The organism is Streptomyces sp. NPDC024632 (assembly GCF_055559175.1).
The window spans coordinates 154,838-195,318 of sequence record NZ_JBVHLD010000017.1 but is presented as its reverse complement, the minus strand read 5'-3'; the positions used below and the strand labels follow the sequence as shown (position 1 = coordinate 195,318).

34 protein-coding genes are annotated in these 40,481 nt (G+C 70.0%); 13 read left to right on the top strand and 21 right to left on the bottom strand.

Annotation, left to right across the window (positions count from 1 at the left end; all coding sequences use genetic code 11):
• Positions 1 to 175: 175 nt before the first annotated feature.
• On the bottom strand, positions 176 to 1,321 hold the full coding sequence (gene dapC, locus ACZ37P_RS30115; RefSeq protein WP_391049303.1) for a succinyldiaminopimelate transaminase: 1,146 nt from the start codon (positions 1,319 to 1,321) through the stop codon (positions 176 to 178).
• Positions 1,322 to 1,405: 84 nt separating this feature from the next.
• Positions 1,406 to 1,732 carry a ferredoxin gene (gene fdxA / locus ACZ37P_RS30110; protein ID WP_355348214.1) on the bottom strand — a complete coding sequence of 109 codons (327 nt, stop codon included), beginning with the start codon at positions 1,730 to 1,732 and terminating at the stop codon, positions 1,406 to 1,408.
• Between the two features lie 108 nt (positions 1,733 to 1,840).
• Here fdxA and ACZ37P_RS30105 point away from each other — a divergent pair, with 108 nt between their 5' ends.
• Both ACZ37P_RS30105 and ACZ37P_RS30100 read left to right on the top strand, forming a co-directional pair.
• Positions 1,841 to 2,866 (top strand): GNAT family N-acetyltransferase, encoded by a 1,026-nt coding sequence (locus ACZ37P_RS30105; protein ID WP_467349490.1) that lies wholly within the window; start codon positions 1,841 to 1,843, stop codon positions 2,864 to 2,866.
• On the top strand, positions 2,863 to 3,687 hold the full coding sequence (locus tag ACZ37P_RS30100; RefSeq protein ID WP_467349489.1) for a transglutaminase family protein: 825 nt from the start codon (positions 2,863 to 2,865) through the stop codon (positions 3,685 to 3,687). Before ACZ37P_RS30105 ends, ACZ37P_RS30100 begins: the two co-directional genes overlap by 4 nt.
• A 10-nt stretch (positions 3,688 to 3,697) precedes the next feature.
• Here ACZ37P_RS30100 and ACZ37P_RS30095 read toward each other — a convergent pair whose 3' ends face one another.
• A complete protein-coding gene (locus ACZ37P_RS30095) occupies positions 3,698 to 4,312 on the bottom strand; it encodes a response regulator transcription factor (protein ID WP_355348223.1) in 615 nt (204 codons plus the stop codon).
• A gap of 589 nt (positions 4,313 to 4,901) precedes the next feature.
• Entirely contained in the window at positions 4,902 to 5,336 is a 435-nt protein-coding gene (locus ACZ37P_RS30090) for a hypothetical protein (protein ID WP_467349488.1), read from the bottom strand.
• Positions 5,337 to 5,587: 251 nt separating this feature from the next.
• Here ACZ37P_RS30090 and ACZ37P_RS30085 point away from each other — a divergent pair, with 251 nt between their 5' ends.
• The 3 genes from ACZ37P_RS30085 (at position 5,588) to ACZ37P_RS30075 (ending at position 8,564) form a co-directional block, all read left to right on the top strand.
• On the top strand, positions 5,588 to 6,541 hold the full coding sequence (locus ACZ37P_RS30085) for an ABC transporter ATP-binding protein (RefSeq protein ID WP_355348350.1): 954 nt from the start codon (positions 5,588 to 5,590) through the stop codon (positions 6,539 to 6,541).
• Complete coding sequence (locus tag ACZ37P_RS30080) at positions 6,538 to 7,278, top strand: ABC transporter permease (protein WP_467349487.1); 741 nt, start codon at positions 6,538 to 6,540, stop codon at positions 7,276 to 7,278. Before ACZ37P_RS30085 ends, ACZ37P_RS30080 begins: the two co-directional genes overlap by 4 nt.
• Before the next feature lie 134 nt (positions 7,279 to 7,412).
• Complete coding sequence (locus ACZ37P_RS30075; RefSeq protein ID WP_391161742.1) at positions 7,413 to 8,564, top strand: sensor histidine kinase; 1,152 nt, start codon at positions 7,413 to 7,415, stop codon at positions 8,562 to 8,564.
• Between the two features lie 17 nt (positions 8,565 to 8,581).
• On the opposite strand, the gene ACZ37P_RS30070 is transcribed toward ACZ37P_RS30075, so the two are convergent.
• The 4 genes from ACZ37P_RS30070 to ACZ37P_RS30055 all read right to left on the bottom strand — a co-directional run bounded on the left by ACZ37P_RS30070 (position 8,582) and on the right by ACZ37P_RS30055 (position 12,574).
• Positions 8,582 to 10,915 carry a VanW family protein gene (locus tag ACZ37P_RS30070; protein WP_467349485.1) on the bottom strand — a complete coding sequence of 778 codons (2,334 nt, stop codon included), beginning with the start codon at positions 10,913 to 10,915 and terminating at the stop codon, positions 8,582 to 8,584.
• A 153-nt stretch (positions 10,916 to 11,068) separates the two neighbouring features.
• Positions 11,069 to 11,428 carry a DUF6113 family protein gene (locus ACZ37P_RS30065; protein WP_317453004.1) on the bottom strand — a complete coding sequence of 120 codons (360 nt, stop codon included), beginning with the start codon at positions 11,426 to 11,428 and terminating at the stop codon, positions 11,069 to 11,071.
• Positions 11,425 to 12,312, bottom strand: coding sequence for an N-acetyl-1-D-myo-inositol-2-amino-2-deoxy-alpha-D-glucopyranoside deacetylase (gene mshB / locus ACZ37P_RS30060; protein WP_355348239.1), 888 nt, complete (start codon positions 12,310 to 12,312; stop codon positions 11,425 to 11,427). The genes ACZ37P_RS30065 and mshB overlap by 4 nt, the downstream gene beginning before the upstream one ends.
• A 67-nt stretch (positions 12,313 to 12,379) precedes the next feature.
• The gene (locus tag ACZ37P_RS30055) at positions 12,380 to 12,574 is read right to left on the bottom strand and encodes a hypothetical protein (RefSeq protein ID WP_355348242.1); all 195 of its coding nucleotides are present in this window, start codon (positions 12,572 to 12,574) and stop codon (positions 12,380 to 12,382) included.
• A gap of 249 nt (positions 12,575 to 12,823) precedes the next feature.
• Between ACZ37P_RS30055 and ACZ37P_RS30050 the strand changes: the two genes are divergently transcribed.
• Positions 12,824 to 14,974 carry a S9 family peptidase gene (locus ACZ37P_RS30050; protein ID WP_467349482.1) on the top strand — a complete coding sequence of 717 codons (2,151 nt, stop codon included), beginning with the start codon at positions 12,824 to 12,826 and terminating at the stop codon, positions 14,972 to 14,974.
• A 19-nt stretch (positions 14,975 to 14,993) separates the two neighbouring features.
• Here the strand turns inward: ACZ37P_RS30050 and ACZ37P_RS30045 are convergent, their stop codons facing one another.
• Positions 14,994 to 16,340, bottom strand: coding sequence for a hypothetical protein (locus ACZ37P_RS30045; RefSeq protein ID WP_467349480.1), 1,347 nt, complete (start codon positions 16,338 to 16,340; stop codon positions 14,994 to 14,996).
• Positions 16,341 to 16,783: 443 nt separating this feature from the next.
• On the opposite strand from ACZ37P_RS30045, the gene ACZ37P_RS30040 reads away from it, so the two are divergent.
• From ACZ37P_RS30040 to ACZ37P_RS30020, 5 genes are all read left to right on the top strand, one after another.
• On the top strand, positions 16,784 to 17,818 hold the full coding sequence (locus ACZ37P_RS30040) for an ABC transporter permease (protein ID WP_355348251.1): 1,035 nt from the start codon (positions 16,784 to 16,786) through the stop codon (positions 17,816 to 17,818).
• Positions 17,819 to 17,922: 104 nt separating this feature from the next.
• Positions 17,923 to 19,719, top strand: coding sequence for an ABC transporter substrate-binding protein (locus ACZ37P_RS30035; RefSeq protein ID WP_355348254.1), 1,797 nt, complete (start codon positions 17,923 to 17,925; stop codon positions 19,717 to 19,719).
• Between the two features lie 99 nt (positions 19,720 to 19,818).
• Positions 19,819 to 20,796, top strand: coding sequence for an ABC transporter permease (locus ACZ37P_RS30030; protein ID WP_355348256.1), 978 nt, complete (start codon positions 19,819 to 19,821; stop codon positions 20,794 to 20,796).
• A gap of 10 nt (positions 20,797 to 20,806) precedes the next feature.
• Positions 20,807 to 21,868 carry an ABC transporter ATP-binding protein gene (locus ACZ37P_RS30025; RefSeq protein ID WP_391049281.1) on the top strand — a complete coding sequence of 354 codons (1,062 nt, stop codon included), beginning with the start codon at positions 20,807 to 20,809 and terminating at the stop codon, positions 21,866 to 21,868.
• A 27-nt stretch (positions 21,869 to 21,895) separates the two neighbouring features.
• On the top strand, positions 21,896 to 23,029 hold the full coding sequence (locus ACZ37P_RS30020) for an ABC transporter ATP-binding protein (protein WP_391049279.1): 1,134 nt from the start codon (positions 21,896 to 21,898) through the stop codon (positions 23,027 to 23,029).
• Positions 23,030 to 23,149: 120 nt separating this feature from the next.
• Here ACZ37P_RS30020 and ACZ37P_RS30015 read toward each other — a convergent pair whose 3' ends face one another.
• The 5 genes from ACZ37P_RS30015 to ACZ37P_RS29995 form a co-directional block, all read right to left on the bottom strand.
• A complete protein-coding gene (locus ACZ37P_RS30015; RefSeq protein WP_401722247.1) occupies positions 23,150 to 24,202 on the bottom strand; it encodes an ABC transporter ATP-binding protein in 1,053 nt (350 codons plus the stop codon).
• 10 nt (positions 24,203 to 24,212) lie between these two features.
• Positions 24,213 to 25,238: an ABC transporter ATP-binding protein gene (locus ACZ37P_RS30010; protein WP_355348260.1), complete on the bottom strand. Its 1,026-nt coding sequence runs from the start codon at positions 25,236 to 25,238 to the stop codon at positions 24,213 to 24,215.
• Between the two features lie 11 nt (positions 25,239 to 25,249).
• Positions 25,250 to 26,233, bottom strand: coding sequence for an ABC transporter permease (locus ACZ37P_RS30005; protein ID WP_355348263.1), 984 nt, complete (start codon positions 26,231 to 26,233; stop codon positions 25,250 to 25,252).
• Entirely contained in the window at positions 26,226 to 27,149 is a 924-nt protein-coding gene (locus ACZ37P_RS30000; protein ID WP_355348266.1) for an ABC transporter permease, read from the bottom strand. The genes ACZ37P_RS30005 and ACZ37P_RS30000 overlap by 8 nt, the downstream gene beginning before the upstream one ends.
• A gap of 100 nt (positions 27,150 to 27,249) precedes the next feature.
• Positions 27,250 to 28,896: a peptide ABC transporter substrate-binding protein gene (locus ACZ37P_RS29995; RefSeq protein ID WP_355348269.1), complete on the bottom strand. Its 1,647-nt coding sequence runs from the start codon at positions 28,894 to 28,896 to the stop codon at positions 27,250 to 27,252.
• A 293-nt stretch (positions 28,897 to 29,189) separates the two neighbouring features.
• Here ACZ37P_RS29995 and ACZ37P_RS29990 point away from each other — a divergent pair, with 293 nt between their 5' ends.
• On the top strand, positions 29,190 to 29,573 hold the full coding sequence (locus ACZ37P_RS29990) for a VOC family protein (protein WP_467349477.1): 384 nt from the start codon (positions 29,190 to 29,192) through the stop codon (positions 29,571 to 29,573).
• Between the two features lie 70 nt (positions 29,574 to 29,643).
• On the opposite strand, the gene ACZ37P_RS29985 is transcribed toward ACZ37P_RS29990, so the two are convergent.
• The 7 genes from ACZ37P_RS29985 to ACZ37P_RS29955 form a co-directional block, all read right to left on the bottom strand.
• A complete protein-coding gene (locus ACZ37P_RS29985) occupies positions 29,644 to 30,759 on the bottom strand; it encodes an ABC transporter ATP-binding protein (protein ID WP_467349476.1) in 1,116 nt (371 codons plus the stop codon).
• Positions 30,683 to 31,711 carry an ABC transporter ATP-binding protein gene (locus ACZ37P_RS29980; protein ID WP_467349474.1) on the bottom strand — a complete coding sequence of 343 codons (1,029 nt, stop codon included), beginning with the start codon at positions 31,709 to 31,711 and terminating at the stop codon, positions 30,683 to 30,685. The genes ACZ37P_RS29985 and ACZ37P_RS29980 overlap by 77 nt, the downstream gene beginning before the upstream one ends.
• 11 nt (positions 31,712 to 31,722) lie before the next feature.
• Complete coding sequence (locus ACZ37P_RS29975; RefSeq protein WP_355348360.1) at positions 31,723 to 32,685, bottom strand: ABC transporter permease; 963 nt, start codon at positions 32,683 to 32,685, stop codon at positions 31,723 to 31,725.
• Between the two features lies 1 nt (position 32,686).
• Positions 32,687 to 33,610, bottom strand: a complete 924-nt coding sequence (locus tag ACZ37P_RS29970; RefSeq protein ID WP_188285682.1) for an ABC transporter permease — start codon at positions 33,608 to 33,610, stop codon at positions 32,687 to 32,689.
• Between the two features lie 140 nt (positions 33,611 to 33,750).
• Positions 33,751 to 35,394, bottom strand: coding sequence for a peptide ABC transporter substrate-binding protein (locus ACZ37P_RS29965; RefSeq protein ID WP_391049267.1), 1,644 nt, complete (start codon positions 35,392 to 35,394; stop codon positions 33,751 to 33,753).
• A 440-nt stretch (positions 35,395 to 35,834) separates the two neighbouring features.
• Entirely contained in the window at positions 35,835 to 37,700 is a 1,866-nt protein-coding gene (gene typA, locus ACZ37P_RS29960) for a translational GTPase TypA (RefSeq protein WP_355348285.1), read from the bottom strand.
• Positions 37,701 to 37,886: 186 nt separating this feature from the next.
• Complete coding sequence (locus tag ACZ37P_RS29955; protein ID WP_355348288.1) at positions 37,887 to 39,644, bottom strand: ABC transporter family substrate-binding protein; 1,758 nt, start codon at positions 39,642 to 39,644, stop codon at positions 37,887 to 37,889.
• Positions 39,645 to 39,997: 353 nt separating this feature from the next.
• On the opposite strand from ACZ37P_RS29955, the gene ACZ37P_RS29950 reads away from it, so the two are divergent.
• Complete coding sequence (locus tag ACZ37P_RS29950; protein ID WP_355348291.1) at positions 39,998 to 40,285, top strand: hypothetical protein; 288 nt, start codon at positions 39,998 to 40,000, stop codon at positions 40,283 to 40,285.
• Positions 40,286 to 40,481 lie beyond the last annotated feature (196 nt).

Below are 40,481 nucleotides of genomic sequence, written 5' to 3'. Positions count from 1 at the left end.
AAATGACCCCCTAGGAGGTGGACAAAATCCACACTCGCGGAGAGAGCAAGGAAGCCCCCCCCCCCCCCCCCCGCGCGTGTCTGCCGGGCAGCGCTCTCACACCGGCCTGGTCGGGTCAGCCCGGCGGGTCAGCCCGGCGGAAGCGGTTCAGCGGGAGCGGTTCAGCGGGAGCGGTTCAGCGCAGCCGCTCGACGGCCGCCGCCACCCGCTCGTCGACCGCCGTGAAGGCGATCCGGACGAACCGCTCGCCCGTCGGCCCGTAGAACTCGCCGGGCGCCACCAGGATGCCGCGCTTGGCCAGGTCGCCGACGGTGTCCCAGCAGTTCTCCGCGCGAGTCGCCCACAGGTACAAGCTGGCCTCGCTGTGCTCGATCCGGAAACCCGCGCCCTCGAAGGCGGTCCGCAGCGCGGCGCGCCGGCGCGCGTACCGCTCCTTCTGCTCCACCGCGTGCTCGCGGTCGTCGAGCGCGGCGACCATCGCGGCCTGTACGGGCGCGGGCACGATCATGCCGACGTGCTTGCGGACCTCCAGCAGACCGGCGACGACGGACGCGTCACCGGCGAGGAAGGCGCCGCGGTAGCCCGCGAAGTTGGACCGCTTGGACAGCGAGTGGACGGCGATCAGCCCCTCGTGGCTGTCCCCGCACACGTCCGGGTGCAGTACGGAGACCGGCTCCGCACCCTCCCAGCCCAGCTCGATGTAGCACTCGTCGGACACCACGAGCACCCCGTGCTCGCGCGCCCACGCCACGATCCGGCGCAGCTCGGCGGCGGACAGCACGCGGCCCGTGGGGTTGGACGGGCTGTTGAGCCAGAGCAGCTTCAGGCCGTCCGGGTCGAGTTCGGTCACCGGGTCGTCGTACGTGACCGGTTCCGCGCGGGCCACCAGCGCGCCGATCTCGTACGTCGGGTAGGCGAGCCGCGGGTACGCGACCCGGTCGCCCGCCTCGATGCCCAGCAGCGTCGGCAGCCAGCCGACCAGTTCCTTGGAGCCGAGCAGCGGCAGGATGTTCGCCGGGTCGGCGCCGCTCACGCCGTGCCAGCGGCTGAGATATCCGGCGGCGGCCTCGCGCAGCGCGCGCGTGCCGTACGTCAGCGGATAGCCGGGGCTGTCGGCGGCGGCGGCGAGCGCGCGCCGGATCACCTCGGGCACCGGGTCCACCGGGGTCCCCACCGACAGGTCGACCACACCGTCCGGGTGCGCGACGGCCGTCGCCTTGTAGGGCTCCAGGCGGTCCCACGGGAAGACCGGGAGGCGGGCGGAGATGCTCACGTGCTCACTCTCGCTTGTCGATCGATGGTCCGTGATCGAAATGTCCATGACGGACGTACGCCGCGGCCCCGCACAGCGCCGAGCGTGGCTCGGTGCGCCGTACGGGGCCGGGCGGAGACTGCCCGACCGGGATCAGTGGTCCTGGCTCTGCGGGGGCAGCGCTGCGATGAAGGGGTGGTCGCGCTCGATGAGACCGAGCTTGGACGCGCCGCCGGGCGACCCCAGTTCGTCGAAGAACTCCACGTTCGCCTTGTAGTAGTCCTTCCACTCCTCCGGGGTGTCGTCCTCGTAGAAGATCGCCTCGACGGGGCAGACCGGCTCACAGGCGCCGCAGTCGACGCATTCGTCCGGGTGGATGTACAAGGACCTGGAGCCCTCGTAGATACAGTCGACCGGGCACTCTTCGATGCACGCCTTGTCCTTCAGGTCGACACAAGGCTGCGCGATGACGTAGGTCACGCTGTCGTTCCTCCTCGATAGGGCTCATCTCGCGCGGGAGCGCGGCGTCGTCGATGCCCGCACCTAGTATCTCCGTTCCTGAGCACGATCCGAACAGGAGGGGCACGCATGGCAGGGGATTTCTCTTCCGGAGCGCGGCTCGTGATCCGGATTACCCCGTCTGACGTGGGAAAACGCGTATCGGTACGGCAGGTTCTGGAGATCACCGACGGGCATCCTACGTTCACCGATACGGTCGGTGTTCTCGTATCGTGGGATGCGGGAGTGGTGTGCGTCACGCGGAGGTCCGGGGAAACGGTACGCATCGCCGAATCGCTCCTCGTCGCGGGGAAGGTGGTGCCGCCCACCCCGCCGTCACGGAGAATGTCGCGTGTGACGTCCGCGTCCCCCGAGGAGCTTGAGGCGTTCGCCTCGCGCGCCTGGCCCGCCACCGAGACCGAGCCGCTGGGCCGGTGGACACTGCGCTCGGCCGTCGCGGGCGAGCGAGAAGCGGAGCAGGACAAGGGCGGCGGGCGGCGGGAGGGCTTCACCCGCCGCGCCAACTCCGTCCTGGTGGACGGCGATCCCGACCGCCCGCTGGACGCCGCGCTCGACCACGTCGTCGGCTGGTACGGGGCGCGGGGCACGACACCGTATCTCCAGGTGCCCGACACCTCGCCCTACGCGGCCGAGTTGGAGCGCCGCGGGTGGGTACGGGAGGCGGACACGCTGGTCAGGGTCGCGCCGCTGGCGCCGCTCACCCGGCTGCCGGGCGCGGACGCCGTCACGCTGTCCCGGACGCCCGACGCGGCGTGGCTGGCCGCCTACCACCGCACCGGCTCGCTCGCCGACGCGGCGCTGAAGGTGGTCTCCGGCGGACCCTCGGTGTGGTTCGCGACCGCCCCCGGCGCCATCGGGCGGGCCGTGGTCGACGGGCCGTGGGTGCTGTTCGGCGCGGTCGAGGTGGCGCCCTCGCACCGCCGCAGGGGCCTGGCGACCGCCGTCATGGGCGCGCTCGCCCGGCGCGCCGCCGACGAGGGAGCGAGGAGCGCGTACCTCCAGGTGGAGGCCGACAACGAGGCGGCCCGCGCGCTCTACGACGGGCTCGGCTTCACCGACCACCACGGCTACCACTACCGGCGCCCCTCGGTATGAGCGCGGACGTACGGGAACGGTTCGCGGCGGCGGCGCGCGAGGAGCGCCCCGACCTGGCCGAGCTGTGCCTGCTGATCGGCGCGGAGGCCGACCCGGCGCTGGACGGCGTCGCGATCGACGCGGCCCAGATCGAGCTGGACCGGCTCGCCGGGATGCTCCCGTACGGCCTGACGACGCCGCTGGAGTGGGCGACCGCCCTGCACCGGCTGCTCGGGGCCCGGCTGGGCTTCCACGGCGAGCCCGGCGACTACCAGAAGCTCTCGTCGTCGCTGCTCCAGCAGGTGCTGCGGCGGCGGCGCGGGCTGCCGATCCTGCTGTCGGTGGTCTGGACGGAGGTCGCCCGCCGGGCCGGCGCGCCGGTGTACGGGGTCGCGCTGCCCGGCCACTACGTCGTCGGCTTCGGCGATCCGGCGGGCGCGTACGTCCTGGTCGACCCCTTCGAGGGCGGCCGGGTGCTGTCGGGGCCCGACGCGGAACTCCTGGTCGCGGGCGCGACCGGCGCCCCGCTGGCCCCCGGCATGCTCACGCCCGCCGATCCGCTGGACACCGTGCACCGCGTCCTGAACAACATCCGCGCCTGGACGTCCGCCCGCCTCGAACAGGCCGCCGTCGAGCTGTGGACGATCGACCTCGCCCTGCTCCTCCCCCGCCACCCGGCCCGCCTGCGCTACGAGCGCGCCCAACTCCTCGTCCGCCTCGGCGACTTCACCGGCGGCGCCGCGGCCCTCGACGAGTACGCCGAACTGATCGGCGGTTTCGACCCGGAGACCGCGGAGAAGATCCGCCGCAAGGCCCGCGCGGCGCGGGCGCTGCTGAACTGAGCCCCGCCGTTTAGAGCCAGCCCTTTTCGCGGGCGATACGGACCGCCTCCGCGCGGTTGCGCGCGCCCGTCTTCTGGATCGCGGTCGACAGGTAGTTGCGGACCGTGCCCTCCGACAGCAGCAGGCCGCGCGCGATGTCGGCGTTGACCGAACCGTCGGCGGCGGCCCGCAGCACCTCGCGCTCGCGGGCCGTCAGCGGATCGGCGCCGTCGGCGAGCGCCGCGGCGGCCAGCGTGGGGTCGATGACGCGCTCGCCGCGCAGCACCCGCCGTACGGCGTCGGCCAGTTGGGCCGCCGGAGCGTCCTTGACCAGGAACGCCTCCGCGCCCGATTCCATCGCTCTGCGCAGATAGCCGGGGCGGCCGAAGGTCGTGACGATCACGATTTTGACCTCCGGCAGCTCTTCGCGGAGGCGCGCCGCCGCCTCGATGCCGGTCAGGCCCGGCATCTCGATGTCCAGCAGCGCCACGTCCGGGCGGTGCGTCCTGGCCGCCGCCAGCACCTCGTCGCCGCGGGCCACCTGGGCGACGACCTCGAGGTCCTCTTCGAGGCCGAGGAGCGTCGCCAGTGCTTCTCGCACCATCGACTGATCCTCCGCGAGCAGCACCCGGACGCTTCTCCTCATCCCCCCACCCTAGGGCTCCGCCCTTCCCCCACCACGGTTCCCCGCCCGGTCGCCCGCCCCCCCTTCCAGGGCCCGCCCCCCAGCCCGCTCCCTCACCAGGCCGGTGGGCCGATTCTTTCTGGGCGCGCGCCCCCGAGACGGTCCTTCTGCCAGGGCGGCTGGCCGATCTTTTCAGGGGCGCGGCCCCGTGCGGTCCTTCTGCCAGGGCGGTGGGCCGATCTTTTCAGGGGCGCGCCCCGAGGCGGTCCTTCCGCCAGGGCGGTGGGCCGATCTTTTGAGGGGCGCGGGGAACTGCGCGGCCAGCCCCCACCGGGCTGTCAGCCCGAAAACAACAGCATCTGCCCCGCTGGGGCCGGTTCTTCAGCCGCGCCACCGCGCGGGCTGAGCGCGCAGTTCCCCGCGCCCCTTCGGGGCCCGACCCGCCGTGCGAACACCGCGCCACCGTCGTGGCGGGCCGCGCAGTTCCCCGCGCCCCTAAAGACACGTGGCTGGGCCCCTCGGCAGAAGAACCGCCCCAGGGCGCGCGCCCTGAAAAGATCGGTCTACCGCCCAGGTTGAGAGGCCGCCCGGGGGCGGGGCCGCGGCGGGGTTAGCCGAGGGCTTCGGTGAAGCTGGTGGCGCCCATGGCAGAGGTGACGGTGGCACGGTATTTGGGGCAGGAGCCCAAAGCGGCAGCGTCAAGATCGGCGGCGGTGCGCGGCTTCTGATCGGGGTGCTGCTCGATCCAGTTGGCGAGGTCGATGGCGAAGAACGCCTTGGCGCCCGCGGGGGCGCCGGAGTCCTTGATGCGGGGCCCCTCCTTGGCGAGGAAGGCGCAGAAGGTCGGCCCGTCGACCGGATTGGCACCGCCGGAGCCACCAGTGGCGGAGGCTGAGGCGGACGGAGAGGCGGCAGAAGCACTGCCGGTGGCCTTGCCCGACCCCGTGGCGGACGGCCTGGAACCCCCCGAGCCCCCGCCGCAGGCGGCCAGCAGGAGCGCTCCGGCCACCGCGACCCCGGCCGTCGGCACCGTATGTCTGATCACACGTCTCGTAGCGGAACGCGTCACGTCGACTCCCCCCAGGAAGGCGCCACGGCGGCGCCCGGTGGCCGGACCGTACCGAGCGCGGAGGCCCGGCGTCCCACCCCCGGCACGGATGGTTACAGCGTGAGGACCCGGCGGTGACAGCCGGACCCGGACGCGGACCGCCGTATGACATCTGTCATGGGGAAGACACGACTCGCGGCACTGCACGGGCGAGGGGCGGGCGGGCGAAGCTTGGTGGCATGAGCGCGATGGGGATGACGACCGCGAACGGGCCGGGGGCCGCCGTCAAGGGCGAGCCCGTGGTCGCCTTCAGCGATGTGAACAAGAGCTTCGGGCCGGTGCGGGCCGTCGCGGAGCTGAGCCTGACGCTGCACCCGGGCGAGACGGTGGCCCTGCTGGGCCCGAACGGCGCGGGGAAGTCGACCGCGCTCGACCTGATGCTGGGGCTGCGGAACGCGGACAGTGGGAGCGTGCGGCTGTTCGGCACGACCCCGGCGCAGGCCATCGCGGCGGGCCGGGTGGGCGCGATGCTCCAGAGCGGCGGCCTGATGGAGGACGTGACCGTACGGGAGCTGGTGAGCCTGGCGTGCGACCTGCACCCGAAGGCGTACCCGGTGGACGAGGTGCTGGCCGGCGCCGACATCGCCGACATCGCCGACCGCAAGGTCAACAAGCTCTCCGGCGGTCAGGAGCAGCGCGTACGGTTCGCGCTCGCGACGGCCGGGGCGAACGACCTGATCGTGCTGGACGAGCCGACGGTCGGCATGGACGTCAGCGCGCGGCAGGCGTTCTGGGCCACGATGCGCGGCCAGGTGGAGCAGGGCAGGACCGTGCTGTTCGCCACCCACTACCTGGAGGAGGCGGACGCCATCGCGGACCGCGTCCTGGTGCTGCACCGGGGGCGGCTGATCGCCGACGGGACGGCCGCGGAGATCAAGGCGCGGGCGGGCGCCCGCCGGATCACCTTCGACCTGGACGGCACGCCGGACGAGCGGGCGCTCGGCGCGCTGCCGCACATCGTCGGCCTCGACATCACCGGCCCGACCGTCCGCATCCGCTCCGACGACGCGGACGCCACGACGCACGCCGTGTACGCGCTCGGCCTGTACCCGCGCAATCTGGAGGTCTCGGGCCTCGGCCTGGAGCAGGCCTTCCTCGCCATCACCGACGCAGCGTCCGCCGAGGAGGCGGAGAACCGATGAAGACCCTGGTCAGACTGGAGATCGTCCGCACCCTGCGGAACCGCAAGTTCATGTTCTTCTCGGTGCTCTACCCGGGCCTGCTCTTCCTGATCATCACGGCGGGCGCCGACAGGACGAAGAAGATCGACGGCCTGAATCTCACGCTGGTCGCGTACTACATGGTCGCGATGGCGGCGTTCGGCGCGATGACGGCGGTGCTGATGGGCAACGCCGAGCGGATCGCGCGGGAGCGCGAGAAGGGCTGGGTGCGGCAGTTGCGGCTGACCTCGCTGCCCGGCCGCGGCTACGTCACCGCGAAGATCGCCTCCGCCGCGACCGTCAGCCTGCCGTCGATCCTGATCGTGCTGATCCTCGGCGCGACCGTGAAGAACGTCCGGCTCGACGCCTGGCAGTGGATCGCGATCCTGGGCGCGACCTGGGCGGGCAGCATGGTCTTCGCGGCGCTCGGCGTCGCCATCGGATACGTGGCCACGGCCGACGTCGCCCGGCCGGTCTCGATGCTCGCCTACTTCGTCCTGGCGATGCTCGGCGGTCTGTGGGTGCCGATCACCACCTTCCCGCACTGGCTCCGGACGACGGCCGACTACCTGCCGGGACGGCCGTACGCGGCGCTCGGCCAGTCCATCGAGTTCGGCAACGCGCCGCACGCCCGTGACATCGCCGTCCTCGCCTTCTACCTGCTGCTCTTCGCGGGTACGGCCGCCTGGCTGTACCGCAAGGACACGCAGAAGGCGTGACGCGGATGGCGAAGGAGCAGCAGGCGCGGCGGGCACAGGCACAGGCACGGGACCGGGCGGAGGAGCAGGCGCGGGACCGGGACCGGCCCTGGCCGCCGTGGCGGCAGGCGGTGGAGGACGCGGACACTACCGCCATGGGCCGCGCCCCCGAGACCCGCGGCCAGGCGTTGGTCAAGCTGATGTGGATCGGCATCTGGCTGCTCTACCTCGGCTCCCCCGTCAGCGACCTGGCCGACGGCCACCACGGCGCCCTGGTCACCGTCGTCGCCGGCTGCGGCCTGCTCGTCTTCGTCGTCTCCTACCTCGCCGTCGTCTTCCTGCGCACCAACACCGCGTACATGCAGGAGCGTTGGGTGTACGGGGTGCTCGCCGCCCAGCTCGCGCTCGCCTTCACGCTGTCCGCGACGCTCGGCAAGGACTGGCTGGTGATGTTCGTCTACGTGGCCGTCGCCTGCGGGGCGTCGCTGCCGGGCACACAGTCCCGGTGGGCGATTCCCGCGGTCACGGCGGCACTCGCCGGGGTCGGCGCCTGGGTCGACAGCAGCGGCGACCTCTACCCGGCACTGGTCATCCCGGCCCTGCTCGGCGGCTTCGCGATGGTGGGCGTGCGTCAACTCGTCCGGACCATGCGGGAGTTGCGCGAGGCGCGGGAGACGGTGGCGCATCTGGCCGCCACCGAGGAGCGGTTGCGGCTCGCCCGTGACCTGCACGACCTGCTCGGGCACTCACTGTCCCTGATCACGCTCAAGAGCGAACTGGCCGGGCGGATGCTGCCGGACCGGCCGCAGGACGCGGCGCGGCAGGTCGCCGACATCGAGAAGGTCAGCAGGCAGGCCCTGGTCGACGTACGGGAGGCGGTCAGCGGCTACCGCCGCCCGACGCTGGCCACCGAACTGGCCTCCGCGCGCTCCGCGTTGGCCTCCGCCGGGATCGCCGCGCGCGTCCACCAGCCGGACCGGCTGCCCGGTCTCGCCCCGGACGGCGAGGGCGCCCTGGCCTGGGCGCTGCGCGAGGCGGTGACCAATGTCGTCCGCCACAGCGGCGCCCTCACCTGCGTGATCGCCGTGAGCACCAGCGCGGACGGCGCCGCCGCCACCCTCACCGTCTCCGACGACGGCCGCGGCCCCGCTCCCCACCACACCCCCGGCAACGGCCTCAACGGCCTGACCGAGCGCCTCATCCTGGCCGGCGGCACCCTGCGCACCGCGCCCTCGGGCGACGGCGGCTTCCGCCTGACGGCGACGGTGCCGGTCGGCGCCGACGAGACGAGTCCGACCGGCGTCTGAGAACCCCTGGGGCCGTCTCAGCCCGCCACGTTCGGCAGGGTCACATCGCGCTTGGCGCCCGTCGCGTCCAGCGCGGGCAGCAGGGCGTCCGCGACGTCCTGCGGGGTGACGGCCCTGGTGGAGCCGTCCTTCGCCTTGAGCTTGACGGGGTCGAACGTGCCGCCGTAGAGCCCCTTGAGGACCGCGAGGTCGATGTGCGGCTGAAGCTTGCCGTCCGCGTCCGGCACCATCGTCAGGAACTTCGGGATCGACTTCATCGGCCCGAACTTGATGGACTTCAGGCCCGCCCGGACGACGACGAAGTCGGACATGGCCCGCTTGCCGAACCCGTTGACGGCGGCGTCCAGTTCGGCCTGGGTGACCTTCGGCGGGGTGGTCGTGACCGGCAGCGCGATGGCCGGGTTGGAGCCGGTCTCGGCGCGCGTACGGTACGCGGCGGCGACCTTGGCCGCGGCGGCGTTCACGTCGAAGGACTGGCCGGACGTGCCCGCCACCGGGACGGCCTTGCCGTCGGCGAAGCGGACCATGCCGTCGGAGCCCGAACCGCTCTGGCCCGCCAGTGACTTGAGCGCGACCCGCAGTTTGTCCTCGTCGACGACTATGACCGGGTCGGCGACGCGGCTGCCGCCGAAGAGCGAGCCGACGACGGAGACCGGGTTGTAGTCGGAGTGCGCGACCCCCCGGACCGTCGCGTCGGTGTCGACCGACAGGCCCGCCACCGACGGCTTGAGGCTCAACTTGCGGTCGCCGATGGTCAGTTCGAGCGGCGCGGTCTTGCGGTCACCGAGCGCGGTGTCCAGCATCTTGACCGCGTCGCCCTTGTTCTGGTTGCCGATGTCGACGCCCACCACGGTGGTGCCCTTCGGCACGTCGCCGTGGGTCATCAGCAGTCCGGCGCCGTACGCGAGCACCGCGATGGTGCACACCCCGACGCCCAGCAGGGCCACCTTGGAGCGGCCCTTCTTCTTCGCGGGCGGACGCGGCGCGGCGGGCGCGGGCTGCGCCGCGCGCGGCTCGGCGACGACGGGGGCGGGCACGGGACCGGCGCCGGGGCCGCCCGGCACGGGCGCGGCGGGACCCGGCGCACGCGGCGTGCGCGCTCCCGGACCTCCCGGCTGCACGGCCGGAATACCGCTGACCAACGTGTCGTCCGACAGCCGTCCGCCCGGGGCGTCCGGCACGACGGGCGGCCGGAAGCCGCCGCTGGTGTCCTCGGGACCGAGCCCGTCGCCGGGAGGCGTCGGGGCGCGGAAGCCGCCGCTGGTGTCCTCGGGGCCGGGTCCGTCGCCGGGCGTCGGCGGGCGGAAGGCGGAGAGGGCGGACCGGCCGCGCTGGTCGGCGGCGGGCGGCACCTGCATGTGGCCGGTCACCGGGCCGGAGGTCGGCCCCGCGGGCGGCTGGTACTCCGGGAAGGGGCTGTTGGGCCCGTCGGCGGGCGGCGCGTAGGGGGCCGCGGCGGCCTGGGCGCCGTACGGGGTGCTCAGCGGATCGGGACCCTGCCCCTGGCTCTGGCTCTGTCCCTGGCCCTGACCCTGGCTCTGGCCCTGGTCCTCGGGACGGCCGTACGGGTCGGGTCCGGGGAAGGTGCCCGAGGGCCGCGGCACTCCGGGCGGGAACGCGTCGATGCCGTACGGCGGCTCCGGCTGCGGCTCCGTACCGAATTCCGGGCCGAACTCCCCGGCGAAGAGCGACGGGACACCGGCGGCCGGGGTGTCGTGCGGACCGCGCGCGGAAGGGTCGCCGCCCTGCGGGGTGCCGACCGGCGGCGGGAGGTACGGCGTGGACGCCGTACCGGGCGCGGCGGCCGACGACGGGTACGGGCTCGAACCGGTACGGGAGTCGGCGCCCGAACCGGAGCCCGCACCGGCACCGGCAGCAGGACCGGCGCCCGTGCCGGAACCCGCGCCGGGGGCGGGAGCGGAGCCAGGACCCGGCTGCCCGGCCTGGGACTTGCGCGGCGCGAACCAGTCGCTGGTCTTCTCCGGCTGCGGCTCCGGCTCGCCCGACGCCTCGGCGGCGGCCGGTTCCGCGGCGGGCGCGGGCTCGGGAGCGGGCGGCTCGGGCGCCGGGTTGTTCTCGTCGACCGGCTTGCGGACCACGACCGGCGGGATCGGGCGCGAACCGGGGATGTTGATCCGGATGCGCGTCGTCAGCGTCGTCTCGGTCTTCGGCTCGTCGGCCGGCGGCGGTTCGGGCGCGGCGGCCGGCTCGGGCGTACCGCCCGGTCGCGGACGCTCCTGCGGGTGCAGCGAAGGAAACGGGCGCGAGCCGTACGGCGGAGTGCCCGAGGGGTACGCGGCACCGCCGCGGCCCTGCGGCCCGGACGACGAACTGTCAGTTTCACGACTCAAAGCAGGCTCTCCCGGTTAGCTTCGCCACCCGTCACGGTTCTCCGCGGGCGGCTCGCCGGCGCGCACCACCATACCGACCGGCGTGTAACGACGACTCTGGTCCGGCGGAACGCTCGGTCTCAGCCAACCACGAGCCCGCCCCCGCCCGCCAAGTCAGGCGGTATTCGGCCCGGATGGGGGCAGTTGGGGCAGGGTGGCGCAGATCACGCCCGCCATGGCCCCGCCGAGCAGGTACACATACGGTCCGAGTCCGGCCGCGAACAGGAAGTCACCTTCGGGGCGGGTGGTGCTCAGCAGCATCACGCACACCAGCCAGACCCCGGCGGGCACGACCGCGCCGAGCCGGGTGCGGGTGAGCGTCACCCCGCCGTAGAAGACCGCCACGCAGCCCGCGAGGCCCAGCAGCAGCCCGCCGGGGAACCAGCCCGCCTGGACGAGCGCCCCGGCCGCCGCGACCAGCGCTCCGAGCACACCGAGGACGACGTACGCGACCACGCGCAGCGGCTGGCTCACCGCGCACCGCCGTCGGAGTCGGGACCGCCCTCGGCGGGGAAGAGGTCGTCGCCGCGGCCCTCGGTCAGGGCCTCGCCGCGCACCTGCCGGTAGTGCTCGGTGGCGAAGAACGGCTGGCCGAGGTCGTTGGAGAGCGCGAAGAAGGGGCCGTCCACGGCGATCTGGCTGGCGTGCGCGCGCATCGCGGCCGTCTTGTGCCCGGTGTAGTCGGCGCCGTCGACGGTGACGGTGACGAGGTCGTCGTCGACGACACCCGGCACGTCGTCCACGGAGGCGATCCCGCCGAAGGGGAAGTCCTTGCCCGCCGCCGCCAGCCGCGCGAAGCCCGCCTCGACGATCGAGCGCGGGGTGCAGATCTCGTAGACCCGCGCGATCCGGTGGCCCCGCTCGGCGGCCAGTTCGTAGCCGCGCAGCGCGACCCGGTGCGCCTGGATGTGGTCGGGGTGGCCGTAGCCGCCGTTGCTGTCGTACGTGACCAGCACCTGCGGGCGGGTGTCGAGGATCACCTCGGCCAGGTGTCCCGCCGCCTCGTCCAGGTCGGCCTGCCAGAAGCAGTCCTCGCGGTCGTTCTGGGAGACGCCCATCATCCCGGAGTCGCGGTAGCGGCCCGCGCCGCCGAGGAAGCGGTGGTCGGTGACGCCCAGCTCGGCCATCGCGGCCGCGAGTTCACCGATGCGGTACTCGCCGAGGGTGTCGTCGCGGTCGGCGGCCAGGTGCGCCAGCTCGGGCGGGATCACCTCGCCCTCTTCACCGAGGGTGCAGGTGACCAGGGTGACAAGGGCGCCCTCTGCCGCGTACTTGGCCATGGTCGCGCCGTTGTTGATCGTCTCGTCGTCCGGGTGGGCGTGGACGAGCAGCAGACGCCGCGCGGGAAGATCGGTCATGAGGGAAGCCTACGGCTCCCCGGCGTACCGCTCTTCCCCGCAGCTCACCGAGCCCGGCACGGGCCGCTCAGAACTTGATGTCCGAGATCATCCCCGCAACGTTGTTGGTGAGGTCTGTGATCTGTGGCGCCCAGGTTGAACTCGCCAGGTAGAAACCGAGCAACGTACAGGCGATCGCGTGCCCGGCTTTGAGCCCGGAACGGCGGATCAACAGGACGACGACGATCAGCAGCAGCAGCACCGCCGAAATCGAGAGTGCCACAGCGGCTCACCTCCCAGTACGCAGGGTCATGTCAGTTGCCACATGCTTATTACCCACCCACGGCTACTGATCATAACTTTCCGTGCCACCGCATATGTCGGGGCACGGAAGCACATGGGGGCGCATGACCAGATCCAGCCACCGGGCGCGGTCCTCGCGGTGGTGCTCCGGCGCAGGTGGGGAGGTACGGCGGCGGCCGGTCCCCGGGAAGAACGGCGAGTGTCGGACGTACGGCCTAGTGTCACGGAAATGACGCAGCTCTCATTCCCCCGACAGCACGCCCGTACGCAGCGGTTCACCCTCGGCGCCCCGCGCTCCTTCACCGTGTCGCCCGACGGCGGCCGGGTGGTGTTCCTCAGATCCCGCGCCGGGGACGACCCGTCACATCTGCTGTGGGTCCGTGACCTGCGGGAAGAAGGGGCGGGCGAGGGCGCGGGCACGGAGTACGCGGCGGCCGACCCCGCGGCGCTGCTCGGCGGCGGCCAGGAGGAGCTGTCGGCGGCCGAGCGGGCGCGCAGGGAGCGCAGCCGGGAGGGCTCCGCGGGCGTCGTGGGCTACGCGGTGGACGACACGGTGTCGCTGGCCGCCTTCGCGCTCTCCGGGCGGCTGTTCACCGCCGGGCTGCTGCCGGGGGCCGCGGGGGCACGGGAGTTGACGGTGCCGGGTCCCGTGGTCGATCCGCGGCCCTCGCCGGACGGCCGGTGGGTGGCGTACGCCTCGGGCGGCGCGCTGCGGGTCGTGGCGGCCTCGGGCGCGGACGACAGGGCGCTGGCGGAGCCGGACGGCGAGTCGGTGTTCTGGGGGCTGGCGGAGTTCATCGCCGCCGAGGAGATGTCGCGCAGCCGCGGCTTCTGGTGGGCGCCGGACAGCTCCGCGGTGCTCGCCGCGCGGGTGGACGAGTCACCGGTCGGCCGCTGGTGGATCTCCGACCCGGCGCACCCCGAGCGCCCGCCGGCCGAGGTGGCCTACCCGGCCGCCGGTACGGACAACGCGGTGGTGACGCTCGCGCTGCTCGGCCTGGACGGCTCCCGGGTGGACGTGGAGTGGGACCGGGAGCGCTACCCGTACCTGGCGGCCGTCCACTGGTCGGCGGCCGGTCCGCCGGTCCTGCTGGTGCAGGCCCGCGACCAGCGCGAACAGCTCTACCTGAACGTGGACATCGCGACCGGTACGACGCGGACGCTGCGCACGGAGGAAGATCGAATTTGGCTGGATCTCTTCCCCGGCGTCCCCGCCACCACGTCCGACGGCACCTTGGTGCGGATCGCCGACGAGGGCGACGTACGGGTGCTGATGGTCGGCGACCGGGCGCTGACCGGTCCCGAGTCGCATGTGCGGGCGGTGCTGGACGTCGGCGACGAGGACGTGCTGATCGCCGCGTCGGCGGGCGCCGCCGCCGCCGAGCCGGAGATCGGCGAGCTGCATGTGCTGCGGGTGAGCGAGCGGGGCGTGGAGCGCGTCTCGACCGAGCCCGGCGTGCACACCGCGACGCGCTCGGGGCGGGTGACGGTGCTGCACTCGGCGACGCCGGACCGTCCGGGGCGCACGGCGCGGGTGCTGCGCGACGGCGAGCAGATCGCGGAGATCGCCTCGTACGCGCAGACGCCGTCGCTGACCGCCAGGGCGCGGCTGACCGAGGCGGGCGAGGACCGCATCCCTGCCGCCGTCCTGCTGCCGAGCGGATACACCGAGGGCGACGGGCCGTTGCCGGTGCTGCTCGACCCGTACGGCGGCCCGCACGGCCAGCGGGTGCAGGCGGCGCACAACGCGCATGTGGTCTCGCAGTGGTTCGCCGACCAGGGCTTCGCGGTGATCGTCGCGGACGGCCGCGGCACCCCGGGGCGCTCCCCCGGCTGGGAGAAGGCGATGGCGGACAAGCTGATCGAGGTGTCGCTGACCGACCAGATCGCCGCGCTGCACGCGCTGGCGGGGACGTATCCGCTGGATCTGGGCCGGGTGGCCATTCGCGGCTGGTCGTTCGGCGGCACGCTGGCCGCCGCGGCGGTGCTGCGCCGTCCGGACGTCTTCCACGCGGGCGTCTCGGGCGCGCCGTTGACCGACCAGTGGCTCTACGACACGCACTACACCGAGCGTTACCTGGGGCAGCCCGGCGAGCGGCCGGGCGTGTACGAGGCGAATTCGGTGGTCACGCGGGACGGCATCACCGAACTCGCCGAGCCCGCCAGGCCGTTGATGATCATCCACGGCCTGGCCGACGACAACGTGATGGTGGCCAACAGCCTGCGGCTGTCCACCGCCCTGCTCGCCGCGGGCCGCCCGCACGAGGTGCTGCCGCTGTCCGGCATCACGCACATGACGCCGCAGGAGCAGGTCGCGGAGAATCTGCTGCTGCTCCAAGTGGACTTCCTGAAGCGGTCCCTGGGCCAGGACAGGAGCTGAGGTCCAGCCGCGCGGATGATCAGCGTCCGTCGCCGCCCGGCTCCCGCGGGAAGCCGGGCGGGGGCGGCGGGTAGCCCGGCGGGGACTGCGGCGGAAACTGCGGCGGCGGGCCGAATCCCCCGCCCGCGGGCGGCTGTTGAGGCGGCTGGGAATAAGGGGACGCGTGGGGCGGCTGACTCCAGCCGCCGGGAGCGGGCGCCGAACCCGGTGCCGGGCCCGGTGCCGAGCCCGGCGTTGACCCCGGCGCGGATGCGGGCACGGACCCCGGCGCCGCGCCGTACCCCTGCGGCGGCGGACCCCAAGCGGGCACCGGCCGCGGGCCGTCCGTACTCCTGCCGGGCACCGCCAGCAGCAGGAGCACCACCAGCCCCACCGCCAACTCGACCACCAGGAAGACCTGCTGACTCTTCTGATACAGCGGCAGGTGGTCGAACTCGAACAGCTCGTGGTAGCTGTGCCAGTTGTCCAGCGCGACGACGCAGAAGACGACCGCCGCGAAGCCGAAGGCGACGCCGAGCGCCCTGGAAGCCGCCGACTTCGCGAAGGCGACCCAGGCGACGAGCAGCGCGAACACGACCCGCAGCCAGCCCGCGTAGGCGACCGGCATGCCGAGCAGCGTGGTCAGCGTGCCCTCCCCGGTCAGCAGGTGCCGGTAGAAGTGCGGCGGAAAGTCGTTGGCCGTCGTGTACTTGTGCGTCTCGAAGATCTGCCAGCCGGCCCCCTCGATCGCGAGCAGCACCAGCAGCACCCCCGCGGCCACCGCCGCTCCGCGCCGCGGCCCCACCGGCGCGGCGCCGGGCCCGCTCGACGGCGCGGTGTCCGACGGCGCACCGCTCAGCGGCACATCCCCGACCGGCGCGCCGCCCCGCACCGGGCGCCTGCCCGCGAGGCCGATGACCACGAGCGCGATCCCGCCGAGCGTGAAGGCGACCGCGGTGGCCAGCGCCCGGGTGTGCATCTGCGCCCCGGCGGTCCAGTCCGACTGGAAGATCCACAGACCGGGCAACCGATATCCGAACGCGAAGACCCCGGCGGTCACGAAGGCCCACCCGGCGGCGGGCCGCGCGGACCACACCAGGGCGCCGAGCAGGACCACGAGCAGTACGCCGTCCAGCGCCGCGGTGGCCAGCAAAGCGTGCTGGTAGACGGCGTGGTCGAGGCCGAGCCAGGCCCAGAGCGTGTCGTGGAATCCGACGTGCTTGATGTCCCGGACCGTCCAGGCGATCTCCACCGCGACGAGAACCGCGCAGATCAGCGCCCCCGCGATCCGCGCTCCCGGCGCGAGTGTCCGCGGTCCGACCGGACCTGGCGGCGTGAAGCCGGACCCCTGCCCGTACGGCGACTGCTGCTGCATACCCTGCTGCATGGCCTTCTCCCCCATGGCCCAGTGTTCCCTCAGATATACCCGTGCCACTTGGGGTAGGAACAGTCGGTTCGCGAACCAGGAGGAGACTGCGGGGAGTTGACGAGCGGCCGGCCGGGGTCGCTCGCGACGCCCGGCCGGCCTACGGCACCCGCACGGCCGTACGTTGTTCAGACTGCTACGTCCGTATATCGGAGTTGCGACGGCTAAGTTGCACGCATGTTAACGCGCTTCGCCTGGATATATCCGAAATGCCCGATGTTTTGGATCACTGTCAAGCACGTACGGAGGACGATCTGCAAAATCTTCGCTCAAGATGCCAAACAACAAGCTTTCTTCCCTCCTTCCCCCCTTGACTGAAGGTTGATTCCATTGCGAAAGTCCGCTCAACCCGCGACGCACAACCCCGTCGCGTCGACCAGACTCCTGCTGCGGGGGCAATCGCGATGACGAGTTCCACATCGACCACGGTCACCGAGCCGATCGGTGACCCCGGCGACCCCGGGAAGGAGGGGGCAGCGGCCACGAAGGTGGACCCCGAGTTGGTCGGGCGGTCACCGGGCCAGCTCATGTGGCGGCGGTTCAGGCGCGACCGAACCGGTGTCATATCGGCCTATGTGGTCCTGTTCTTCTTCGCGATAGCGATCTTCGCTCCCTTGATCGCCAAGCTGTACGGCAAGAACCCGTACACTCTCTACGGGCAGAACAGTCCGGACCTGCTCAACGAGTTCGGCTACCCGGTCGCGCCCAACGGCGGTATCAGCAGCCACTTCTGGTTCGGCATCGAACCCACGCTGGGCCGCGACGTCTTCACCCAGCTCCTCTACGGCATCCGCACCTCGCTGGCGATCAGCATCGCGGTGACGATCATCGTCACCATCACCGCGATCATCCTCGGTGTGGTCGCCGGATACATGGGCGGCAAGACGGACTACTTCATCGGCCGGATCAGCGACCTGCTGATGGCGTTCCCCGCCCAGCTCTTCTTCGTCGCTTTCATGCCCGTGGTCACCGCGCTTCTGGTGTCGCCGTCCGACGCGACCCCCACCTACATCCGCGTGATCGCGCTGATCGTGGTGCAGTGGTTCCTCGGCTGGATGGGTCTGGCCCGCTTGCTGCGCGGCCAGGTGCTCACGCTTCGGGAGCGTGAGTTCATCGAGGCCGCCCGGGTCACCGGCGCCTCGCCCTGGCGCATCGTCCGCCGGGAACTGCTGCCCAACCTGGTCACCCCGATCCTGGTGCAGAGCACGCTCATGCTGCCCGGGTTCGTGACCGCCGAGGCGGGCCTGTCCTTCCTCGGTGTCGGCCTCGTGGAGCCGACCCCCGACTGGGGACGGATGTTCGCCAGAGCCGGTGAGATCTACCAGAACGACCTCACCTACATGTTCTTCCCGGGTATCGCCATGGTGATCTTCATCGTCGCGTTCAACCTGCTCGGGGACTCGGTCCGGGACGCGTTCGATCCGAAGACCGCACGCTGAGGAAGCACAGCAACAGGGGGTGGCTGCCGCCCCTCTCACCAGGAGAGCCAGGCAGCTAACAGGTAACAACGAACAGGGGTGCATTCACCGCTATGAACCTTTCCATGCGTAGAACCCGGGCTGCGTTGGTGGCGGTCGCCGCCGGTGCGCTGGTTCTCACCGCTTGCAGCAGCGGCGGCGGGGGCGGCAAGGGCGAGAACAACGACGCCAAGCAGAAGCAGGACAAGAGCAAGACCCAGCTTCAGTCGCAGATCACCTTCGGTGACGCCGCGGCCTCCACCGGACCGGCGGAGCCCATCGCGGGCGCCGAGCAGGGCGGCACACTGCACGCCCTGGAGCGCGACAGCTACACGCACCTCGACCCGGGCCAGATCTACGTCAGCAACGAGGGCCAGCTCGCCACCCTGATCCACCGTGGTCTGACCACGTACAAGCTGGACAGCAAGGGCAACTACACCGTCGTCGGCGACCTCGCCACGGACAGCGGTGTGGAGTCCGACGGCGGCAAGACCTGGACCTTCAAGCTGAAGGACGGGATCAAGTTCCAGGACGGCACGCCGATCACGGCCACGGACATCCGCTGGACCGTTGAGCGGCTGTTCGCCCCGTTCGTCACCAACGGCCCGCAGTACCTGCAGCAGTGGCTGGCCAACACCAGCGGCTCGGACTTCCGCAAGCTGCTCCCGGAGGGCCCGTACAAGGGCAAGCACCTGCCGGACAGCCTGCTGTCGACGCCGGACGACAAGACCATCGTCTTCCACTTCCCGAACCCGGAGCCCGACGCTCCGTACCTGTTCGCGATGCCGGGCTACTCGGTGGTGGACCACGCGAAGGACACCAAGGAGAAGTACGACAAGGCGCCCGTCGCGTCCGGTCCGTACATGATCAAGACCTTCGACACCGGCAAGTCCATGACCCTGGTGAAGAACCCCGCCTGGGACCCGAAGACGGACGCGGCGCGTCACCAGTACGTCGACACGTACGACATCACGTTCAACCACCAGGCCGAGGACTCCACCAAGCGCCTGATGTCGGACTCCGGTGACAACCAGACCTCGCTGAGCTTCGCGAACGCGGTCGACCCGGACGACACCCCGACCGTGGTGGGCACCCCGTCGATCTACAAGCGCACGGTGGCCGGTTACCAGCCGTTCGTGGGTGAGATCAACTTCAACATGAACAAGATCAAGGACGTCAACATCCGCAAGGCGTTGGCGCTCGCGATCCCGACCAAGCCCGTGTGGCAGGCGCTCGGTGCCTCCTACGGCGCCGAGTACGCGGGCGGCTTCATCAGCCCGACCCTCGCCGGTTACCAGAAGGCCGACCCGCTGGGCAAGGTCGCCAAGCCCGACGGTGACCCGGTGGCGGCCAAGAAGCTGCTCACGGACGCCGGCAAGGTCGGCATGAAGATCACCTACGCGTACATCAACACCACCGCCGGCCAGCAGTACTCCCTGGCGATCGCCAACACGCTGACCCAGGCGGGCTTCAACGTCCAGCGCAAGGAACTGCCGTCGGACACGTACTACGACCTGATCGGCAAGGTCGACAACCCGTACGACATCTACGCCTCCGCGTGGGGTGCCGACTGGCCGTCGACCCTGACGGTGATCCCCCCGGTCTTCGACGGCCGGACGATCGCCGACCAGGCGCCGAACTACTCGCACGTGAACGACCCGCACATCAACTCCGAGATCGACCGCATCAAGAAGATCACGGACCCGAAGGAAGCGGCTGACGCCTGGTTCCAGCTCAACACCTACATCACCACCAAGGTGATCCCCGGTGTTCCGACTGTGTACTACAAGCAGCTCCAGATCTTCGGTTCGAAGGTGGGCGGCGTTGTCTACAACAACGTCACCTCGGGCATCGACCTGACGAAGCTGTACGTCAAGAAGTAAGCACCCTCGCGGCCTTCGGTGGGGCCGGGCAGCCGCCCGGCCCCACCTGGGGTGCGATCACCCGCCCACCGCCGCCGTCCTCTGAGAGCTGCGACCGCCATGCTTCGATTCCTCGTCCGCCGGACGCTCGGCGCTCTGGTCATTCTTTTGTTCATCAGCGCCTTCACGTTCTTCCTCTTCTTCGCCATTCCGCACGACCCCGCGCTCCTTTCCTGCGGCAAGAACTGCACGCCGCAGAACATCGCGCTGATCCACCACAACCTGGGTCTCGACCACCCGGTGCCGGTCCAGTACTGGAACTACATGGTGCGGATATTCACCGGCCACAGGTTCAGTGCCGGCAACTGCCCCGCGCCCTGCCTCGGTTACTCGTTCGCCACGAGTGAGCCGGTCTGGCCGACCCTGATGAACCGCCTGCCCACGACCATCTCGCTCGCCGCGGGCGGCACCGTGGTCTTCCTGCTCGTCGGTCTCGGCTCCGGCATGCTGGCCGCCTGGAAGCGCGGCACGTTCATCGACAAGATCTTCAGCTCCGCGTCGCTGGTTCTCAGCTCGATGCAGATCTACTTCCTCGGCCCGATCGTGCTGGCCCTGCTGGTCTACAACAACCAGATCCTGGATCAGCCCAAGTACGTGCCGTTCACGCAGAATCCGCTCTCCTGGTTCAACGGACTGCTCATCCCATGGTGTGTGCTGTCGGTGATCTTCACCGCCAACTACACGCGTATGTCGCGCTCGACGATGATCGAGCAGCTACAGGAAGAACATGTACGGACCGCGCGTGCCAAGGGCATGTCGTCGGCGTACGTCTTCTTCCGGTACGCCTGGCGTGGCTCGCTGATCCCCATCGTCACGATCCTCGGTATCGACCTCGGCTCGCTGTTCGGCGGCGCGATGATCACCGAGTACACCTTCCAGCTCGCCGGGCTCGGCCGACTGGCGATCGACTCCGTGATGAAGACGGACCTGCCCATGCTCATGGGCGTGATGCTCTTCAGCGCCACCTTGATCGTCCTGTTCAACATCATCGTGGACGCCGCCTACGCGTTCATCGACCCGCGCGTGCGACTGTCCTAGGAGAACGTCAGTGACCACCATGACCAAGCCCGAGGAGGGCACGCACAAGGGCGGGTCGGACTCGTTCTTGTCCGTACGCGACCTGTACGTCCACTTCTCCACCGAGGACGGCACCGTCAAGGCCGTCGACGGTCTCTCCTTCGACCTGGAGCGCGGCCAGACGCTCGGTATCGTCGGTGAGTCCGGCTCCGGCAAGTCGGTGACGAACCTGTCGATCCTCGGGCTGCACAATCCGGCGACCACCGAGATCGCCGGGGAGATCATCCTGGACGGCCAGGAGCTGACCGGTGCGAGCAACCGCACGCTGGAGCGGCTGCGCGGCAACAAGATGGCGATGATCTTCCAGGACCCGCTGACCGCCCTGTCGCCGTACTACACGGTCGGCCGGCAGATCGCGGAGCCCTACCGGAAGCACCTGGGCGCCAGCAAGCGCGAGGGCCGGGACCGGGCGATCGAGATGCTGGAGAAGGTCGGCATCCCGCAGCCCAAGCAGCGCGTGGACGACTACCCGCACCAGTTCTCCGGCGGCATGCGGCAGCGCGCGATGATCGCGATGTCGCTGGTGTGCAACCCCGATCTGCTGATCGCCGACGAGCCGACCACCGCGCTCGACGTGACCGTGCAGGCCCAGATCCTGGACCTGCTCAAGGACCTCCAGCAGGAGTTCGGGTCCGCGATCATCCTGATCACCCACGACCTCGGTGTGGTCTCCAAGGTCGCCGACGACCTGCTCGTGATGTACGCCGGGCGCGCCGTGGAGCGCGGTTCGGTGCGGGAGATCGTCAAGGAGCCGCAGCACCCGTACACCTGGGGTCTGCTCAGCTCGATGCCGCGCCTCAGCGGCAATGTCGACGACCCGCTGACGCCGATTCCGGGCGCTCCGCCGAGCCTGCTCAGGCCGCCGACCGGCTGCCCGTTCCACCCGCGCTGCGAGTTCCCCGCGCTGGTCGGCGGCGACACCTGCGTCACGTCGCGGCCCGACCTGCCGGCTGGTCGCGGTTCCGCGTGCCATCTGACCGCGGAACAGCGGCAGTCCGTATTCATCGAGAAGATTCAGCCCCGGCTGGGCTGACCGGTCACCAGGGGCAGGCATACCACCATGAGCAACGACACCAGCGCTACCGTGACCGAAACGGTCCCGGAACAGCGCGACAAAAGGCCCGTCGGCGAGAAGCTGCTGGAGGTCAAGGACCTCACCAAGCACTTCCCGATCTACGGCGGCTTTCCGTTCAGGCGCCAAGTGGGCGCCGTCAGGGCCGTGGACGGGGTGGACCTGGAGGTCCACGCCGGCGAGAGCTTCGGCCTGGTGGGCGAGTCGGGCTGCGGCAAGTCGACGACCGGCCGGCTGATCACCCGGCTGCTGGAGCCGACCGGGGGCAGCGTGCTGTACCGGGGCCAGGAGATCGCGCACTCCTCGCGCAAGGAGCTGGCGCCGATCAGGTCCGAGATCCAGATGATCTTCCAGGACCCCTACTCGTCGCTGAACCCGCGCCAGACGGTCGGCACCATCATCGGCGGCCCGATGGAGATCAACGGGATCAACCCGCCCGGCGGGCGCGAGAAGCACGTGCGCGAGCTGCTGGAGACCGTCGGTCTCAACCCGGAGCACTACAACCGCTTCCCGCACGAGTTCTCCGGCGGTCAGCGGCAGCGCATCGGCGTGGCACGGGCGCTGGCCCTCAAGCCGAAGCTGATCGTGGCGGACGAGCCGGTGTCGGCGCTCGACGTGTCGATCCAGGCCCAGGTCGTCAACCTCCTGCAGAAGGTGCAGGAGGAGATGGGCATCGCGTTCCTGTTCATCGCGCACGACCTGGCGATCGTGCGGCACTTCTCGCAGCGCGTCGCGGTGATGTACCTGGGCAAGGTCGTGGAGGTCGGCGACCGCGACTCGATCTACCTGCGCCCGCGCCACCCGTACACCCACGCGCTGCTGTCCGCGGTGCCCGAGGTGGACGTGGACCACGCGGACGACCGCGAGCGGATCCGGCTGGCCGGTGACGTGCCGTCGCCGATCAATCCGCCGTCCGGCTGCCGCTTCCGCACCCGGTGCTGGAAGGCGCAGGACAAGTGCGCGACGGACGAACCGCCGCTGGTCCAGATCGACGGGAACACGGACGGGCACCTGACGGCCTGTCACTTCCCCGAAGAGCCGACGATCGCGGCGCGGGACGAGGACATCGTCCTCGATCCCGCGCTGGCCGCGATCGAGGAGGCGGCTGACAAGACCCTTTGACCCGGGCTCAGTTCAGCCTCCGCTCGGAAACGGTCCGTACCCGGACACCCCAGCACCACCCGGGTACGGACCGTCTCGCGTTGCCGGCGCCCGTCACACGCTCCCGGCCGCGGCGCGCGGTCAGTCGTTCGGGACGACCTGCTTCTCCTCCGCGAAGTGGCACGCCGAGTCGTGCTCGGCCGGGCCCGCCGTGCCGCGGAAGGCCGGGGGGATCGCCAGCAGCGGCTCCTCCAGGGTGCAGCGCTCCTGGGCCTTCCAGCAGCGGGTGCGGAAGCGGCAGCCGGAGGGCGGGTTGGCCGGGGAGGGCACGTCGCCGGAGAGGATGATCCGCTCGCGGTGCTCGCGGGCGGCCGGGTCCGGGACCGGGACGGCCGAGAGCAGGGCCTGGGTGTACGGGTGCGTGGGGTGCTCGTAGATCGCCTCGTCGCCGCCGATCTCGACGATCTTGCCGAGGTACATCACGCCGACCCGGTCGGAGATGTGCCGGACGATCGACAGGTCGTGCGCGATGAACATGTAGGAGAGGTTGAACTCCTTCTGGAGATTGCCCATCAGGTTGATCACCTGGGCCTGCACCGACACGTCGAGCGCGGAGACCGGCTCGTCGGCCACGATGATCTCGGGGCGCAGCGCCAACCCCCGTGCGATGCCGATGCGTTGCCGCTGGCCGCCGGAGAACTGGTGCGGATAGCGGTTGATGTACTCGGGGTTGAGGCCGACCACGTCGAGCAGGTCCTGCACGCGCTTGCGCCGGTCGCCCTTGGGCGCGACCTCGGGGTGGATCTCGTACGGCTCACCGATGATGTCGCCGACCGTCATACGGGGGTTGAGCGAGGTGTACGGGTCCTGGAACACCATCTGGATGTTGCGCCGGACGGCCTTCAGGGCCCGCCCCGACAGCTTGGTGATGTCGTCGCCCTTGTACAGGATGCGTCCGGCGGTGGGCACTTCGAGGTTCATCAGCAGCCGGGCGACGGTCGACTTGCCGCAGCCGGACTCGCCGACGATGCCCAGCGTCTCGCCGGGGAAGAGGTCGAAGGAGACACCGTCGACGGCCTTGACCGCGCCGATCTGCTTCTTGAACACGATGCCCTGGGTCAGCGGGAAGTGCTTGACCAGGTCGCGTACTTCGAGGATCGGCTCGTGCGCCGCCTTGACCGGGTCCTTGTGCATGACGGGCTGTTCACTCACCGAGCGTCTCCTTCCAGAAGTGGCAGGCGCTCGCCCGGTCGGGGCTCACCTTCGCCAGCGGGGGCACATCGGTGCGGCAGATGTCCTGGGCCATCGGGCAGCGCGGGTTGAAGGCGCAACCGGGCGGAATGTGCAGCAGGTTGGGCGGCAGCCCCTTGATCGCGTACAGCTCCTGGCCCTTCTGGTCCAGCCGGGGAATCGACTGCAACAAGCCCTTGGTGTACGGGTGGGCGGGCCGCTTGTAGATCTCGTGGACCGGCGAGGTCTCCACGATCCGGCCCGCGTACATCACGGCGATCTTGTCGGCCACGTCCGCGACGACGCCCAGGTCGTGGGTGATGAGGATCAGGCCCATGTTGAACTCCCGCTGGAGTTCGGCGAGCAGATCCATCACCTGAGCCTGCACCGTCACGTCGAGCGCGGTCGTCGGCTCGTCGGCGATGATCAGCGCGGGTTCCAGGGCCATCGCCATGGCGATCATCACGCGCTGCCGCATACCGCCGGAGAACTGGTGCGGGTACTGCTTGACGCGTTCGGCGGCGGCGGGGATGCGGACCCGTTCCATCAGCTCGACGGCCTTGATCCGCGAGTCCTTCTTCGACATGCCCTGGTGGGTGGTGAACATCTCGCCGAGCTGTTCCCCCACGGTGAGCACGGGGTTGAGGGACGACAGCGCGTCCTGGAAGACCATCGCCATCTTCGCGCCGCGGACCTTGCGCCGCTCCTCGCCGACCATCGTCAGCAGGTTCTTGCCCTGGAAGACGATCTCGCCCTTGGTGATGAAGCCGGGCGGCGAGTCGAGGATGCCCATGATGGCCTGCGCGGTCACGGACTTGCCGGAGCCGGACTCGCCGAGCACGGCCAGCGTCTCGCCCTCGGCCACCGAGTAGGTGACGCCGTTGACCGCCTTGGCGACCCCGTCCCTGGTACGGAATTCGACGTGCAGATCGTGGACGTCCAGCAGGTTGCCGCTGGGCGGGGCGCTGGTGTGTTCTGCGGCCAGGTACTCGGTGCTCATGTACGGGCTCCTCAGCGCAGCTTGGGGTCGAGGGCGTCGCGCACCGCGTCGCCGAGCATGATGAAGGCCAGCACGGTGATGCTCAGCGCGCCCGCGGGCCACAGCAGCATGTGCGGCGCGTTGCGGATCTGCGAGGACGCGTCGGAGATGTCGATGCCCCAGGAGACGGTGGGCGGTTTGAGGCCCACGCCGAGGTAGGACAAGGTCGCCTCCAGCGCGATGTACGTACCCAGCGCGATGGTGCCGACGACGATGACCGGCGCGACGGCGTTGGGCGTGATGTGCCGCAGCAGGATGCGGGAGTTGCCCGCGCCCAGCGCCCGCGCGGCCTGCACGTAGTCGTTCTCCCGCGAGGTGATCACCGAGCCGCGGGCGATACGGGCGATCTGCGGCCAGCCGAGCAGCACCATGAAGCCGATGACCGGCCAGACGGTGCTGTTGGTGACCACGGACAGGAAGACCAGGCCGCCGAGGATGACCGGGATGCCGAAGAAGATGTCGCTGATCCGGGAGAGGACCGCGTCCCACCAGCCGCCGAAGAACCCGGCGAGGCCGCCGAGGACGCTGCCGAGGAGGACCACGCCCAGGGTCGCGCAGACGCCGACGGTGACCGAGGCGCGGGCGCCGTAGACCACGCGCGTGTAGACGTCGCGGCCCTGCTGGTCGTAGCCGAAGGGGTGGCCGGGGCTCGCGCCCTGCTGGGCCTTGGACAGGTCGGCCTTCAGCGGGTCCTGGGTGGCGATCAGTCCGGGCCAGATCGAGATGATCACCAGGAAGAGGATGATCAGCGCGGCGATGATGAAGATGGGGTTGCGCCGCAGGTCGCGCCAGGCGTCCGACCACAGGCTGCGCGGCTTCTCCGCGGGGTCGCCGCCGTCGGGCCCCGGCCCCTTCTCCAGTGACCCGGCCTCCTCCGCCGCCAGGTCGAAGCCGCCGCCACCGCCCGCGGCCGAGACGGACTGGCCGGGGTCGAGCGGGTTGCTCTGTTCAGGCATAACGAATCCTCGGGTCCAGGACCGCGTACAGCAGGTCGACTAGCAGATTCGCCAGCAGGAAGACCAGCACCAGGATCGTGACGAAGCCGACCACCGTCGGCGAGTTGTTGCGCAGGATGCCCTGGTAGAGCTGGAAGCCGACGCCGTGGATGTTGAAGATGCGCTCGGTGACGATCGCGCCGCCCATCAGGCCGCCGATGTCGGTGCCGATGAAGGTGACCACCGGGATCAGCGAGTTGCGCAGCAGGTGCCGGAAGATCACCTTGCGGCGTGGCAGGCCCTTGGCGACGGCGGTGCGCAGATAGTCGGCGCGGGTGTTCTCGGCGATCGAGGTACGGGTCAGCCGGGTGACGTACGCGAGCGAGACCAGGGCGAGGACCAGGCCCGGCAGGATCAGTTCGTTGAACGGGGCGCTGGGCGAGACCGAGGGGCTGACCCAGCCGAGCTTCACGCCGAACAGGTACTGGAGCACGTAGCCGGTCACGAACGTGGGCACCGAGATGACGACCAGGGTCATCAGCAGCACCCCGGTGTCGATCGGCTTGCCGCGCCGCATGCCGGTGATCACGCCGAGCAGGATGCCGATGATGATCTCGAAGATGATGGCGACGATGGTGAGCCGGATGGTGACCGGGAAGGCGCTGCCCATCAGGGAGGTGACGGACTGCCCGTTGAAGGCGGTGCCGAAGTCGCCGCGGAAGATGTTCCCCATGTAGAGCAGGTACTGCTTCCACAGCGGGTCGTTCAGGTGCAGGTCCGAGCGGATCTGGGCAGCGGTGGCGGGGTCCGGTGCGCGGTCGCCGAAGAGCGCGGCGACGGGGTCGCCGAGCGCGTAGACCATGAGGAAGATCAGGAATGTGCTGCCGATGAACACCGGGATCATCTGGAGCAGCCGCCGGATCACATAGCGTCCCATGCGGTGCCTTCCGAAGGGCCTTCCGAGCAGTGACGGGGAGGGGCGGGAAGCGGAGCGGCCGGAGGCCGCACCGGGTTACCGGTGCGGCCTCCGGCGGACGTCACTTGACCTTGATCTCGTTGTAGACCGGGACGCTGAACGGGTTCAGCTCGACGTTGGTGATCTTGTCGGAGTACCCGGCGCTGCCGTTCTGGTACCACAGCGGGATCGCGGGCATGTCCTTGACGAGCTGGCGCTCGGCGTCCTGGAAGAGGCCGACGGCCTTGGCGGTGTCGGTCTCGGCGTTGGCCTGGTTGACCAGCTTGTCGAAGTTGGCGTTGCTGTAGTGCGAGTCGTTGGACGACGCGTTGGTGTAGTACAGCGGCTGGAGGAAGTTCTGGATCAGCGGGTAGTCCATCTGCCAGCCGGACCGGAACGGGTTGTCCATCTGCTTGTTGACGATCTTGTTGCGGAAGTCGGCGAAGGTGCCGGTGGGGCTGCCGACGCACGCCTTGTTGTTGCCCAGCACGTTGTTGATGCTGTTGCAGACCGCGTCGACCCACTCCTTGTGGGAGCCGGTGTCCGCGTTGTAGCCGATGGTGATGCTGCCGCCCGGCAGGCCGCCGCCCTCCTGGATGAGCTGCTTGGCCTTGGCCGCGTCGTACGTGCACTCGGCGCCGCACAGGCCCGCCTTGTAGCCGCCGGACGCGCCCAGCACCGGGGAGGTCCAGTCGGTGGCCGGGGTGCGGGTGTTCTGGAAGATCTGCTGGGTGATCTGCTGGCGGTTGATCGCCATCGACAGGCCCTGCCGGACCTTCGCGGAGTTCGCGGACGACCACCGCGAGTTGTACAGCGGGAAGGCGAGGGTCTGGATGATGCCGGCGGGCTGGTTGATGTACCGGTCGCCGAGGTCGCTCTTGACGTTCTTGAGCTGCGAGGCCGGGATGTCGTCGACCAGGTCCAGGTTGCCCGCCTGGAGGTCGGTGTAGGCGGTGTTGTTGTCGGTGTAGACCCGCAGGTCGACGCCGCCGTTCTGGGCCGGGTCCGGGCCCTTGTAGCCGTCCCACTTGCGCAGGCTCATCTGCGAGCCCTTGCTGTACGACTGGATGGTGTACGGGCCGTCGCCGATCGGCTTCTTCAGCCAGGCGGCGTGGTCGTCGAAGAAAGCCTTCGGCAGCGGGTAGTACGCCGAGTACCCGAGGGTGTCGGGGAAGGTGGAGAACTTCTGGTTGAGCTTCACCTTGAACTCGGTGTCGCTGACCTTGGTCAGACCGGAGAGCGTGGTCGCGGACGACTTGGCGCCCGCGGTGTCCGGGTGGACCTTGTCGTACCCGTCGATGTACTGGAAGAAGTACGCGTTGATCTGGGCGTTCTTCAGCAGCGCGCCGTAGTTCCAGGCGTTGATGAAGGAGTCGGAGGTGACCTTCTCGCCGTTGCTGAAGGTCCAGTCCGACTTGATCTTGATGTCGAAGGTCTGCGAGTCGGTGGTGGTGATCGAGTCGGCGATCATGTCGGTCGCCTTGCCGGTCTTCGGGTCGTACTTCTTCAGGCCGCGGAAGACCATGTCGAGCACCTTGCCGCCCTGCACCTCATTGGTGTTGGCGGGCTCCAGCGGGTTCTGCGGGTCGCCCCAGGAAGCGCGCACGACGCCGGAGCCGCTGCCGCCGCCGCCCCCACCGCTGTTGTTGCTGCTGCTGCCGCAGGCGGCGGCTGCCAGGGCGACGGCCGTCGCACAGACGGCCCACTTCAAGCGCGTGGCTCCGCGCATCGCGTGCCTCCTCATGGATCACAAATGACACTTAGTCACCCATGACACCGCAATAGAGCCAAAGTCGCACTTCTACTACTCCGTGTCGGCATGTCCAATGCGTTGGCCATGGCGCTACGCCCTGCCAGAAAGCCGTGTCACGGCCCGCATGAAGTGACCTGTCCGCGTCAAAAATGGAGGCGGCCGCGCCCGCTCGCCCGTCCGGTCCGTGCGGTGGGAGAGCGGCACCGTCCGAGGACGTGTCCGGCGGATACCCGGTGGCGCCGGGCGTCGGGATCGGGAAGGCTCGGGCCATGGTCTCGGTAGTGCAGAACGTGGCGATCGACTGTGCGGACGCCTACAGCCTGGCTCTCTTCTGGAGCGGCGTCACCGGCCGTCCGCTGGATCCGGAGGACCGGCCGGGCGACCCGGAGGTCCAAGTGCTCCTCGCGGACGGCCCCCTGCTCCATTTCAACCAGGTGCCCGAGCCCAAGACGGTCAAGAACCGCGTCCACCTGTGCCTGCGGCCCGACACCACCCGCGACGAGGAGGTCGACCGCCTCCTCGCCCTCGGCGCCACCCTCCTCACCGACCGCCGCCACCCCGACGGCACCGGCTGGGCCGTCCTCACCGACCCCGAGGGCAACGAATTCTGCGTCCTGCGCAGCCAAGCCGACCGCGAGGCCGCCCACGCCTGACGTCCACGCCTGACGCGCGCGAGAGGGGCGCCCCCCGGGGTGGGGGGCGCCCCTGTGGGGTGGGGGATCGTCAGGCGGCGCCGACGACGTCCTTTTCTTCGGCGAAGTGGCAGGCCGACTCGTGGGTGGCCGGGGTGGAGCCGCCCTGGAAGCGGGCGGGGATCGCCAGCAGCGGGGTCTCCTCGGCGCAGCGGGACTCGGCCTTCCAGCAGCGGGTGCGGAAGCGGCAGCCGGAGGGCGGGTTGGCCGGGGAGGGCACGTCGCCGGAGAGGATGATCCGCTCGCGGTGCTCACGCGCGGCCGGGTCCGGGACCGGGACGGCCGAGAGCAGGGCCTGGGTGTAGGGGTGGGTCGGGTGCTCGTAGATCTCGGTGTCGGTGCCGATCTCCGCCATCCGCCCGAGGTACATCACGCCGACGCGGTCGGAGATGTGCCGGACGATCGACAGGTCGTGCGCGATGAAGAGGTAGGAGAGGGTGAACTCGTCCTGGAGCTTCTCCATCAGGTTGATGACCTGGGCCTGCACCGAGACGTCGAGCGCGGAGACCGGCTCGTCGCAGATGATGATCTCCGGGTTGAGCGCCAACCCCCGTGCGATGCCGATGCGTTGCCGCTGGCCGCCGGAGAACTGGTGCGGATACCGGTTGATGTACTCGGGGTTGAGGCCGACCACGTCCAGCAGGTCCTCGACACGCTTGCGGCGCGACCCCTTGGGAGCCACCTCGGGGTGGATGTCGAAGGGCTCACCGATGATGTCGCCGACCGTCATACGCGGGTTGAGCGAGGTGTACGGGTCCTGGAACACCATCTGGATGTTGCGCCGGACCGCCTTCAGGGCCCGCCCGGTCAGCTTGGTGATGTCCTCGCCCTTGTAGAACACCTCGCCCGCGGTGGCCTGTTCGAGGTTCATCAGCAGCTTGGCGACCGTGGACTTGCCGCAGCCGGACTCGCCGACGATGCCCAGCGTCTCGCCCCGGTAGAGGTCGAAGGAGATCCCGTCGACCGCCTTGACCGCGCCGACCTGCTTCTTGAACAGGATGCCCTGCGTCAGCGGGAAGTGCTTCACCAGGTTCCGCACCTGGAGGATGGGTTCACCCCGGTTCGAGAGGTCACTCACCGAGCGTCTCCTTCCAGAAGTGGCAGGCACTGCCGCGCCCGTCGCCGATCGTGTGCAGCACGGGCACATCGGTGCGGCAGATGTCCTGGGCCATCGGGCAGCGCGGGTTGAAGGCGCAGCCCGACGGGATACGCAGCAGGTTGGGCGGCAGCCCCTTGATCGCGTACAGCTCCTGGCCCTTCTGGTCCAGCCGGGGAATCGACTGGAGCAGGCCCTTGGTGTACGGGTGCGCGGGCCGCTTGTAGATCTCGTGGACCGGCGAGCTCTCGACGATCCGGCCCGCGTACATCACCGCGATCTTGTCGGCCACGTCCGCGACCACACCCAGGTCGTGGGTGATGAGGATCAGGCCCATGTTGAACTCCCGCTGGAGTTCGGCCAGCAGGTCCATCACCTGCGCCTGCACGGTGACGTCGAGCGCGGTCGTCGGCTCGTCCGCGATGATCAGGTCGGGTTCGAGGGCGAGCGCCATCGCGATCATGATGCGCTGCCGCATACCGCCGGAGAACTGGTGCGGGTAGTCGTTCACCCGCTCCTTCGCCGCCGGGATGCGCACCCGGTCCATCAGCTCGACCGCCTTGGCCTTGGCGGCCTTGCGGGACAGGCCCTGGTGCACCCGGAACATCTCGCCGAGCTGGTAGCCCACCGACAGCACCGGGTTGAGGGACGACAGCGCGTCCTGGAAGATCATCGCGATCTTCCGGCCGCGCAGCTTGCGCCGCTCCTCGCCGGACATCGTGAGCATGTCGCGGCCCTGGAACAGGATCTCGCCCTGCGGGATACGGCCGGGCGGCATGTCGAGGATGCCCATGATCGCCTGCGCGGTCACGGACTTGCCTGAGCCGGACTCGCCGAGCACGGCCAGCGTCTCCCCGGCGTTCACCGAGTAGTTGACGCCGTTCACGGCCTTGGCGACACCGTCGCGGGTGTGGAACTCGACGTGCAGGTCCCGTACTTCGAGCAGCGGAGCCGTCGGCACGCCGGGCGCCGGGGCGCTCGCGGTCTCATCGATGACAGTCAACGCCGTACCTCCTAGCGCAGCTTGGGGTCGAGGGCGTCGCGCACCGCGTCGCCGAGCATGATGAACGCCAGCACCGTCACGCTGAGCGCACCCGCGGGCCACAGCAGCATGTGCGGCGCGTTGCGGATCTGGGTGGACGCCTGGGAGATGTCGATGCCCCAGGAGACGGCCGGCGGCTTGAGGCCCACGCCGAGGAACGACAGCGTCGCCTCCAGCGAGATGTACGTGCCCAGCGCGATCGTCGCGACCACGATGATCGGGGCGAGCGCGTTGGGCGCGATGTGCCGCAGCAGCATCCGCGCGTTGCCCGCGCCGAGTGCCCGCGCCGCCTGCACGTAGTCCTGCTGCTTGGCCGTGATGACCGAGCCGCGCGCGATACGCGCGATCTGCGGCCAGCCCAGCAGGATCATGAAGAGCGAAACGGTGGTGACGCTGCCGCCCTTGACCACGGACAGGAAGACGATGCCGCCGAGCAGGATCGGGATGCCGAAGAAGATGTCGCTGATCCGGGAGAGGATCGAGTCCCACCAGCCGCCGAAGTAACCGGCCAGGCCGCCGAGGAGCGAGCCCAGCACGGTGACGCCGAGGGTCGCGAAGATGCCGACCGACACCGAGGCGCGCGCGCCGTAGACGGTGCGGGTGTAGACGTCGCAGCCCTGTTGGTCGAAGCCGAAGGGATGCCCGGAGGTCGCCCCGTTCTGCGACTTGGCGAGGTCGCAGGAGAGCGGGCTGCCCCCGGCGATCAGGCTGGGCCAGATCGAAATGACGACCAGGAAGAGGATCAGCAGCCCGGACACGTAGAACATCGGCTTGCGGCTGAGGTCGTGCCAGGCGTCGTTCCACAGGCTGCGCGGCTTCTCGCGCTCCGCGTCACGCGACGGCTTCGACGGCTCCCCCGGGCCGCGCGGTCCGTCCACGGGCAGCCCGGCGGGCGCAGTGGATATCGCGTTCGCGGCGCTCCGGGCGTCGGACATCTCAGACATAGCGAATCCTCGGGTCCAGGACCGCGTAAAGCAGGTCGACGAGCAGGTTGGCGGCCAGGAAGACGATCACCAGGATCGTCACGAAGCCGACGACGGTCGGCGGATTCTGCCGCAGGATGCCCTGGTAGAGCTGGTAGCCGACGCCGTGGATGTTGTAGATCCGCTCGGTGACGATGGCGCCGCCCATGAGCGCGCCGAGGTCGGTGCCGAGGAAGGTCACCACGGGTATCAGCGAGTTGCGCAGCAGGTGGACGGTGACCACGCGGCGCTTGGGCAGGCCCTTGGCCACGGCCGTGCGCAGGTAGTCCGCGCGGGAGTTCTCCGCGACCGAGGTACGGGTCAGCCGGGCCACATAGGCGAGCGAGACACCGGCCAGGACGAGTCCCGGCAGGATCAGGTCACCGATCGGGGCGCCCTCGGCGACCGCCGGATTGGCCAGGCCCCACTTCACGCCCACGAAGTACTGGAGCAGGAAGGCGGTCACGAAGGTCGGAATGGACACGACGAGCAGCGTGAACGCGAGCACGCCCGAGTCCGCGAACCGTCCGCGCCGCAGCCCGGCCAGCAGGCCGAGCCCGATGCCGACGACCGCCTCGATCGCGAAGGCGACCATGGTCAGCCGGATGGTGACCGGGAAGGCCGTGCCCATCAGCTCGGTGACCGGCTGCCCGGTGGCGGCGGTACCGAAGTTGCCGCTGAGGATCTGCCACATGTAGTGCCCGTACTGCGCGGGCAGCGAGTGGTCCAGATACAGGTCGTGCCTGATCTGGTTCGCCGTGGCGGGGTCGGGCGCCCGGTCGCCGAACATGGCGGCCACCGGGTCGCCGAGCGCGTAGACCATGACGAAGATCAAAAAGGTGGTTCCGATGAAGACCGGAACCATCTGGAGCAGTCGTCGAATGACGTAGCGCCCCATCTGTCCTCCAGGGATCGGGGCAGACGTGAGCCGGGGCTTGTGACCCCGGCCGACCTCCGCACCGCGAGCGGTTGCTGTCAGTTCCCCCCGAACGCGCGCCCGCCACGGGGTGCCATGGCGGGCGCGCTTACCGCATCAGGTCAGTTGTTGACCGTGATGTCGGTGAAGACGGGGACACTGAAGGCGTTCTCCGTCACGTTGGACACCCGGGACGACCAGCCGGCGCCACCGTTCTGGTACCAGAGCGGGATGACGGGCATGTCCTTCATCAGGATCTTCTCGGCGTCCTGGTAGAACCCGATCGCCTTGGCGGTGTCCGGCTCCGAGTTCGCCTGCTTGATCAGCGAGTCGAACTGCGGGTTGCTGTAGTGCGAGTCGTTCGAGCTGGCGCCCGTCACGTACAGCGGCGTCAGGAAGTTGTCGATCAGCGGGTAGTCCATCTGCCAGCCGGAGCGGAACGGCTGGGTCATCTCACCCTTGGTGATCTGGTTGCGGAAGTCCGCGAACGTGCCGGTGGGGGCGCCGACGCACGCCTTGTTGTTGCCCACCACGTTGTTGATGCTGTTGCAGACCGCGTCGACCCACTGCTTGTGCGAGCCGGTGTCGGCGTTGTACCCGATGGTCATGTGACCGCCGGGAATGCCGCCGCCCTCCTGGATGAGCTGCTTCGCCTTGACCGGGTCGTACGTGACCGACTCGCCGCCGACGGAGTCGCTGTAACCGCCGGCCGCGCCCAGCACCGGGGAGGTGAGGTCGGTGGCCGGGGTGCGGGTGCCCTGGAAGATCTTCTCGGTGATGGTCTTCCGGTCGATCGCCATGGACAGGCCCTGGCGGACCTTCTCCATGCCGGGGGCGCTCCACGCCTTCTGGTTCAGCGGGAAGGAGACCGTCTGGATGATGCCGGCCGGCTGGTTGAGGTAGCGGCCGCCGAGGTCCGACTTCACGTGGCTGAGCTGCTCGGCCGGAACGTCGTCCAGGACGTCCAGGTTGCCCGCCTGGAGGTCGGCGTAGGCGGTGTTGCTGTCGGTGTAGACCTTCAGCAGCACGCCCTTGTTCTTCGGCTTGCTCGGGCCCGTGTAGTTCGGGTTCGGGACCAGCTTCATGCTGGAGCCCTTGCTGTACGAGTCGATCATGTACGGGCCGTCGCCGACCGGCTTGTTCAGGTAGCCGGCGTGGTCGGTGAAGAACGACTTCGGCAGCGGCGCGAACGCCTTGTAGCCGAGGCGGTCGGGCCACGTGGAGAACTTCTGGGTGAGCTTGACGGTGAAGGTGGTGTCGTCCACGACCTTCAGACCCGACATGGTCTTCGCGGTCGGGGCGGCGCCCTCCTTGTCGGGGTGCACCGCGGCGTAGCCGTCGATGTCCGCGAAGAAGTACGCGTTGAGCTGCTTGTTCGTCAGCAGCGCGCCGTAGTTCCAGGCGTCGACGAACGAGTTGGCGGTCACCGGGGTGCCGTCGGAGAACTTCAGGCCCTGCTTGATCTTGATGGTGAAGTTCTGCTGGTCGGTCGTGGTGATCGAGTCAGCGGCCTCAAGGTTGGCCTTCCCCGTCTTGGGGTCGTACTCCTTGAGGTTCATGAAGATCATGTCCAGGACCTTGCCGCCCTGGACCTCGTTGGTGTTCGCCGGCTCCAGGGGGTTCTGGGGGTCTCCCCACCACGCCCTGACGATGCCGTCGTTGGAACCGCCGGCCTTGTTGTCCGAATCACCGGAACCGCAGGCGGTTGCCGCGAGGGCGACGACTGCCGCGCCTATGACCCACTTGGCGCTCTTGGCACCGCGCATGGGTTTGCCTCCTCAGGAGTCACTGTCGATACGTGAAAGGAAGGCCGGTCGCCGCTGACACTCCTGACACCCCTGACAGGAGAAGGGCCTGGCCTTCCGTGCTCGTGAGTCGGCGCTCCCCATCAGCGCGTGACCCATTGACCCGAGCTCAACTTCGTCCACTATCGGGCACGTTTGAGGTCGCTCGGAACAGGGTCTGGTTTCGCTTCGGTCACGATGGGCAGAGGAGCCTGCTCAAAATTCGGACAATCTGGAACGTACACAGACAGGTTCGAAACGGACAGTGTGATCTTTCTTACGCCGCTGAGCGGAGATGAACGTCCGGATAACGGACAGTGCGAAAAACCCAAAAGGGGCGCGGAGAGCGCGTGACCGGTCCCCGCCGTCCGGCGGCGGAGTCTGGTCGCGCGGCTCCCCGCGCCCCTACGGGCGCTGCGCGGTCAGCGCTTGGCCCGAGCGGCCGAGCGTCCCCGCTCCTTCTGGTCCAGGACGACCTTGCGGATGCGGACCGTCTCCGGGGTCACCTCGATGCACTCGTCCTCGCGGCAGAACTCCAGCGACTGCTCCAGCGAGAGCTTGCGCGGCGGCACCACGTTCTCGGTGTTGTCCGCGGACGCGGCGCGCATGTTGGTGAGCTTCTTCTCCTTGGTGATGTTCACGTCCATGTCGTCGGACCGCGAGTTCTCACCGATGATCATGCCCTCGTAGACCTCCGTGGTCGCCTCGACGAAGATCACGCCGCGCTCCTGGAGGTTGATCATGGCGAACGGCGTCACGACACCGGCGCGGTCGGCCACCAGGGAGCCGTTGTTACGGGTCCGCAGGTCGCCGAACCACGGCTCGTGGCCCTCGAAGATGCTGTGCGCGATGCCGGTGCCGCGGGTGTCGGTGAGGAATTCCGTACGGAAGCCGATCAGGCCGCGGGCCGGGACGACGAACTCCATGCGGACCCAGCCGGAGCCGTGGTTCGTCATGGTCTCCATGCGGCCCTTGCGGGTCGCCATGAGCTGGGTGATCGCGCCCAGGTACTCCTCGGGGCAGTCCACCGTCATCCGCTCGACCGGCTCGTGGATCTTGCCGTCGATCACCTTGGTGACCACCTGCGGCTTGCCGACGGTCAGCTCGAAGCCCTCGCGGCGCATCTGCTCGACCAGGATGGCCAGCGCCAGCTCGCCGCGGCCCTGGACCTCCCAGGCGTCGGGGCGCTCGGTGGGCAGCACGCGGAGCGAGACGTTGCCGATCAGCTCCCGGTCGAGGCGGTCCTTGACCTGGCGGGCGGTGACCTTGTGGCCCTTGCCGCCCTTGCCGACCAGCGGCGAGGTGTTCGTACCGATGGTCATCGAGATCGCGGGCTCGTCGACCGTGATGAGCGGCAGCGCGACCGGGTTCTCCAGGTCGGCCAGCGTCTCGCCGATGGTGATCTCCGGAATACCGGCCACCGCGCAGATGTCGCCGGGGCCCGCCATCTCGGCGGGCTTGCGGGTCAGCGCCTCGGTCATCAGCAGTTCGGTGATCTTGACCTGGCTGACCGAGCCGTCGCGCTTCATCCACGCGACCTGCTGGCCCTTGCGCAGCTCGCCCTCCTCCACCCGGAGCAGGGCGATACGGCCGAGGAAGTTGTCCGCGTCGAGGTTGGTGACGTGCGCCTGGAGCGGCGCGCCCTCGGTGTACGTGGGGGCCGGGACGGTGGACAGGATCGTGGAGAAGAACGGCTCCAGGCTGTCGCTGTCGGCCGGAACCGTGCCGTTCTCCGGCTTGGTCAGCGAGGCGATGCCGTCCCGCGCGCACGCGTAGACGATCGGGAACTCGATCTGGTCCTCGGTGGCGTCCAGGTCCAGGAACAGGTCGTACGTCTCGTTGACGACCTCGTCGATCCGGGAGTCGGGGCGGTCCGTCTTGTTCACGCAGAGGATGACCGGCAGGTTCGCCGACAGCGCCTTGCGGAGCACGAAACGGGTCTGCGGCAGCGGGCCCTCGGAGGCGTCCACCAGCAGCACGACCGCGTCGACCATGGACAGGCCGCGCTCCACCTCGCCGCCGAAGTCGGCGTGGCCCGGGGTGTCGATGATGTTGATCGTGATGACATCGCCACCGCCCTTGGGGTGGTACTTCACGGCGGTGTTCTTCGCGAGAATGGTGATGCCCTTCTCGCGCTCCAGGTCGTTGGAGTCCATCATCCGATCGTCGAGATGCTGGTGGGCGGCGAATGCGCCGGCCTGCTTGAGCATCGCGTCGACGAGGGTCGTCTTGCCGTGGTCGACGTGGGCGACGATGGCGACGTTACGAATATCGTGGCGCGTGGACATGCTGCGGCGCTTCTCCCGGAATCGTGGATGGACGTCGCGTTCCTCGTTGACGCGCTCGCCTGCCGGGCAAGGTCACGCCGCGGCCTTACCCCATGGTACGGGCCCCAACCCCCCTCGGCCGCCGATGGCTGGCTTCAGAGGGGATTTGGGGCCCGTAATCGCACGGTTTTCCGCGACCGCGCGCGCCTACTTGCGGAAGCCGAGGTTCTGGTAGTCGGGGGTCTGGAAGCCGAAGGCGCCCGCGTTGGCGACGGTGGTGCGCAGCGCGACCAGGCCGGGGCGCTGGTAGAGCGGGATGGAACCGGCCGCGGCCCAGATCCGGGCGTCGGCCTTGGAGGTCAGGTCGCGGGCCGCGGAGGTGTCCAGCTCGCCGCCCGCCCGGTCCAGGAGCTGGTCGATCTGGTCGGTGCCGACCCGCGTGTAGTTCTGCGCCACGGTCAGCGAGCCGTCGGGGGCGGGCACCGGCTTGGCGAAGATCGGGGTGTCGTCGGTGGCCGGGTAGGCCGTGCCGGGCCAGGAGTAGAGCGCCAGGTCGAAGTCGCCCGAGGCGATGTGGTCCTGGAAGTAGCTGTCGCCCGCGACCTTGGTGATCTCGGTGCGGATGCCGATGCCGGAGAGCATCGAGGCGATCCGGGTGCCGACGTCGTCCAGCGTCGGGGAGTCCGCCGGGAGCACGAAGCGCATGGTGAGCTGCTTGCCCGCCTTGCTCACGGCGGCTGCGGGCTCCACGACGGTGACGGCGCCGGAGGCCGCGGTACGGCCGGGGCCGCCGGCCGCCTGGTCGCCGGTCTTGGCGTTGCTGCGCGTCCAGCCCGCGTCGGCCAGCAGCGCCTGGGCCTGCTGCACGTCGTTGGTGCCGAGCGCCGAGCTGTTGTCGCGGTAGCCGTCCTGCGAGGGCAGCACCAGGTGGTTGCCGAGCGCCTCGTCGGGCAGCCCGAGCGGCTTGAGCACGGCGGTGGCGATGGCCTTGCGGTCGATGGCGCGGGCCACGGCGTGCCGGATGCGTTCGTCGGCCAGCGGTCCCGTACTGCCGTTGATGGCGAGCTGCGCGTACGCGGCGTCGGGCGCCTTCCGTACGGCCAGGCCCTTGGTCCCGGTCACGGCGGTGACCGCGCCGGGGTCGATCTCGGCCAGGTCGAGGGTGCCCGCGGCGAGCGCGGCGGGGCGCTTGTCCACCGGCACGGCGGTCAGCACGATCCGGTCGAGCTTGGCGGGCTCGCCCCACCATGCCTTGTTGCGGTCCAGCGTGACGGTGCCCTTCTTGGTGTCCACGGCCTCGACCGCGAAGGGGCCCGCGACGACCGGCAGCTTGGTGCGCACGCCGTCGTTGAAGGTGTCCGCGTCACTGGTCACCGACTTCGGGTACAGCGGGCTGAACAGCGACTTCCAGTCCGCGTACGGGCTGGCGAAGGTGACGTCGACCTGCTGGGCGTCCTTGCCCTGCCGGACGTCGGAGATCCGGTCGTAACCGGCGTTGCGGGCCGTCCAGAAGGCGCTGTTCTTGCCGTTCAGCGCCTTCCACTGGGCGACGAAGTCGGCCGCGCCGACCGCCTGGCCGTCGCTCCACTTCGCCTTGGGGTTCAGGTGGTACGTGACCACCTGGCGCGGTGACTGCGCGACGTCCGCGCTCGCCAGGAAGTCGCTGTCGGCCCGCGGGGAGCCGTGGCCGTCGAGCCGGTACATCGCCGGGAGGGTGGCTCCCGCGATCGTCAGCGTGTCGGCGTCCGCGTCCGCCTGGTACGCGTTCAGCGTGCGGGGCAGCTCATCGGTCGCCCAGCGCAGCGTGCCGCCGTCGCGGACGCCCGCGCGCGAGACGGTCGCGATGTCGGTGCCCGCCGTCCCGGCGGCGCCGCCGCCCGAGGAGCAGGCGGTCAGGGTCATGGCCGCCCCGGCGGTCAGCGCCACGGCGGCGCGCAATACGGGTGGGTTCGCGCTGCGGTTCATGGATCGGACACCTCCGGCGGCCCGGCATAGACCGGGGACATACTCATTTGGCCTGATTTCCGGGTAATCACTTCCCAGTGGAGGGGACGAGGAGCGGCTCTCCGCCCCGACACGACCGCAATGCCCCGCTCTTCCACCCGGACGGCCCCTTGGCGCGGGGGGCGGCCCATGAGGGGCGCGGGGGACTGCGCGGGGTGGCCGGGCGGGCGGCGCGCCCGGAGACCGGCGAACCGCCCCGGAGGGGAATTGGTGCACGCGTCTTCCCAACCGAAGGTGTGACGCGCGACACTTCCAGGCGCGGCAGCGTCATCAACCGCATCACCCCCGCACGGCGGAGAAGGTGAGGCATCCGTATGTCCCTGCAAGACGATCTGACGTCGGTCACCCGGCGGCTCGACGATTTGATGCGCTGCGTCGGGCGGCTGGACGAGCACGTGGGCGACAGCCTGGACATGCGCAGGGTGCGGGCCGACGCGGCCCATCTGCGGGAGAGCCTGGCTCTGCTGCACGAGGCCGTCCCGACGACCGCGGGCATCCGCAAGGTCGAGATGGTGACGATCCCGGACGCGCCGTACGACCGCGGCCTGTGGGCCGACGCGGAGGACGAGGGGCTGGGCTCGCCGCACCGGCACGCGCCGTAGCGCGCGGCACCGGCCCGCGGCGGCCGTACCACCCCCGCACCCCTCGGCGCCCGCACCCGGCGGCGTCCCCTCCCCCGTTCCTTCGGAGTCCTCCTTGGCCACCGGAACCACCCCCTCCCCCACCGGGGGGGGGGGGGGGGGGGGGGGGGGGGGGGAGGGCACTTTCTCAAGGCACCTTCGGCCCTACCCGTGGTGG

Bases quoted from the DNA above. Each gene is read 5' to 3' on its own strand.
- dapC (WP_391049303.1), bottom strand. From the start codon at position 1,321: ATGGACATTTCGATCACGGACCATCGATCGACAAGCGAGAGTGAGCAC.
- ACZ37P_RS30105 (WP_467349490.1), top strand. From the start codon at position 1,841: ATGGCAGGGGATTTCTCTTCCGGAGCGCGGCTCGTGATCCGGATTACC.
- ACZ37P_RS30100 (WP_467349489.1), top strand. From the start codon at position 2,863: ATGAGCGCGGACGTACGGGAACGGTTCGCGGCGGCGGCGCGCGAGGAG.
- ACZ37P_RS30095 (WP_355348223.1), bottom strand. From the start codon at position 4,312: ATGAGGAGAAGCGTCCGGGTGCTGCTCGCGGAGGATCAGTCGATGGTG.
- ACZ37P_RS30085 (WP_355348350.1), top strand. From the start codon at position 5,588: ATGGGGATGACGACCGCGAACGGGCCGGGGGCCGCCGTCAAGGGCGAG.
- ACZ37P_RS30080 (WP_467349487.1), top strand. From the start codon at position 6,538: ATGAAGACCCTGGTCAGACTGGAGATCGTCCGCACCCTGCGGAACCGC.
- ACZ37P_RS30075 (WP_391161742.1), top strand. From the start codon at position 7,413: ATGGGCCGCGCCCCCGAGACCCGCGGCCAGGCGTTGGTCAAGCTGATG.
- mshB (WP_355348239.1), bottom strand. From the start codon at position 12,312: ATGACCGATCTTCCCGCGCGGCGTCTGCTGCTCGTCCACGCCCACCCG.
- ACZ37P_RS30050 (WP_467349482.1), top strand. From the start codon at position 12,824: ATGACGCAGCTCTCATTCCCCCGACAGCACGCCCGTACGCAGCGGTTC.
- ACZ37P_RS30045 (WP_467349480.1), bottom strand. From the start codon at position 16,340: ATGCAGCAGGGTATGCAGCAGCAGTCGCCGTACGGGCAGGGGTCCGGC.
- ACZ37P_RS30040 (WP_355348251.1), top strand. From the start codon at position 16,784: ATGACGAGTTCCACATCGACCACGGTCACCGAGCCGATCGGTGACCCC.
- ACZ37P_RS30035 (WP_355348254.1), top strand. From the start codon at position 17,923: ATGCGTAGAACCCGGGCTGCGTTGGTGGCGGTCGCCGCCGGTGCGCTG.
- ACZ37P_RS30030 (WP_355348256.1), top strand. From the start codon at position 19,819: ATGCTTCGATTCCTCGTCCGCCGGACGCTCGGCGCTCTGGTCATTCTT.
- ACZ37P_RS30020 (WP_391049279.1), top strand. From the start codon at position 21,896: ATGAGCAACGACACCAGCGCTACCGTGACCGAAACGGTCCCGGAACAG.
- ACZ37P_RS30015 (WP_401722247.1), bottom strand. From the start codon at position 24,202: ATGCACAAGGACCCGGTCAAGGCGGCGCACGAGCCGATCCTCGAAGTA.
- ACZ37P_RS30010 (WP_355348260.1), bottom strand. From the start codon at position 25,238: ATGAGCACCGAGTACCTGGCCGCAGAACACACCAGCGCCCCGCCCAGC.
- ACZ37P_RS30005 (WP_355348263.1), bottom strand. From the start codon at position 26,233: ATGCCTGAACAGAGCAACCCGCTCGACCCCGGCCAGTCCGTCTCGGCC.
- ACZ37P_RS30000 (WP_355348266.1), bottom strand. From the start codon at position 27,149: ATGGGACGCTATGTGATCCGGCGGCTGCTCCAGATGATCCCGGTGTTC.
- ACZ37P_RS29995 (WP_355348269.1), bottom strand. From the start codon at position 28,896: ATGCGCGGAGCCACGCGCTTGAAGTGGGCCGTCTGTGCGACGGCCGTC.
- ACZ37P_RS29990 (WP_467349477.1), top strand. From the start codon at position 29,190: ATGGTCTCGGTAGTGCAGAACGTGGCGATCGACTGTGCGGACGCCTAC.
- ACZ37P_RS29985 (WP_467349476.1), bottom strand. From the start codon at position 30,759: ATGTGCCCGTGCTGCACACGATCGGCGACGGGCGCGGCAGTGCCTGCC.
- ACZ37P_RS29975 (WP_355348360.1), bottom strand. From the start codon at position 32,685: ATGTCCGACGCCCGGAGCGCCGCGAACGCGATATCCACTGCGCCCGCC.
- ACZ37P_RS29970 (WP_188285682.1), bottom strand. From the start codon at position 33,610: ATGGGGCGCTACGTCATTCGACGACTGCTCCAGATGGTTCCGGTCTTC.
- ACZ37P_RS29965 (WP_391049267.1), bottom strand. From the start codon at position 35,394: ATGCGCGGTGCCAAGAGCGCCAAGTGGGTCATAGGCGCGGCAGTCGTC.
- typA (WP_355348285.1), bottom strand. From the start codon at position 37,700: ATGTCCACGCGCCACGATATTCGTAACGTCGCCATCGTCGCCCACGTC.
- ACZ37P_RS29955 (WP_355348288.1), bottom strand. From the start codon at position 39,644: ATGAACCGCAGCGCGAACCCACCCGTATTGCGCGCCGCCGTGGCGCTG.
- ACZ37P_RS29950 (WP_355348291.1), top strand. From the start codon at position 39,998: ATGTCCCTGCAAGACGATCTGACGTCGGTCACCCGGCGGCTCGACGAT.